Annotated in this window: 41 protein-coding genes (1 of these 41 running past the window's edge); 21 read left to right on the forward strand and 20 right to left on the reverse strand. The window is 72.5% G+C overall.

From position 1 onward, the window contains the following. Together H1A17_RS12100 and H1A17_RS12105 are read left to right on the forward strand one after the other, a co-directional pair. Window positions 1-1,324: hypothetical protein (locus tag H1A17_RS12100; protein WP_194821899.1), on the forward strand; the 1,324-nt coding region annotated here is incomplete at its 5' end. 127 nt (window positions 1,325-1,451) lie between these two features. Further along, entirely contained in the window at window positions 1,452-3,215 is a 1,764-nt protein-coding gene (locus tag H1A17_RS12105) for a DUF1996 domain-containing protein (RefSeq protein ID WP_194821900.1), read from the forward strand. A gap of 102 nt (window positions 3,216-3,317) precedes the next feature. Here the strand turns inward: H1A17_RS12105 and H1A17_RS12110 are convergent, their stop codons facing one another. The 3 genes from H1A17_RS12110 to H1A17_RS12120 form a co-directional block, all read right to left on the reverse strand. Next, window positions 3,318-4,865 (reverse strand): cellulase family glycosylhydrolase, encoded by a 1,548-nt coding sequence (locus tag H1A17_RS12110; protein WP_145919297.1) that lies wholly within the window; start codon window positions 4,863-4,865, stop codon window positions 3,318-3,320. A gap of 127 nt (window positions 4,866-4,992) precedes the next feature. Then, the gene (locus H1A17_RS12115; RefSeq protein ID WP_145919298.1) at window positions 4,993-5,835 is read right to left on the reverse strand and encodes a LacI family DNA-binding transcriptional regulator; all 843 of its coding nucleotides are present in this window, start codon (window positions 5,833-5,835) and stop codon (window positions 4,993-4,995) included. Window positions 5,836-5,853: 18 nt separating this feature from the next. Next, a complete protein-coding gene (locus tag H1A17_RS12120; RefSeq protein WP_309236761.1) occupies window positions 5,854-7,110 on the reverse strand; it encodes an ROK family protein in 1,257 nt (418 codons plus the stop codon). Window positions 7,111-7,328: 218 nt separating this feature from the next. Between H1A17_RS12120 and H1A17_RS12125 the strand changes: the two genes are divergently transcribed. From H1A17_RS12125 to H1A17_RS12155, 7 genes are all read left to right on the forward strand, one after another. Beyond that, window positions 7,329-8,330: a LacI family DNA-binding transcriptional regulator gene (locus H1A17_RS12125; protein WP_088646826.1), complete on the forward strand. Its 1,002-nt coding sequence runs from the start codon at window positions 7,329-7,331 to the stop codon at window positions 8,328-8,330. Between the two features lie 306 nt (window positions 8,331-8,636). Further along, the gene (locus H1A17_RS12130; protein WP_145919300.1) at window positions 8,637-10,013 is read left to right on the forward strand and encodes an ABC transporter substrate-binding protein; all 1,377 of its coding nucleotides are present in this window, start codon (window positions 8,637-8,639) and stop codon (window positions 10,011-10,013) included. A 67-nt stretch (window positions 10,014-10,080) separates the two neighbouring features. Further along, window positions 10,081-11,040: a carbohydrate ABC transporter permease gene (locus H1A17_RS12135; protein ID WP_194821902.1), complete on the forward strand. Its 960-nt coding sequence runs from the start codon at window positions 10,081-10,083 to the stop codon at window positions 11,038-11,040. A 3-nt stretch (window positions 11,041-11,043) separates the two neighbouring features. Then, the gene (locus tag H1A17_RS12140) at window positions 11,044-11,931 is read left to right on the forward strand and encodes a carbohydrate ABC transporter permease (RefSeq protein ID WP_145919302.1); all 888 of its coding nucleotides are present in this window, start codon (window positions 11,044-11,046) and stop codon (window positions 11,929-11,931) included. Window positions 11,932-12,024: 93 nt separating this feature from the next. Then, window positions 12,025-13,650: a glycoside hydrolase family 13 protein gene (locus tag H1A17_RS12145; RefSeq protein ID WP_145919303.1), complete on the forward strand. Its 1,626-nt coding sequence runs from the start codon at window positions 12,025-12,027 to the stop codon at window positions 13,648-13,650. A gap of 115 nt (window positions 13,651-13,765) precedes the next feature. Continuing rightward, window positions 13,766-16,639: a discoidin domain-containing protein gene (locus H1A17_RS12150; RefSeq protein ID WP_194821903.1), complete on the forward strand. Its 2,874-nt coding sequence runs from the start codon at window positions 13,766-13,768 to the stop codon at window positions 16,637-16,639. A gap of 99 nt (window positions 16,640-16,738) precedes the next feature. After that, complete coding sequence (locus tag H1A17_RS12155) at window positions 16,739-21,025, forward strand: discoidin domain-containing protein (RefSeq protein ID WP_194821904.1); 4,287 nt, start codon at window positions 16,739-16,741, stop codon at window positions 21,023-21,025. Window positions 21,026-21,120: 95 nt separating this feature from the next. Here H1A17_RS12155 and H1A17_RS12160 read toward each other — a convergent pair whose 3' ends face one another. The 4 genes from H1A17_RS12160 to H1A17_RS12175 form a co-directional block, all read right to left on the reverse strand. Continuing rightward, a complete protein-coding gene (locus H1A17_RS12160) occupies window positions 21,121-21,921 on the reverse strand; it encodes a hypothetical protein (RefSeq protein ID WP_309236762.1) in 801 nt (266 codons plus the stop codon). Window positions 21,922-21,931: 10 nt separating this feature from the next. After that, window positions 21,932-22,936 carry a hypothetical protein gene (locus H1A17_RS12165; protein ID WP_228543395.1) on the reverse strand — a complete coding sequence of 335 codons (1,005 nt, stop codon included), beginning with the start codon at window positions 22,934-22,936 and terminating at the stop codon, window positions 21,932-21,934. Window positions 22,937-23,098: 162 nt separating this feature from the next. After that, window positions 23,099-24,124 carry a zinc-binding dehydrogenase gene (locus tag H1A17_RS12170; protein ID WP_145919307.1) on the reverse strand — a complete coding sequence of 342 codons (1,026 nt, stop codon included), beginning with the start codon at window positions 24,122-24,124 and terminating at the stop codon, window positions 23,099-23,101. After that, the gene (locus H1A17_RS12175) at window positions 24,121-24,537 is read right to left on the reverse strand and encodes an L-rhamnose mutarotase (protein ID WP_194821906.1); all 417 of its coding nucleotides are present in this window, start codon (window positions 24,535-24,537) and stop codon (window positions 24,121-24,123) included. The genes H1A17_RS12170 and H1A17_RS12175 overlap by 4 nt, the downstream gene beginning before the upstream one ends. A gap of 91 nt (window positions 24,538-24,628) precedes the next feature. On the opposite strand from H1A17_RS12175, the gene H1A17_RS12180 reads away from it, so the two are divergent. After that, window positions 24,629-25,324, forward strand: a complete 696-nt coding sequence (locus H1A17_RS12180; RefSeq protein ID WP_145919309.1) for a FadR/GntR family transcriptional regulator — start codon at window positions 24,629-24,631, stop codon at window positions 25,322-25,324. A gap of 11 nt (window positions 25,325-25,335) precedes the next feature. On the opposite strand, the gene H1A17_RS12185 is transcribed toward H1A17_RS12180, so the two are convergent. The 6 genes from H1A17_RS12185 to H1A17_RS12210 form a co-directional block, all read right to left on the reverse strand. Continuing rightward, complete coding sequence (locus H1A17_RS12185) at window positions 25,336-26,217, reverse strand: amidohydrolase (protein ID WP_145919310.1); 882 nt, start codon at window positions 26,215-26,217, stop codon at window positions 25,336-25,338. Then, window positions 26,214-27,539 (reverse strand): enolase C-terminal domain-like protein, encoded by a 1,326-nt coding sequence (locus H1A17_RS12190; protein ID WP_145919311.1) that lies wholly within the window; start codon window positions 27,537-27,539, stop codon window positions 26,214-26,216. Before H1A17_RS12190 ends, H1A17_RS12185 begins: the two co-directional genes overlap by 4 nt. Window positions 27,540-27,621: 82 nt before the next feature. Further along, on the reverse strand, window positions 27,622-28,659 hold the full coding sequence (locus tag H1A17_RS12195) for an ABC transporter permease (protein WP_145919312.1): 1,038 nt from the start codon (window positions 28,657-28,659) through the stop codon (window positions 27,622-27,624). Next, window positions 28,652-30,193 carry a sugar ABC transporter ATP-binding protein gene (locus H1A17_RS12200; RefSeq protein WP_145919313.1) on the reverse strand — a complete coding sequence of 514 codons (1,542 nt, stop codon included), beginning with the start codon at window positions 30,191-30,193 and terminating at the stop codon, window positions 28,652-28,654. Before H1A17_RS12200 ends, H1A17_RS12195 begins: the two co-directional genes overlap by 8 nt. After that, entirely contained in the window at window positions 30,190-31,257 is a 1,068-nt protein-coding gene (locus tag H1A17_RS12205; RefSeq protein WP_145919314.1) for a sugar ABC transporter substrate-binding protein, read from the reverse strand. The genes H1A17_RS12200 and H1A17_RS12205 overlap by 4 nt, the downstream gene beginning before the upstream one ends. A gap of 90 nt (window positions 31,258-31,347) precedes the next feature. Beyond that, window positions 31,348-33,603, reverse strand: a complete 2,256-nt coding sequence (locus H1A17_RS12210) for an alpha-L-fucosidase (protein ID WP_205789440.1) — start codon at window positions 33,601-33,603, stop codon at window positions 31,348-31,350. A 514-nt stretch (window positions 33,604-34,117) separates the two neighbouring features. Between H1A17_RS12210 and H1A17_RS12215 the strand changes: the two genes are divergently transcribed. The 3 genes from H1A17_RS12215 to H1A17_RS12225 are packed head-to-tail and all read left to right on the forward strand — an operon-like array spanning window position 34,118 to window position 37,876. After that, window positions 34,118-35,764: an amino acid adenylation domain-containing protein gene (locus H1A17_RS12215; protein WP_228543396.1), complete on the forward strand. Its 1,647-nt coding sequence runs from the start codon at window positions 34,118-34,120 to the stop codon at window positions 35,762-35,764. Continuing rightward, window positions 35,761-37,095, forward strand: a complete 1,335-nt coding sequence (locus H1A17_RS12220; protein ID WP_145919316.1) for a hypothetical protein — start codon at window positions 35,761-35,763, stop codon at window positions 37,093-37,095. The genes H1A17_RS12215 and H1A17_RS12220 overlap by 4 nt, the downstream gene beginning before the upstream one ends. Window positions 37,096-37,111: 16 nt before the next feature. Beyond that, the gene (locus tag H1A17_RS12225) at window positions 37,112-37,876 is read left to right on the forward strand and encodes an enoyl-CoA hydratase-related protein (protein ID WP_145919317.1); all 765 of its coding nucleotides are present in this window, start codon (window positions 37,112-37,114) and stop codon (window positions 37,874-37,876) included. A gap of 45 nt (window positions 37,877-37,921) precedes the next feature. On the opposite strand, the gene H1A17_RS12230 is transcribed toward H1A17_RS12225, so the two are convergent. Both H1A17_RS12230 and H1A17_RS12235 read right to left on the reverse strand, forming a co-directional pair. Next, window positions 37,922-38,602, reverse strand: a complete 681-nt coding sequence (locus tag H1A17_RS12230) for a response regulator transcription factor (RefSeq protein WP_145919318.1) — start codon at window positions 38,600-38,602, stop codon at window positions 37,922-37,924. A gap of 55 nt (window positions 38,603-38,657) precedes the next feature. Next, window positions 38,658-39,983 carry a cell wall metabolism sensor histidine kinase WalK gene (locus tag H1A17_RS12235; protein ID WP_240762821.1) on the reverse strand — a complete coding sequence of 442 codons (1,326 nt, stop codon included), beginning with the start codon at window positions 39,981-39,983 and terminating at the stop codon, window positions 38,658-38,660. Window positions 39,984-40,496: 513 nt separating this feature from the next. Between H1A17_RS12235 and H1A17_RS12240 the strand changes: the two genes are divergently transcribed. Continuing rightward, window positions 40,497-42,026, forward strand: a complete 1,530-nt coding sequence (locus H1A17_RS12240) for a non-reducing end alpha-L-arabinofuranosidase family hydrolase (protein ID WP_194821907.1) — start codon at window positions 40,497-40,499, stop codon at window positions 42,024-42,026. A gap of 410 nt (window positions 42,027-42,436) precedes the next feature. On the opposite strand, the gene H1A17_RS12245 is transcribed toward H1A17_RS12240, so the two are convergent. After that, the gene (locus H1A17_RS12245) at window positions 42,437-45,991 is read right to left on the reverse strand and encodes a ThuA domain-containing protein (RefSeq protein ID WP_194821908.1); all 3,555 of its coding nucleotides are present in this window, start codon (window positions 45,989-45,991) and stop codon (window positions 42,437-42,439) included. 524 nt (window positions 45,992-46,515) lie between these two features. Here H1A17_RS12245 and H1A17_RS12250 point away from each other — a divergent pair. From H1A17_RS12250 to H1A17_RS12280, 7 genes are all read left to right on the forward strand, one after another. Further along, window positions 46,516-48,027 carry a sugar ABC transporter ATP-binding protein gene (locus H1A17_RS12250; protein WP_145919322.1) on the forward strand — a complete coding sequence of 504 codons (1,512 nt, stop codon included), beginning with the start codon at window positions 46,516-46,518 and terminating at the stop codon, window positions 48,025-48,027. A 115-nt stretch (window positions 48,028-48,142) separates the two neighbouring features. Next, complete coding sequence (locus H1A17_RS12255; RefSeq protein WP_309236763.1) at window positions 48,143-49,135, forward strand: ABC transporter permease; 993 nt, start codon at window positions 48,143-48,145, stop codon at window positions 49,133-49,135. Between the two features lie 2 nt (window positions 49,136-49,137). Further along, window positions 49,138-50,121 carry an ABC transporter permease gene (locus H1A17_RS12260; protein WP_145919324.1) on the forward strand — a complete coding sequence of 328 codons (984 nt, stop codon included), beginning with the start codon at window positions 49,138-49,140 and terminating at the stop codon, window positions 50,119-50,121. Window positions 50,122-50,133: 12 nt separating this feature from the next. Then, complete coding sequence (locus H1A17_RS12265; protein WP_240762823.1) at window positions 50,134-51,318, forward strand: substrate-binding domain-containing protein; 1,185 nt, start codon at window positions 50,134-50,136, stop codon at window positions 51,316-51,318. 5 nt (window positions 51,319-51,323) lie between these two features. Next, window positions 51,324-52,193 (forward strand): sugar phosphate isomerase/epimerase, encoded by an 870-nt coding sequence (locus H1A17_RS12270; RefSeq protein WP_194821909.1) that lies wholly within the window; start codon window positions 51,324-51,326, stop codon window positions 52,191-52,193. 171 nt (window positions 52,194-52,364) lie between these two features. Beyond that, window positions 52,365-53,441: a cellulose-binding domain-containing protein gene (locus tag H1A17_RS12275; RefSeq protein ID WP_145919326.1), complete on the forward strand. Its 1,077-nt coding sequence runs from the start codon at window positions 52,365-52,367 to the stop codon at window positions 53,439-53,441. Between the two features lie 223 nt (window positions 53,442-53,664). After that, window positions 53,665-54,102, forward strand: coding sequence for a cold-shock protein (locus H1A17_RS12280; protein WP_145919327.1), 438 nt, complete (start codon window positions 53,665-53,667; stop codon window positions 54,100-54,102). A gap of 44 nt (window positions 54,103-54,146) precedes the next feature. On the opposite strand, the gene H1A17_RS12285 is transcribed toward H1A17_RS12280, so the two are convergent. The 4 genes in view from H1A17_RS12285 to H1A17_RS12300 are tightly spaced (at most 43 nt apart) and all read right to left on the reverse strand, a layout consistent with a single transcriptional unit that may run on beyond the window. Next, on the reverse strand, window positions 54,147-55,727 hold the full coding sequence (locus H1A17_RS12285; RefSeq protein WP_194821910.1) for a hypothetical protein: 1,581 nt from the start codon (window positions 55,725-55,727) through the stop codon (window positions 54,147-54,149). Further along, window positions 55,727-56,050 carry a YciI family protein gene (locus H1A17_RS12290; protein WP_145919329.1) on the reverse strand — a complete coding sequence of 108 codons (324 nt, stop codon included), beginning with the start codon at window positions 56,048-56,050 and terminating at the stop codon, window positions 55,727-55,729. The genes H1A17_RS12285 and H1A17_RS12290 overlap by 1 nt, the downstream gene beginning before the upstream one ends. Continuing rightward, a complete protein-coding gene (locus H1A17_RS12295; RefSeq protein WP_194821911.1) occupies window positions 56,047-57,369 on the reverse strand; it encodes a hypothetical protein in 1,323 nt (440 codons plus the stop codon). Before H1A17_RS12295 ends, H1A17_RS12290 begins: the two co-directional genes overlap by 4 nt. A 43-nt stretch (window positions 57,370-57,412) precedes the next feature. Continuing rightward, on the reverse strand, window positions 57,413-57,671 hold the final stretch of the coding sequence (locus tag H1A17_RS12300; protein ID WP_194821912.1) for an SDR family oxidoreductase. 2,009 nt of this gene lie beyond the right edge of the window; only the last 259 of its 2,268 coding nucleotides appear in the window; the start codon falls outside the window, past its right edge; the stop codon is at window positions 57,413-57,415.

A 57,671-nucleotide genomic window follows, 5' to 3' on the forward strand; every position in this document is an offset into this window, starting at 1 on the left:
CCCGCCGCGCGCCGACGTGATCGCCGCCGCCGCCGCGGTCGGCCTGTTCGCGGTGGCCGCCGTCACCGGCGGGGTGCTCTACCTGCTCGGCCACCCGGTGCACGCCAGCGCGGCGCCGCTGTTCGCGCACTGGCTGCCGCACGTCGGCATCGGCACCCCGCCGGCCCTGCTGCTGGCCGCGCTGGTCTGCTGGCACGGGCCGGCGGTGGCCGCCCGGCTGCCCTGGCGACCGCTGCTCGCCCTCGGCTACGCCACCGCCGTGGCCTGGACGCTGTCGCTGGCCCTGGTCGACGGCTGGCACCGTGGCGTCGCCGGCCGGCTGACCACCCGCCACGAGTACCTGCACGAGGTCCCCGGCGTTACCGACGTCCCCGCCATGCTTGCCGGTTTCGCCGGTCGCATCCTCGACGGGCAACCGGACTCCTGGACCACCCACGTCTCCGGCCACCCGCCGGGGGCGCTGCTCGTCTTCGTCGGGCTCGACCGGGTCGGGCTGTCCGGCGGGGGCTGGGCGGGGACGCTGTGCATCCTGGTGGCGGGCCTCGTCGCCGTCGCCGTGCCGCACACCGTACGGCTGCTCGGCACCGAGGCGGCGGCCCGCGCGGTGCTGCCGTTCGTGGTGCTGTTCCCCGGGGCGGTGTGGGCCGGGGTGTCGGCCGACGGGCTGTTCGCCGGGGTGACCGCCACCGGGATCGCCCTGCTGGCCCACGGCGCGACCCGGGGCCGCGCGGTGGGGGCGCTCGCCGGTGGGGCCCTGTTGGCGTTCGGCTGCTACCTGTCGTACGGGCTGGTGCTGATGGCCCCGCTCGCGCTGGCGGTCGTCGTGCTGGCCGGCCGGCACCGGCGCACCGTGGGGTGGGCGGTCGTCGGGGCGCTGCCGGTCGCCGCCGCGTTCACCGCCGCCGGATTCTGGTGGCCCACCGGCTACCACCTGGTCATCGAACGCTACTACCAGGGGGTCGCCGCCGACCGGGCGTACGGCTACTGGGTCTGGGCCGACCTGGCCCTGGTGGTGGTGGCCGCCGGCCCGGTGGCGGCGGTGATCCTGCGGCGGGCGGTGCCGGCCGGCCGGCGGGCCCTCGCGTCGCGGCGGCCGGACGCGGAGCACACCGTCTGGCTGCTGCCGCTCGCCGCCACGGCGGTGATCGTCGCGGCGGACCTGTCCGGCTACAGCAAGGCCGAGGTGGAGCGCATCTGGTTGCCCTTCACCGTCTGGCTGACGGCCGGCGCGGCCCTGATCCCCGTGGCCGACCGGCGCGGCTGGCTCGTGGTGCAGGCGGCGGTGGCGCTCACGGTCAACCATCTGCTCCTGACCGGTTGGTAGCACCGGCGCGACTTCTTACCGAACCATGACGTACCCGGCCGACGGTGACCGTTGCCCACCCGCCGGGCCGTACCCCCGGGGGACAGCACATCACCGGAGCCGGTTTCCGGCTTGGAGGAGATTTCCGATGAACCGCAGACCCGACGGGACCCCGCTGGTCCACACCCGGCCGGCCCGGATCGCCATGGCCGCGCTGGTGCTGGCGGCCACCGGTGCGCTCACCGTCACCTTCGTCTCGGGCGGCGGCAGGGGCACCGCGGACGCCGCTACCAGCCTGGACCAGTTCGTGCCGATCGAGAAGGTGCCGCCGAACGTGCGCAACCCGCAGCCGGCCCCCGGCGGGTCGACCGGCCGGTTCACCGTGGACTGCGGCACGAACGGCAACGGCAAGTTCAGCCCGGACAACCCGGTGGCCCAGCCCGGCATCCGCAACGGCGCCGAACACGTCCACGACTTCGTCGGCAACCTGGCGATCACCGCCAACTCCTCCGACGCCGACCTGGACGCCTCCGGCACCACCTGCCGCAACGGCGACAAGTCGTCCTACTTCTGGCCGGTGGTGCGCATCGACAGGAGCGTCCGCAGCGACAACCAGGTGCGGCAGGCCCTCGCCCAGACCCAGCCGACGGTTGTCTGCCCCTCGGTCGGCAAGCGGCTGCGGGCCGTCCCCACCGGGGCCCGCAGCACCGTCGACCGGCTGCTTGCTGAGCTGGACCGCCAGCAGGCCGCCGCGAACCAGCGGATGACCGCCAGCCGGGGCCGCATCGACGCGGCCGTCAACCGGGAGGTCATCGACGCGTTGCGGGCCCGCCGCGCCGCGACGATCAGGCAGATCAGCATCTCGGTCACCGCCGCCGGCGGCAACCAGCCCGGCCTGGTCTCGCTGGTCGAGTGTGACGTCAGCTACGACGACATGCACGCCCGGATGCCCGGCGGTGCCCATCGCGCCAGCGTCAGGGCGGCCCAGGCGGCCAACCCGCGCATCCAGTGCCCCACGGTGCGGGACAAGCTGCCCGGTGTGCCCGCCGGGGCGCTCGCCGAGGTGAACCGCAACCTCGACGAACTCGACCGGCAGCTCTCCGAGGCCAACGAACGCCTCGTCACCAGCCGGGGTCAGGGCGGCCCGGCCTTCGTCGACAACGCCATCCTCGGCCCGCTGCGCGCCAAGCGGATCGCCGTGCTCGACCGGATCGCCATCGCGATCGGCCGGCAGGCCGCCCGCCCGCAGGGCCTCGACGCGTTCGCCACCTGCACCCTGGACCAGGCCCCGGCCCAGGCCGGCACCCCCACCGCCGCCGCACCCACCACCGCCGCCGCGCTGCCCGACCCGCAGGGGCCCGACCTGGAACTGCCCGGCAACACCGGTGGCATCGTCCGCCCGGCGCAGGTGCTGATCGAGTACCGCGGCAACCCCGTCAGCCGGGTGGTGCCGATGCCGAAGTTCCTCCGGGCGCTCACCGGTGACGCCAAGCCCACCAGCCGTGGCCCGGCCAACGCCCGCGCCACCTGGACCTGCTCGGGCTTCGCCGACCGGCTGGCCGACAAGTACCCGATCTGCCCCGCCGGCAGCCAGGTGCAGCGGGTGCACGACTTCCCCGGCTGCTGGGACGGCCGCAACGTCGACAGCGACAACCACCGCAACCACGTCGCGTTCGCCGACCGGGCCACCGGCGCCTGCCCGCAGGGCTTCCGGGCGATCCCGCAGCTGCGCATCACCGTCGGCTACGACATCCCCCGGGACGTGCAGCTCAAGGGCCAGTACGCGCTCGACTCGTTCCCGGAGGAGAACCACAACCCGTTCTCCGACCACAACGACTTCGTCAACGTCAACTCCGCCCAGACCATGCAGCGCATCGCCACCTGCATCAACAAGGGCAGGAACTGCTCCTGACCCCGGGGGCACCGGACGCGCGACACCACCGCCACGCCGAGGGCGGTGGTGTCGCGCCGACCCGTGGCCGACCCGGCCGGCCGGAACCGGTCGGGTGGTCGGTTACGGGGTGACGGTGAGCAGGTGGGCCCGGTAGCCCTCGCCGTAGCTCTTGGTCGGGGTGCCGCTGTAGTCCTCGATGAGCACGTTGCCGCCGCTGCAACCCCACGGGTTCCAGGTCCACGCGGTGTAGCCGAGCCGGTTACGGTCCAGCCAGGTCATCAACCGGTCGATGTAGTCGTGGGCGCAGGTGTCCTGGCCGATCTCCCCGGCGTGCACCGGCACCTGAGCGGCCACCGGCGCGATCTGGGTGTCCCAGCAGGCCTCGGTGACGCAGGCGTTGAAGTTGTACGAGTGCCAGGAGGCGACGATGTTGTTGCGCGGGTCGGTCGGCTTGTAGGCCAGCCACTGGGTCAGGTCGTTGGTCCAGGTCAGGCCGGGGACCAGCAGCACGTTGGTGGCGCCGGTGGCGCGGACGGCGTCGACCAGGCTCTGCATGCCCGCCACCGGGTACTCGATGCCGGTGCAGGTGCCGCCGTCACGTAGGCAGCGCCACGCGGCCGTCATGTCCGACCAGTTGTTGGCGGCGTCCGGGTACGGCTCGTTGAACAGGTCGAACAGCACCGCGTCGTTGCCCTTGAACGCGGTGGCGACCCCGGTCCAGAACTGGGGCGTGTACTGCCTGCTCGGCATCGGCTTCTGGCAGGTGGCGTTCACGTCGGAGCAGGCCGAGATGTTGCCGGTGTACTGGCCGTGGGTCCAGTGCAGGTCGAGGATCGGGTTGATCCCGTTGGCGACGAGCAGGTTCACGTACGCCTTGACCGCCTGCTGGTAGGTGGCCCCGCTGGGCGACCCGGACAGGCCCAGCCAGCAGTCCTCATTGAGCGGGATGCGCACCGCGCGGATGTTCCAGGCCTTCATCGCGTCGACGGAGGCCTGGTCGACCGGCCCGCTGTCCCACATGCCCTTGCCCTGGACACAGGCGAACTCGCCGCTGGCCCGGTTGACGCCGAGCAGGCGGTAGGTCGCCCCGGCCGCCGTGACCAGCCGGTTGCCCGAGACCCGCAGGCTCGGCGCGGCCCCGCTCGGCGGCGGGGTGGTCGTCGGCGGTGGGGTGGTCGGCGGGGGCGTGGTGGGCGGTGGGGTGGTCGGCGGCGGCGTCGTCGTGGGCGGGGGAGTGGGTGTCGTCGGGCTGACCACGCCGGTGCAGGTCGTCCCGTTGAGCGCGAACGACGTGGGTACGGGGTTGACGCCGCTCCACGCGCCGTTGAAGCCGATCGTGGTGGACGCGCCGGTGTTCAGCGCGCTGTTCCAGCTCAGGCTGGCCGCCGACACCCGGCTGCCGGACTGCGACCAGGTGGCGCTCCAGCCCTGGGTGACCCGCTGGCCGGCGTTCGGGAAGTCGAACGTCAGCGTCCAGTTGGCCAGCGCCGAGCCGAGGTTGGTGATGGCGACGTTGCCGCTGAACCCGCCGGTCCACTGGCTCTGCACGGTGTAGGTGACCGCACAGCCCGAGGCGGCGGCCGAGGCGGGCAGGGTGGCCGCGGTCAGGCTGGCGGCCACCAGCGTGCCGGCGGCTGTCGCCGCCAGCAGGGCATGACGACGTGTCATGAAGCTCTCCTAGGCATAGAGGGGAGCGTCGATGGGAGCGCGCCTGCGAGCTTTCTTTATTCGCCTTACTAAGTCAAGCGTATCGATGCCGTTTCGACGGGTCGCCAGGTGGGACCGCATTACCGCGCTACCGGGGTGGGCCGGTCGTGCCCCGGGCGACCACCGTCTCGGTCGCGCACCAGCGCTGCGGCACCGACTCGCCGGTGACCAGCCGCAGCACCGACTCGCCGACCGACTCGCCGAACGAGTGCACGTCGAGGCTCATCGTGGTCAGCGCGGGCGAGGCCAGCCGGCAGAGGCTGGAGTCGTCCCAGGCGATCAGGCTGACATCGCGGGGGACCCGGTGACCCAGCTCGGTGACCGCGTGCAGGCCCGCCACCGCCATCAGGTCGTTGTCGTAGATGATCGCGGTGGGTGGTTCGGGCCCGTCCAGCAGCCCGGTGGTCAACCGCGCCCCCGACTCCGCCGAGTAGTCACCCTCCACCACCACGGCGTCGACGGCCGACTCCGCCGCCGCCGTCAGCATCGCGGCCGTCCGGATCCGGGTGTGCAGCAGCGCGTCGGGCCCGCTGACCCGGGCCACCCGGCGGTGCCCCAGGGCGACCAGGTGCGCCAGGGCGGCCCGCATCGATCCGGCGTCGTCCCGGCGTACCGCCGGGTTGTCGTCGGTGGGCTCACCCGCGACCACCACGGGCAGCCGCAGTTCCCGCAGCACCGCCGGCCGGGCGTCGTCCACCGACGGGTTCACCAGCACGATCGCGTCGACCAGCCGCTGCCGCGCCCACCGCCGGTACGCGGCGATCTCGGCGTCGTGGTGCGCGACGACGTGCAGCAGCACCGACCGGCCGTGCGCGGCGAGCCGCTCCTCGATGCCCGCGATGAACTCCATGAAGAACGGCTCGGTGCCGAGCAGGCGGGGTGGCCGGGCGAGCACCAGCCCCACCGCGCTCGTGCGCCACGTGTCGTCCATCGCGTACCCCCGGGTCACTCAGCCTGCCGATTCGGTGAGCCGGGCCCGCTGCCCGGCCACCTGCTCGGCCGGGCGTGGACCGTGAGCCAGCGGGACCAGTTCGGATTCCAGGACCAGGGCGGCGGCGCCGATGGCCGAGGCCGTCGCGGCGGAACGGGAGAGCCGGACATCGACGGTGTGCGTGCCCCGGGCGAAGGAGGCGCGCAGTTCGTGCCGGACGATCGGCAGGTACACCGACCCGGCGGTGGCCAGGCTCGGCCCGGTCAGCACGAGCACCTCCAGGTCCATCAGGTTGGCCAGCGTCCGGGCGGCCACCCCGAGGTGCCGGGCCGACCGCTCCAGCAGCGCCAGCGCGTACGGCTCACCCCGGCGGGCGGCCCGGCTGATCGCGGCGAAGTCGGCGACCACCGAGGGCCGTCGGACGCCGGGCGTGAAACCCACCGCCCGTGCCGTCGCCGGCTCCGAACGCGCGGCGGCGACCACCGCCGCCGGCCCGGCCAGCGCCTCCACGCAGCCCCGGGCCCCGCACCAGCACCGGGGTCCGTCGGCCGATACGCACACGTGTCCCAACTCGCCGACGTTGCCGCTCGGCCCCCGGTAGGTGACGCCGTTGATGACCAGCCCGGCGCCGATGCCGGTGCCCATGTAGAGGGCGGCGGCCGAGGTCGCCGTGCCGAACCCGCCGGTCCAGTGTTCGCCCAGCGCCGCCGCGGTCGCGTCGTTGTCCAGCGCCACCGGCAGGGTGGTCACCTGTTCCAGCGCCGCGCCCAGCGGGAACCCGTTCCACTGCCGCATGGCGGGGGCGAGCCCCACTTCCGGCGGGCCGCCCATGCCCCGGGTGGCGTTGATCGGGCCGGGGAACACCAGTCCGACGCCGAGGATGCGGTCCCGCTCCACCCCGACCCCGTCGATCAGCGCGGCGATCTCGGTGGCGATCCGGGCGACCACGACCGCCGGTTCCTGCGCGCCGGCACCCGGGCGGGAGATCCGGGCCACCACGGTGCCGCCCAGGTTGGTCAGGGCGTAGGTGATGACGCCGTGGTCCAGGTGCACGCCGACGGCGTACCGGGAGGCGTGGTTGAGCTGGAGCAGGACCCGGCGTTTGCCGCCTGTCGACTTCGCGTGCCCGGTCTCGACGACCAGATCCTCGTTGATCAGCTTACGGACCAGGGTGGAGATGGTCGGCGCGGTGAAACCGGTGGCCCGGATCAGCCCGACCCGGCTGATCGTCCCGGCTGCCCGGATCGCGTCGAGGACGACCGACTTGCTGCTCACCTGGGGTTTGCTCGCTGCTGGTCCGCTCACTGCTTCTCTGCCAGGGGCTGTTAGGTCGGCGGACCAGAGTATACAAGTATCCCGATGGCGCAGGGTCGTGGCCGAGGGGCGGACCGCCGGCCCGCTGACGCGCCCCGGCACCGTGGCGGTCCGGGTCGGACTGATTCTCGCCGGCTGTCTGTTCAGTTTTTGCAAGAATCCGACGTAGTATTGCCGCCGTGACGAAGCGTCTGACGGAGGTGGCCCGCAAGGCGGGGGTCAGCGAGGCGACCGTGAGCCGGGTGCTCAACGGTCGCGGGGGAGTGTCCGAGGCGACCCGGGCGGCGGTGCTGACCGCCCTCGACGTGCTCGGCTACGAACGCCCGACGAAGCTGCGCGGCGAACGGGCCCGGCTGGTCGGCCTGGTGCTGCCGGAGTTGCAGAACCCGATCTTCCCGGCGCTGGCCGAGGTGGTCACCGGCTCCCTCGCCCAGCGGGGGTTCACCCCGGCGCTGTGCGCCCGCACCATCGGCGGCGTGCCGGAGTCCGGCTACGTGGAGATGCTGCTCGACCACCAGGTCAGCGGGGTCATCTTCGCGGGCGGCTCGTACGCGCTGGCCGACGCCTCGCACGAGCACTACCGGCGGTTGACCGACCGGGGCCTGCCGGTGGTGCTGGTCAACGCGGGCGTCGAGGAACTCGGCTTCCCCCGGGTGTCCACCGACGACGCGGTCGCCGTCGAGCAGGCGTACGGGCACCTGCGCTCGCTCGGTCACCAGACGATCGGCATGGTGCTCGGTCCGGCCGACCACATCCCGTCGCGGCGCAAGCTGGACGCGATGGTCCGTACCGCCGGCTGGGACGCCGACCGGCACCTGGTGGAGCGGTCCAGCTTCTCGATGGAGGGTGCCCGGGTCGCGGCGACCAGGCTGATCGAGCGCGGCGTGACCGGCGTCATCTGTGCCAGCGACGTGCTGGCGCTGGGCACCGTCCGGGCCGCCCGCCGGCTCGGTCGCGCGGTGCCGGCCGACGTGTCGGTGGTCGGCTTCGACGACTCGGCGTTCATGACCTGCACCGATCCGCCGCTGACCACGGTGCGCCAACCGATCGAGACGATGGGGCAGGCCGCGGTCGATCTGCTGGTCACCCAGATCGAGGGGGCCGGCGTGCTGCACGACGAGCTGCTCTTCGAACCCGAGCTGGTGGTACGCGGCTCCACCGCACCCGTTCCCCGCGACTGACCCGCCACGACCGAACCGCGACGCCTCCCGGCCGTCGACCGCACCTGCGGTCGGCGGCCGTTCTGCTGCCCGGGGTCGGCTTCGTTGCGATCAACCACTCCCAAGTCGATTTCTTTCGTGATGCGGTCGAAACCTTGCTGTAAAGAGTCCACGTCGCTACATTGACTCCACTCAACCCGACCCCGGGCACCGAGTCCCGGGGCAGGGCGTGGGCGGCTGCCACCCCACCACCCCCGTCACCGGCAGCCACCCGGTCACCGCAGATCAGTGCAGGTCATGGATAACCGTTCCCGAAGGGATGGACAGATGTCCGTACCGCAGTACCGGAAGGTCGCGGCCCTGACGCTCGCGGCCGGCCTCGGGCTCAGCCTGGCGGCGTGCTCCACCAAGAGCGACGACTCCGGCGCGGCCGGCGGCAAGGTCACCATCACGGTCGACTGCCAGCCGGTCGGCGCACAGAAGGAACTGCTGAAGAACTGGAACGACGACGTCGCCGCGTTCCAGCAGCAGAACCCGGACATCGTCGTCAAGAGCGTCAGCGTCGGCGAGCAGTGCAACAACCCGCCGGACTTCACCGCCCGCCTCGCCGGCGGCACCGTCACCGACGTCTTCTACGGCTACATGACCGACCTGGCGCAGGTACTGGACTCCGGTCAGGCCATGGACATCACCGGGTACGCCACCAAGGACACCATCCCCACCTGGGACAGCGTCGACCCGGCGCTCAAGGAGGTCTTCACCGACGGCGGCAAGCTCTACGGCGTACCGGTGAAGAACTACTCGATGGGCCTGATCTACAACAAGGCGCTCTTCCAACGCGCCGGCCTCGACCCGGCCACCCCGCCGAAGACGTGGCCCGAGGTGCGTGCCGCGGCGAAGAAGATCTCCGCGCTCGGTGGCGGCGTCGCCGGCTACTCCGAGTACAGCGCCGGCAACACCGGTGGCTGGCACTTCACCTCGCTGCTCTACTCGCAGGGCGGCCAGGTGCTCAGCGCCGACGGCAAGAAGGCCGACGTCAACACCCCGGCGGGCAGGCAGGTCCTGCAGAACCTCAAGGACATGCGCCACGGCGACGACAGCATGGGCAGCCGCCAGCTCCTGCAGTGGGGCGACCTGCTGACCAACGCCGGCGCCGGCAAGGTCGGCATGTTCATCGGTGCGCCCGACGCCACCCAGGCGATCGTCACGCAGTTCCAGGGCAGGTACCAGGACTGGGCGATGGGCCCGCTGCCCGGCCAGGACGGGAAGGCGTTGGCGACGCTCGGCGGCGGCGAGGGCTACTTCTTCAAGAAGGGCCTGTCGCCCGAGCAGGTCAAGGCCGGTCTGAAGTGGATCGCCTTCCAGAAGCTCACCCCGGGCAAGGGCCAGTTCGACTACGTCCGGGCCAAGCCGCAGAACTACCCGGTCGGCCTGCCCCAGCCGCTGCTGTTCGCCGCCGGCAGCGACGCGCAGAAGCAGGAACTGGACCTGCGCAAGGCCAACGCCAACGTGGACACCGCCAACTTCGCGGTCTTCGAGGCCAACCCGGTGCCGATCAAGGGCGAGCCGCGCAACGCCCAGGCCATCTACGCGGTGCTCGACGCCGCGATGTCCGGGGTGCTGACGAACCCGAACGCCAACATCGACGCCCTGCTCACCACGGCCGAGAGCAAGATCAACCAACTGTTGGCCGCCGACAGCTGACCCGCCCGCGTGGGGGCCGGCCACCCGGCCCCCACGCCACCGCGACCCACTACCGCAGGGAGTTGCCTTGGCGCTCACCACCGCCCCGGGAGCCACCCGCCGCCCCGGCCGCCCCACGCCGTCGCCGCAGCCCACCGCCGCGCGCCGGGCCGGACGCGGCCGGCGGGTACGGGACAACCTGACCGGGCACACGTTCCTCGTCGGCGCGCTCGTCTGCTTCGCCGTCTTCTCCTGGTACCCGATGGTGCGCGGCGTGGTGATGAGCTTCCAGCGCACCCGGCGCGGCGAGACCACCTGGGTCGGCTGGGACAACTACGCCCGGATCATCGCCGATCCGAGCTTCTGGACGGCCTGGAAGAACACCTTCGTCTTCACCGGCCTGGCCCTGGTGCTCGGCTACGCCGTCCCGTTCCTCGTGGCGATCCTGCTCAACGAGCTGCGCCACGCCACCGGCTACCTGCGGGTGCTGGTCTACCTGCCGGTGATGCTGCCCCCGGCGTCCGCGCTGTTCCTGTTCAAGTTCTACGCCTACGACCCGAGCGGGGCGGGGCTGTTCAACGCGGTCCTCACCGCGCTCGGCCTGCCCACCTCCGAGTGGATGCAGTCGCCCACGATGACCATGCCGGCCATGGTGCTCGCGTCGACCTGGATGAACATGGGCGGCGCGGTGCTGATCTACCTGGCCGCGTTGCAGAACGTCCCCGGCGAGCTGTACGAGGCCGCCGAACTCGACGGCGCCGGACTGTGGCGGCGCATCGTCCACGTGACCGTCCCGCAGACCCGGCTGATCCTCGCCCTGCTGGCCATGCTCCAGATCGTCGCCACCATGCAGCTGTTCATCGAGCCGCTGATCCTCGCCAACGGCGCCGGCACCCAGGACTCGGCGACCTCGGTGGCGTACCTCATCTACCAGCACGGCTTCTTCCAGAACGACCTCAACGGCGCCGCCGCGCTCGGCGTGATCATGCTGGTGGTGCTGGCCGGGTTCTCCGCCGTCTACCTGCGACTGACCGCGAGACAGGACTAGGACATGGCCGCCGACCCCACCACCCGGACCCTCATCGCCCCGGCACAACTGCGACGCGGACGCGGCCGGGTCCTCTACTGGACCGTGCTGACCGTCGTCGTGGTCGTGTTCACGCTGGTCTTCCTCGGCCCGCTCTACTGGATGGTCACCGGCGCGCTCAAGAGCGGCCAGGAGATCGCCCAGACCCCGCCGTCGCTGTTCCCCCGCGACCCGCAACCGGGCAACTACGTCGACGCCTGGACCAACCTGGACCTGGCCAAGCTGCTGTTCAACACCTTCTACTACGCCACCGGCGCGGTGCTGTTCCAGCTCGTGTTCGACACCGCCGCCGCGTACGCGCTGTCGAAGCTGCGCCCGGTGCTGGGTGGGCTGATCCTCGCCATGATGCTGGCGACGCTGATGATCCCGGCGATGGTGCTCATCGTCCCGCAGTACGTGACCGTGATCGACCTGCCGGTCGTGCACCTCAACCTGCTCGACTCCCCGTTCGCGATCTGGCTGCCGCTGGTCGCCAACGCGTTCAACATCTTCCTGCTCAAACGGTTCTTCGACTCCATCCCGGACGACCTGATGGCCGCCGCCGTGGTCGACGGCGCGTCACCGCTGCGTACCCTCTGGTCGATCGTCCTGCCGATGTCCCGCCCGATCCTCGGCGTGGTGGCGATCTTCGCGGTGACGGCGGTCTGGAAGGACTTCCTCTGGCCCAAGCTGGTCATGCCGTCACCGGAGACCCGCACGGTCAGCGTCGGCATCTACGCCTTCGCCGGCGGCACCCCGATGAACGTGGTGATCGCCGCCTCGGTCATCGCCGCCATCCCCACCGTCGTGCTGTTCCTGATCTTCCAACGGAACATCATGTCCGGCCTGACCACCGGCGGCCTCAAGGGCTGACCGGGCGATCCCGCCCGCCGTCCGCAGCCCGCCGCTCGCAACCCACAGCCCGCAGCAGCAGAACCGACCCGCAGAAAGCAGGTGACCGTGCCCATGGCCGACAGCAGCCCGTGGTGGCGCTCCGCGGTGATCTACCAGGTCTATCCGCGCAGCTTCGCCGACGGCGACGGCGACGGGATCGGCGACGTCGCCGGCATCCGCTCCCGCCTGGACCACCTCGCCGCCCTCGGGGTCGACGCGATCTGGTTCAGCCCCTGGTATCCGTCGCCGATGGCCGACGCCGGCTACGACGTCGCCGACCACCGCGACATCGACCCGGTCTTCGGCACCCTCGCCGAGGTCGAGGCGCTGATCACCGAGGCGCACGCACTCGGCGTCCGGACCATCGTCGACGTGGTGCCCAACCACTGCTCGGAGGCGCACCCCTGGTTCCGGGCCGCGCTCACCGGCGGCCCGGACGCCCCCGAACGGGAACTGTTCTGGTTCCGTCCCGGCCGGGGACCCGACGGCGACCTGCCCCCCACCGACTGGACGGGCGAGTTCGGCGGCCCCACCTGGACCCGCACCACCGACCCGGACGGCACCCCCGGCGACTGGTACCTGCACCTGTTCGCCCCGCAGCAACCCGACTTCAACTGGGACCACCCCCGGGTCCGCGCCGAGTTCGAGGGCATCCTGCGCTTCTGGTTCGACCGGGGCGTGGACGGCATCCGGATCGACTCCGCCGGCCTGCTGGTCAAGGACGGCACGCTGCCGGAGGTCCACCCGGACCGGCCGCACCCGTTCCACGACCGGGACGGCGTGCACGACATCTACCGCGCCTGGCGGCGCATCGCCGACTCCTACCCGGGCGGGCGGGCGCTGGTCGGCGAGGTGTGGCTGCCCGACCGGCAGCGGTTCGCCAACTACCTGCGCCCGGACGAACTGCACACCGCGTTCAACTTCGACTTCCTCGGCTGCGCCTGGGACGCCGCCGCGCTGCGCGAGAGCATCGACGGCACCCTCGGCGCGCACGCCCCGGTCGACGCCCCGGCCACCTGGGTGCTGTCCAACCACGACGTCACCCGGCACGTCACCCGCTACGGCCGGGCCGACACCACGTTCAGCTTCGCCGCCAAGCGCGAGGGCATCCCCACCGACCTGGAACTCGGCACCCGCCGGGCCCGGGCCGCCGCGCTGCTCAGCCTCGCCCTGCCCGGTGCCGCCTACGTCTACCAGGGCGAGGAGCTGGGACTGTGGGAGGTCGAGGACATCCCGTACGCGCTGCGGCAGGACCCGATGTGGGAACGCTCCGGGCGGGTCGACCCGGGCCGCGACGGCTGTCGGGTGCCGCTGCCCTGGCAGGGCGACACCCCGCCGTTCGGGTTCAGCCCCGACGGGGCCGCCGCCGCGCCCTGGCTGCCGCAGCCGGCCGACTGGAAGGACCGCACCGTCCGTGCCCAGACCGGCGACCCGCACTCGATGCTGGAGCTGTACCGGGCGGCGCTGGCGCTGCGCCGGGCCGAACCCGCCCTCGGCGACGGCACGCTGACCTGGCTGCCCGCGCCGGCGCGGGTGCTCGCGTTCGCCCGGGAACCCGGGTTCGCCTGCCTGGTCAACCTCGGTGCCGAGGCGGTGGCGCTGCCCGGGTACGACCGGATGCTGCTGGCCAGCGGGCCGCTCGACGACGACCGGCTGCCCCCGGACACCGCGGTCTGGCTGCGGACCCGGCCGGCCTGAACCGCACCACCCGGCGGCCCGTCCCGGCCGCCGGAACACCTGGGGAGGAAGGGGAGGAGACAGCAGCACCGCCGCACGGGGGACCTGGCCACCGACGAAAGGGAGCACACCCCGCATGGCCGAGCACCCGCACCACCGACGCCCGACCGGGCTCGCGGCCCTGGCCGCCGCCGTACTCGCCGCCTCGACACTGACCGTCGTGGCGTTGACCTCCACCGCCACCCCGGCGCACGCCGCCGGCCTGTCCCCGTTCGACATCGCCGGCCGGGGCGCGACCGTGCCGTTCCGGGAGCAGGAGGCGGAACAGGCCGTCCACACCGGCACCAGGATCGGCCCCGACCGGCGCTACGGCACGCTGCCGTCCGAGGCGTCCGGCCGGGAGGCGGTCACCCTCGACGCGGTCGGCGAGTACGTCGAGTTCACCCTCACCGCCCCGGCGAACGCGGTCACCTTCCGCTACAGCCTGCCCGACAACGCCGCCGGCACCGGTCGGGACGCCAGCATCGACCTGCGCGCCAACGGCACCCTGGTCAAGGCCGTCCCGGTCACCTCCCGGTACGGCTGGTACTACGGCGGCTACCCGTTCAACAACAACCCGGGCGACACCAACCCGCACCACTTCTACGACGAGACCCGGACGATGTTCGGCACCACGTACCCGGCCGGCACGAAGATCCGCCTCCAGGTCTCCTCGACCGCCCAGTCGCCCACGTTCACCCTCGACCTGGCCGACTTCGAGCTGGTCGGGTCGCCGATCGCCAAGCCCTCAGGCGTGCTGGACGTGGTGACCGACTTCGGCGCGGACCCGACCGGCGGCACCGACTCGACGGCTAAGTTCCAGGCCGCGGCGGACGCCGGCAGGGCGCAGGGGAAAGCGGTGTGGATTCCGGCCGGCACGTTCACGCTCTGGGACCACGTGGTGGTCGACGGCGTCACGCTGCGCGGGGCCGGGCCGTGGTACTCGGTGCTCGGCGGCCGGCACCCCACCGACCGTAAGCGCGCCGCCGGCATCTACGGAAAGTACGTGCCCGGCGGCGGCTACTCCGGGGAGATCCGCGCGCACGAGGCCGGCGGACCCAGCCGCAACGTCACGCTGCGGGACTTCGCCATCATCGGTGACATCCGGGAGCGGGTCGACGAGGACCAGGTCAACGCCATCGGCGGCGCGATGACGAACTCGGTGGTGGACAACCTGTGGTTGCAGCACACCAAGGTCGGCGCGTGGATGGACGGCCCGATGGACAACTTCACCATCCGCAACAGCCGCATCCTCGATCAGACCGCCGACGGGGTGAACTTCCACTGGGGCGTCACCAACTCCACGGTGACCAACACGTTCGTCCGCAACACCGGTGACGACGCGCTGGCCATGTGGGCGCAGAGCGTGCCGAACGTCGGCAACTCCTTCACCCGCAACACCATCGGCGTGACGATCCTGGCCAACCATCTGGTCACCTACGGCGGACGCGACATCACCATCGCCGACAACGTGACCGCCGACTCGGTCACCAACGGTGGCGGCATCCACGTCGCGAACCGCTATCCCGGAGTCACCGGGTCCACTGCGGTGGCCGGCACCATCACGGTCGCCCGTAACACGCTGATCCGCAACGGCAACTCCGACTACAACTGGAACTTCGGGGTGGGCGCGATCTGGTTCTCCGCGCTCAACGAGCCGATCCAGGGCGCGGCCATCAACGTCACCGACACCGACATCCTGGACAGCTCCTACGCGGCGCTGCACTGGATCGAGGGGCAGACCAGCGGCATCGCGTTCAGCAACGTCCGGATCGACGGCGCGGGCACGTACGCGCTCCAGGTGCAGGCCCCCAGCCAGGTCAGCTTCACAGGCGTCCGGGCCACCAACATCGCCCAGACCAACCCGATGCACAACTGCGTCGGCAGCGGCTTCCAGATCACCCAGGGCACCGGCAACTCCGGCTGGTACACGCCCACCCCGTACTGCGGGCCGTGGCCGCAGCCGCAGTGGGGCAACGGCCCGTCCAGCCCGCCGCCGACCAGCGTCCCGCCGACCACCGCACCCCCGACCACGGCCCCGCCGACCACCCCGCCCCCGACCACCCCGCCGGCCGGCGGGAACCTGGCCCTGGGCCGGCCGGCGACCGCCACCAGCGTCAACCAGGTGTACGCGGCCGGCAACGCGGTCGACGGCAACCCGGGCAGCTACTGGGAGAGCGCCAACAACGCCTTCCCGCAGTCGCTGACCGTCGACCTCGGCGCGTCGCGCACCGTCGACCGGGTGGTGCTCAAGCTCCCCGCCGGCTGGGAACGCCGCACGCAGACGCTGTCCGTGCTCGGCTCCACCGACGGCTCCTCCTACGGCACGCTCGCCGCGTCGGCGGGTCGCGTGTTCGACCCGGCGGCCGGCAACAGCGTGTCGATCGCGCTGCCGTCGGGCACCCGCCGGTACGTCCGGGTCACCGTCACCGGCAACACCGGCTGGCCGGCCGCCCAGCTCGCCGAGCTGGAGGTGTACGGCGGTGGCACCACCACCCCGCCGCCCACCACCACCCCGCCGTCGACCCCGCCCCCGACCACCGCGCCACCGACCGGCAACCTGGCCGCCGGCCGCCCGGTCGCCGAGACCAGCCACGCCGACGTCTACGGCGTCGGCAACACCGTCGACGGCAACCCGGCCACCTACTGGGAGAGCACCAACAACGCCTTCCCCCAGTCGGTGACCGTCGACCTGGGCAGCGCCCGCACGGTCGGCCGGGTGGTGCTCAGGCTGCCGGCGTCGGCGGCGTGGCAGACCCGTACCCAGACGGTGGCCGTGCTCGGCTCCACCGACGGCTCGTCGTTCACCACCCTCAAGGCGGCGGCCGGCTACCCGTTCGACCCGGCGTCCGGCAACAGCGTGTCGATCGCGCTGCCCTCCGGTGACCGCCGCTTCGTTCGGCTGACGTTCACCGGCAACACCGGCTGGCCCGCCGGTCAGCTCTCCGAGTTCGAGGTCTACGCCTCCTGACCCGGCGCGGCGGGGACCCGCCCGGGTCCCCGCCGCGCACCACACCCCCACCCCGTCAACGCCTCTCCACCTCCCCCGGGAAGAAGGTGTCCGTCCACCATGTCCAGATTCCGTACCAGAATCGTCGCGGTGCTCGCCGCGGTCGGCCTGGCCGTCACCGCGGCCCCCGCCCCACCGGCCCTGGCCGCCGGCGGCCCGAACCTCGCCGCCGGCCGCACCGCCACCGCCAGCAGCGTCAACGGCCCCTACGTCACCGCCAACCTCACCGACGGCAACCCGGGCAGCTACTGGGAGAGCAGCGGCGCGCTGCCCCAGTGGGCCCAGGTCGACCTCGGCACCAGCCGCGCCGTCGACCAGGTGGTGCTCAGGCTCCCCGCCGCCTGGGAGGCCCGCACCCAGACGCTGTCCGTGCAGGCCAGCGCCGACGGCAGCGGCTTCACCACGGTCGTCGCGTCCGCCGCCCGCTCGTTCAGCCCGGCCGCCGGTAACGCGGTGACCCTCGGCTTCAGCGCCACCAACGCCCGCTACCTGCGCGTCGTCGTCACCGCCAACACCGGCTGGACCGCCGCCCAGCTCGCCGAGCTGGAGGTCTACGGCACCGCCAGCTCCTCGACCAACCTGGCGCTCGGCGCGACGATGACCGAGAGCGGCCACTCCGACGTGTACGGGGCCGGCAACGCCAACGACGGCAACGCGGGCACCTACTGGGAGAGCCCGAACACCGCGTTCCCGCAGTGGATCCAGGCCGACCTGGGCGCCGCCACCAGCGTCAACCGGCTGGTGCTGCGGCTGCCCACCGGCTGGGGCGCGCGCAACCAGACGCTGACCGTGCAGGGCAGCACCAACGGGTCCACGTTCGGCACGCTCGTCGCGTCCGCGTCGTACGCGTTCGACCCGGCCGGCGGCAACACGGTCACCGTCACCGTGCCCACCGCGTCCACCCGCTACCTGCGGCTGCTGTTCACCGCGAACAGCGCCTGGCCCGCCGGGCAGCTCGCCGAACTGGAGGTCTACGGCGCGGCGACCGGCGACACCCAGGCGCCCAGCGCCCCCGGCAGCCTGGCGTTCACCGAGCCGGCCACCGACCAGGTCCGGCTGACCTGGACCGCGTCCACCGACAACGTCGGCGTCACCGGCTACGACATCTACGCGGGCGGCGTGCTGCGCACCAGCGTCGGCGGCACCACGCTGACCTACACCGACACCCAGCCGGCCGGGTCCACCGTGTCGTACTACGTCCGGGCCCGCGACGCCGCCGGCAACGTGTCCGCGAACAGCAACACGGTGACCCGCACCGGCAGCACGGGTGACACCACCGCGCCGACCGCGCCCGGCAACCTCGCCTGGACCCAGCCGGCGAGCGGGCAGATCCGGTTGACCTGGACCGCGTCCACCGACAACGTCGGCGTCACCGGCTACGAGGTGTGGGCCAACGGGTCGCTGCGCACCACCGTCGGCGGCTCCACACTGACCTACACCGACAGCCAGCCGGACAGCGCCACCGTCTCCTACCGGGTGCGGGCCCGCGACGCCGCCGGCAACGTGTCCGCCAACAGCAACACGGTGACCCGGACCGGCAGCACCGGCGGCGGCACCAACCTGGCGGTCGGCAAGCCGGCCACCGCGTCGTCGGTGGTGCACGTGTTCAACGCGGCCAACGCGGTCGACAACGACGTCACCACCTACTGGGAGGGCGCGCCGGGCGCGTACCCGGGCACGCTCACCGTGGCGCTGGGCGCGAACGCCGGCATCAGCGCGGTCGTGGTGAAGCTCAACCCGGACCCGGCGTGGGGCGCGCGTACCCAGACGTTCCAGGTGCTCGGGCGGGAGCAGTCCGCGTCCGGGTTCACCAGCCTGGTCGGCTCCGCGACGTACCCGTTCAACCCGAACACCGGCAACACCGTGACCGTCCCCGTCTCGGCGACCGCCGCGGACGTCCGGTTGCAGTTCACCGCGAACTCCGGCTCGTCCAACGGCCAGGTCGCGGAGTTCCAGGTCATCGGCGTGCCGGCGGCCAACCCGGACCTCACCGTCACCGCCCTGACCGCCGGGCCCACCGCGCCCGTCGAAACCGACGCGATCACGCTGTCCGCCACCGTGCGTAACGCCGGCAGCGCGGCGTCCGCCGCCACCGACGTCAACCTCTACCTGGGTACGACGAAGGTCGGCACCGCCGCCGTCGGCGCGCTCGCGGCCGGCGCGTCGAGCACCGTCTCGGCGAGCATCGGCGCGCGTAACGCCGGCAGCTACCAGCTCACCGCGAAGGTCGACGAGTCGAACACCGTGATCGAGCAGAACGAGGCGAACAACTCCTACACCAACCCGACCGCGTTGACGGTCAGCCCGGTGGCCAGCTCCGACCTGGTGGCCTCGGCGGTGACCTGGTCACCCGGCACGCCGGCCGCCGGCGCCACGGTCACCTTCGCGGTGACGCTGCGCAACCAGGGCACGATCGCCTCGGCGAGCGGCGCGCACGGCATCACGCTCACCGTGCTCAACGACTCCGGTTCCGTGGTCCGCACGCTGACCGGCGCGTACTCCGGCACGATCGCCGCCGGGGCCACCGCCGGCCCGGTGTCGCTCGGCACCTGGACCGCCGCCAACGGCCGCTACACGGTGCGGGTGGTACTCGCCGACGATGCCAACGAGCTGCCGGTGAAGCGGCAGAACAATTCGAGCGACCGGCCGCTGTTCGTCGGTCGCGGCGCGAACCTGGGCTACGACGCGTACGAGGCCGAGGACGGCTCGGTCGGCGGCGGCGCGCAGGTGATCGGCCCGAACCGGACCATCGGCGACCTGGCCGGCGAGGCGTCCGGCCGGCGGGCGGTCACCCTCAACACCACCGGCGCGTACGTCGAGTGGACCACCAAGTCGGCCGCGAACGCGCTGGTCACCCGCTTCTCCATCCCGGACGCGCCGGGCGGCGGCGGAATCGACGCGACGCTCAACGTCTACGTCAACGGGGTGCTGCACAAGCCGATCAGCCTCACCTCGAAGCACATCTGGCTCTACGGTGCCGAGGCCGCCCCCAGCGACTCGCCGAGCGCGGGCGCACCCCGGCACCTCTACGACGAGGCGAACGTGCTGCTCAACTCCACCGTCGCGGCGGGCAGCCGGATCCGGCTGCAGAAGGACCCGGCGAACGCCACCACCTACGCGATCGACTTCGTCGACACCGAGCTGGTGTCACCCCGCGCCAACCCGGACCCGACCCGCTACAAGGCGCCGACCGGGTTCAGCCACGCCGACGTGCAGAACGCGCTGGACGCGGTCCGGATGGACACCACCGGCACCCTGGTCGGCGTCTACCTGCCCGCCGGCAGCTACGAGACCGCCCAGAAGTTCCAGGTGTACGGCAAACCGGTGAAGGTGGTCGGCGCGGGCATGTGGTACACCCGCTTCCAGACGCCGACGAACCAGCAGAACACCGACGCCGGTTTCCGGGTCGAGTCCTCGGCCAGCGGGTCGACCTTCGCCCACCTGGCGTTCTTCGGCAACTACACCAACCGGATCGACGGTCCGGGCAAGGTGTGGGGCGAGCTGAAGGACGTGGACAACCTGACGCTGGACAGCGTCTGGGTCGAGCACACCGTCTGCGCGTACTGGGGGGTCAGCGTGGACGGGCTGACCATCCGGGACAGCCGCTTCCGTAACACCTTCGCCGACGGGGTGAACATGACCAACGGCAGCACCAACGCGCTGGTCACCAACACGGAGGGCCGGTCCAACGGCGACGACGCGTTCGCGCTGTTCTCCGCCACCGACTCCGGCGGCTCCGGCGGCAACCACGGCAACGTGTTCGAGAACCTGACCGCCACGTTGACCTGGCGGGCCGCCGGCATCGCCGTGTACGGCGGCTACGACAACACCTTCCGCAACCTCTACCTCGCCGACCAGCTGACCTACTCGGGCATCACCATCAGCTCGCTGGACTTCGGCTACCCGTTCGTCGGGTTCGGCGCCAGTCCACCCACCCGGTTCGAGAACATCTCGCTGATCCGCTCCGGCGGGCACTTCTGGGGCGCACAGACGTTCCCCGCGATGTGGTTGTTCTCCGCGTCCAAGGAGTTCCGGGGCATCCGGGTCAGCGCCGTCGACATCGTCGACCCGACGTACTCGGGGATCATGTTCCAGACCAAGTACACCGGCGGCCAGCCGGAGAACCCGATCACCGACACGGTGCTCACCGACGTGTCGATCTCCGGGGCGCGGCGCAGTGGTGACGCGTTCGACGCGAAGTCCGGCTTCGGCATCTGGGTCAACGAGATGCCCGAGGCGGGGCAGGGCCCGGCGGTCGGCTCGGCGACGTTCACCAACCTGCGGCTGAGCGACAACCACCAGGACGTCCGCAACACGACAAGCACCTTCACCATCGTCCGCAACTGAACCACCGATCAGCCGACGCCGCGGCGGCGGACTGACCGGGCCGGGCGGCCTCCCCGGAGGTCCGCCCGGCCCGGGTGGGTCTTCCGCGCCGCGGGTCAGCCGTCGGCGGACGGTCCCGTCGCGCGCCACCCGGCCACCGTCGCGTCGTCGGTGGCGACCCCGTGCCGGGCCTCGGCCTCCCGGACCCGCCGGATGATCCCGGCGGGTCCGGCGGTGTCCAGCAGGCGCAGCAGGCCCGCCCAGTCGGTGAGGCCGAAGGTGTCCACGAGCCGGCTCGCCCCGTTGCTCAGCAGCGCCGCCGCCGTCACCTCACCCGCCGGGCAGTCGCCGGTGACCGCCTCGTCGACCACCCGTGGGTCGTCCTTGGCCACCCAGAACCCGCCCGGGGCGTTCCGGTGCCCCCGCAGTTCGGCCAGCAACCGCCGGTGCTCCCCGCTGCCCTCGGCGACGCCCACCAGCCGCCGCTCGAAGGACCGGGCGATCACCACCTCGCGCGGGTCGTGGGCGACGAGCGGCCCGCCGGCCACCCGGCCGACGACCGCCACCGCGTCCCCGAGGACCAGGTGCTCGACCAGCCCGCCGGAGCACCGCAGCACCGCCACGGCCGCGTGCGGGCTGCTCGGGTGGGTGACGTCGCAGCTGCCCCGGTGCGCGTCGGTGACCTGCGTGATCGCTCCGGCCAGCACCTCCCGCAGGCTCCCGCCCGTCGACAGCCCGCCCAGCAGCGCGCCGCCGAGCCGGCGGGCGTACCAGGCCACGCCGTGCCGGCAGAACTCCCCGGCCCCCGGGATGCCGCCCGCGCCGTCGACCAGCACCAGGCCGGCCGGCACCGCCCCGACGAAATCCTCGTTGGCCCGCCCGGGGTGTCCCGCGTCGGTCGCCAGCACCACCCGCACCCGCTGATCATCACACGGTCGGTCCGGCCGGCACGGTCCCGTACGACGCCCGCCGGGTGTACAGCCGGCGGGCGAGCCAGCCGGCGACGAGCGCTGCGAGGACCATGTCGTAGCGGCCGACCAGGGCGACCAGTAGGTCGAGGAGCATGAGGAACACGAGCAGGCCGACCACCACCCGGACCCCGTCGGCACCGTACGGGCCGGTCACCGCGAGCCGCCGGACCAGGAACAGTCCGGCGGCGACGGGCAGCAGCGCCAGCGCCACCCCGACGGGCCAGGGCACGGCGGTCTGCGCGACCGTGTAGGTCAGGAACCAGTGCGCGCACGCGCAGCCGGCCACGAGCAGCACCAGCCCCCGCCGCGGTCGGGTCGGGTCCCCGGCGGGTCGGGCGGCGTCCGGCGGTCGGCGGCGGCCCACCAGGAAGGCGGTCGCCACGACTGCGGCGAGCAGCGCCCCGGAGGCCACGAGGACGCCGGCCGGCGGACGCCGGTCGAACTCGCCGTAGACCACCGGGGTCACCGCGAGCACCAGACCCGCGACGACGAGCCCCGGCCGGCCGACCCACCGACGGTGCCGCGCCCGGGGAACGAACCACTCGACGACGAGGACGGACGCGCCGACGCTGACCGCCGTGTGGAACACCGTGAGGTGGGCCGCGAGCAGCAGGTTGGTGTGCCACACGACGCTGTAGCCGCCGACGCCGGAGTCCGCCCAGAACCGGGGGTCGAACCAGTACCGGTCGACGAGCGCCTCCTCCCACACGGCGTAGCCGACGCCGAGCAGGACCAGGCCGGTGAACCCCAGGCCGGACCGGTGGGCGAGTTCGCGGCAGACCAGCGCCCCGCAGCCGTACAGGGCGACCATGTAGGCGAGGTGCCAGGGCAGCAGCAGGTCCCCCGGTGGGCTGGACCCCGACAGGCCCTCACCGAAGAACGGGGCGACGAGCAGGACGAGCAGCGCCGGGCTGGTGCTGGCCCGCCGGAGTCGTCCGGGTTCGGCCCTGGTGGTCGGCATGGCGTCAATCTCCCAGGGCGGCCCCCGGCGGCGCATCGCCTACGGGTCGGTCCCCGCCCCGGCCAAGGTCGATCCCGCCCCGGCCAAAGTCGACCCCGGTCCGGACCAAAGTCGACCCCGGTCCGGTCGACGGCGGACCGGCCGGGGCCGGCCGCCCGGGGCTCACCCGGTGGCGCCGCAGTCGACGAGGATCTTCACCTCGCCGCCGGCGGCGAGCGCCCGGAACGCCTCGGCCACCTCGGGCAACGGCACGACCCGGGTGATCAGCCGCCCGGCGGGCACCTGTCCGCCGTGCACCAGCCGGACGGCCTCGGTGTAGTCCTCCCGTTCGTACACCCGCACCCCGATCAGCTCCAGTTCCCGCCAGAAGACGCGGTGCAGGTCCACCTCCCGGGGGGTGGGGTGGATCGCCACGACGACCAGCCGGCCGCGTGCGGCGAGCAGGTCGGTCGCGGTGCGGACCCCGGCGGCGGACCCGGACACCTCGAACGCCACGGCCGCCCCGGCCCCGCCGGTCGTCTCGTGCACGTGCCGGGCGACGTCCACCGTCGCCGGGTCGACGGTGCGTAGCCCGAGTTCGGTGGCGAGGGCCCGGCGGCGCGGGTCGAGTTCGAGCACCGTCACCTCGGCCCCGGTGGCCCGGGCGACCGTCCCGATGAGCAGGCCGACCGGCCCGGCGCCGACGACCACCGCGTGTTCCCCGGCGGTCAGCCGGGACCGGCGTACGTCGTGCACGGCGACGGCGGTCGGCTCGATCAGCGCGGCGTGGGTCAGCGGCAGGTCCGCGGGCAGCGGCACCACGATCCGCGCGGGCACCGTCCACGAGCGCTGCATCGCGCCGGGGGAGTCGATGCCGATGAAGGTGAGCCGGTGGCAGATGTGGCTGTTGCCGGCCCGGCAGGCGGGGCAGTCGCCGCACCAGTCCAGCGGCATCACGGTCACCGGGTCGCCCACCCGGTGCCCCTGCACCCCGGGGCCGACCTCGGCGATGCGTCCGGACATCTCGTGGCCGATCACCGCCGGCACCCGGACCCGCTGGTCCATCGCGCCGTGCGCCACGTGCAGGTCGGTGCCGCAGATCCCGGTGTACGCGACGTCGATGCGCACCTGGCCGGGGCCGGGCGGTACGACGGCGGTCCGCTCGACGACGAAGGTGTGGTCGCCGACGTAGTGCGCGCTGTGGTTCACGACTCCTCCTCGGACAGGTGCCAGACCTCCCGCATCGGCGCCCACCAGTGCCCCGAGCCGGCTTCGGCGACCGACTCCTGGCACGGGTCGGTCACCGTCCACCACTCCTGCGTCCGGGGGTCGGCGGCGATGCGCCGCTGGTCGGCGTCGTGGTCCTCGCCGACGTACTCGTAGTAGCCGAAGAGCAGGTCGCCGTGCAGGAAGATGCTGTAGTTGCGGATGTTCGCCGCGCGCAGCGTCCGTTCGACGTCCGGCCAGACGGCGGCGTGCAGGCGGAGATAGGTTTCGCGGTGCTCCGGTCGGAGCCGGATCAGCCAGCCGTAGCGGTGCACGTCACGCCTTTCCGGTGCGGGTGGTGGCCGCCGGCCAACGGCGGTGGGCGGCGGCGCGACGACCGCCGTCAGCGAAAACATCGGATGTCTCTATATTGGTGGGGGTCGCCGTCGGCCGCCCCAGCCGCAGCGGTCGGGACGACGCGCGACGGGCCGGCCGGAGGGGGACGTGATGGCACTGACCGACGACGCGATCGCCAAGATCCGGAGCATGGTCCAGAGCGGCGAGCTGCCGCCGGGTGCCCGGCTGCCCCCCGAGCCGCAGCTCGCCGAGCAGATGGGCCTGTCGCGCAGCGGGGTCCGGGAGGCGGTGAAGGTCCTCGAATCGGCCCGGGTGCTCGACGTACGCCGCGGCGACGGCACGTACGTCACCAGCCTCGCCCCCCGGCTGCTGCTGGAGGGGCTGGGGGTCGCGGTGGAACTGCTGCGCGACGACACCCTGCTGGAGGTCATGGAGGTGCGCCGGCTGCTGGAACCGATGGCCACCGGGCTGGCGGCGCTGCGGATGACCGAGGCCCAGCTCGACGACCTCGGCGGCATCCTGGAGGAGATGCGGGCGGCGGCCGACGACGCCGAGAAGCTGATCCGGTTCGACACGGCGTTCCACCACACCGTCGTCGCCACCACCGGCAACGAGACCCTCACCTCGCTGCTGGACGGGTTGTCCAGCCGTACCCTGCGGGCCCGGGTGTGGCGCGGGCTGATCGAGGGCAACTCGGCGCACACCACCATCGACGAGCACCACGCGATCTACCGCGCGCTGCGCTCGCGGGACCAACTGCTCGCCCAGGCGAGCGCGTTGATGCACGTCAACACCTCCGAGGCGTGGCTGCGCACGGTGCTGGCCGCCAAGGCGGGGGCCGCCTGACCCGGCCGGCGTCACGCCGGCCCCGCCGGGTGGGCCGCGCCGGCCCGCTCCGCCAGGCCGTAGGTGCGGACGGCGGTGCCGGCGAGGATCTCCCGGTGTTCCCGGTCCGACAGCGGCGGCAGCGCGGCCGTCAACGCCCGCAGCACCCCGGCGTAGTCCGACCGGAGCAGGCAGACCGGCCAGTCCGAGCCGAACATCAGCCGCTGTGCGCCGAACTCGGCGACGGCCACCGCGACGAACGGCCGCAGGTCGTCCGGCGTCCATGTCGGGGCGGCCTCGGTGACCAGGCCGGACAGCTTCGCGGTGACGTTGGGGTTGGCGGCGAGGGCGGCCAGCGGGCCGCGCCAGCTGCGCAGGCCCGCGTCGCCCGCGTCGATGCGGGGTTTGCCCAGGTGGTCCAGGACGAACCGCAACTGCGGCACCGCGCGGGCCGCCCGCGCGGCAGCCGGTAGCTGGTCGGCGCGGATGACCAGGTCGAACGCGAGCCCGGCGTCGGCGAGCGCGGCGAGCCCGCGACGCACGTCCGGCCGGTCCAGGTAGTCCGGGTCCGCCTCGCCCTGCACCTGGGAGCGCACCCCGGCCAGGTACCCGCCGCCGCGCAGCCGGCGGTAGCGGGCCACGGTGGCGGCCACGTCGGCGGCGGCGACGTCGAGCCAGGCCACCACCGCCAGGATCGGCGCGGTGTCGGCGGCGTAGCCGAGGAACTCGGCCGCCTCGTCGGGACGGCAGCGCCCGCCCTCGACGAGCACGGTGCCGGTGACCCCGGCGGCGGCGAGTTCGGCGGTCAGGTCCGCCGGGGTGAACGGCCGCCGGATGGCCGCCAGCTCGGGCGCGTCCAGCCAGGTGTACCCGCGTTCGGGCCGCCACAGGTGGTGGTGCGCGTCGATGATCACGCCGTCACCGGGCCCGGGGTCGCTGCGGCGTCGGCCCACTGCGGGCCGTCCGGGAACCGGTACGCGGCCAGGGACTCGGGCCGGATCTGCCCGCTCATGCCCGGGGTGGTGGGGGCCAGGTACCGCCCGCCGGTGACCCGGACCGGGTCGACGAAGTGGTCGTGCAGGTGGTCGACGTACTCGATGGCCCGGTCCTCGGTGCTGCCGCTGACCGCGACGAAGTCGAACATCGCCAGGTGCTGCACCAGTTCGCACAGCCCCACCCCGCCGGCGTGCGGGCAGACCGGCACCCCGAACCGCGCGGCGAGCAGCAGGATCGCCAGGTTCTCGTTGACCCCGGCGACCCGGCAGGCGTCGATCTGCACCACGTCGACGGCGTCGGCCTGGAGCAGCTGCTTGAACACCACCGCGTTGTGCACGTGCTCGCCGGTGGCGACCCGGATCGGGCTGAGCGCCTTGCGGACGGCGGCGTGCCCGAGGACGTCGTCGGGCGACGTCGGCTCCTCGATCCAGTACGGGTCGAACGCGGCCAGCTCCCGCATCCACCCGATCGCCTCGGGCACACCCCAGATCTGGTTCGCGTCGACCGCGAGGCGCACCTGCGGCCCGACGGCCTGCCGGGCGATGCCCATCCGGCGTACGTCGTCGGCCAGGTCGCCGCCGACCTTGAGTTTGATCAGCCGGTAGCCGTCGCGGACCGCCTCCGCGCAGAGCCGGGCCAGCTTCTCGTCGTCGTAGCCCAACCATCCCGGCGTGGTGGTGTAAGCCGGGTAGCCCTCGGCACGCAGCCGCTGTTCCCGCTCGGCCCGGCCGTCGGCGGCCCGCCGCAACAGGGCCAGCGCCTCGTCCTCGGTGAGGGCGTCGCGCAGGTAGCGGAAGTCGACCTGGGCGACGAGCTGTTCCGGGGTGAGGTCGGCCAGCAGCTTCCACAGTGGCTTGCCGGCCCGCCGGGCGGCGAGGTCCCACACCGCGTTGACCAGGCCACCGGCGGCCATGTGCACGACCCCCTTGGCCGGGCCGAGCCAGCGGATCTGGCTGTCGCCGACGAGTCGCCGGGCCAGCGCCCCGGGGTCGGCGGTCAGCTCGTCGACGGGCTGGCCGACGACCATCGCGGCCAGCGACCGCACGGCGGCGACCTGGATCTCGGTGCCGCGTCCCACGGTGAAGACCAGCCCGTGTCCCTCGGCGTCCGCCGAGGTCCGCAGGACGACGTACGCGGCCGAGTAGTCGGGGAACGGGTTCATCGCGTCCGACCCGTCGCGGTGCACGGAGGTGGGGAAGCGGACGTCGATCGTGTCCACCGAGGTGATGCGCTCAGTCAACGGAACTCCTGGTTGAGGGGATCGGGGGCGTCGGCGGCCCGCCTCGTGGGCGGGTCGCGCGGGGTCCGGCCGGGGGGCCGGTTCAGGTCTGCGCCTTGCCGCCGGTGATGCGGGAGACCACCAGGGCGACGAGGATGACCGCGCCGTTGAGGAAGTTCGTCCACTGCGCGGGCACCCCGGCCAGGGTCAACACGTTGATGATCATGAAGAGCAGCAGGACGCCGGTGAACGCGCCGAAGACGCTGCCCCGGCCGCCGTTGAGGCTGACCCCGCCGATCACCGCCGCCGCGAACACCTGGAAGATCGCGCCGTCGCCCTGGGCCGCCGGCACCGCCGCCAGCCGGCCGCTGATCAGCAGCCCGGCCAGGGCGGCGAGCACACTGGCCACGACCAGCGCGACCCACAGCACCCGGTCGGTGCGGATGCCGGCGGCGCGGGCCGCGTCGGCGTTGCCGCCGATGGCGTACAGGGCGCGGCCGGCGCGGGTGTGGCCGAGCACCACGATCCCGGCGGCGAACAGCAGCAGCGACACCCAGATCGAGGCCGGCACCCCGAACCAGCTCGTCGAGCCGAGGTACGTCATCGACCCGGGCAGCGCGAAGAACGTCTGCCCGCCGGAGATGCCGGTGAGCAGGCCGCGCAGGATGATCAGCATGCCCAGCGTCACGATGAAGCCGTTGAGGCCGAACCGGACGATGAGCAGCCCGTTGAACGCCCCGACCAGCGCCCCGACGAGCAGCACCACCGGCACCGCCCAGGCGTCCGGGAGCAGGCCGAGCCCCAGCCCCCGGGTCAGCTCCGGGTCGACGACCAGCCAGGCGGCGATGCCCGGGGCGAGCCCGAAGGTGGACTCCAGCGACAGGTCCATCTTGCCGGTGATCAGCACGATGGTCTGGGCCAGCACCAGGATGGCGATCTCCGACATGCTCTGCAGCACGTTGAGGATGTTGTCGGTGCTGAGGAAGACCGGGCTGATGATCCACCCGACGATCGCCACCGCGACGATGGCCGGCACCAGCGCCAGGTCCCGCAGCCGGGCGACGGCCAGGTGCCGCGACGACGGGCGGGTCGGCGGGGGTGCCGACGCCGGCACCGTGCCGGTGGACAGCGTGTCAGACATGGTGGAGGTCCACCCCTTCCATGGCGGCTACCAGATCGTTGTCGCTCCAGCCGTGGGCCATCTCGGCGACCACCCGGCCCTGGAACATCACCAGCACCCGGTCGCAGATGCGCAGGTCGTCCAGTTCGTCGGAGACCACCAGCACGGCGGCGCCCCGGCGGCGTACGTCCTCGACGACGCCGAGCAGGGTCTGCTTGGACCGTACGTCGACCCCGGCGGTGGGCGTGATCAGTACCAGCAGCCGGGGATCGTTGGCCAACGCCCGACCCATCACGACCTTCTGCTGGTTGCCCCCGGACAGGTCGGCCACCGGCGTCTGCGGCCCGGACGCCTTGATCGCCAGCGCGGCGATCGTCTTCCGGGCCAGGGCGTCCCGGCGGGCCGGGGAGATCAGACCGTGACGCCCGACCCGCTCCGGCACGGTCATCGTGACGTTCTCCGCGATCGACAGCGCCGGCACCAGGCCCTCCCGGTGCCGGTCCTGCGGCACCAGCCCCACCCCGGCGGCGAGGGCGTCGGGCACGCTGCCCGGCCGCAGCACCCGACCGGCGAGGGTGACCGACCCGGCCACCGGCCGGGCGAGACCGACGACCGCCTCGGCGGCCTCTACCTTGCCGCTGCCGCCACCACCGGCGATGCCGACCACCTCGCCCGCCCGGGCCCGCACCGACAGCCGGGCCCCGGACGCGGTGACCAGGTCCCGCACCGACAGCAGCACCGGCGCGTCGGACGCCGGTGGCCGGTGGTCGGCCTCCGGCATGCTCACGTCCTCGCCGGTCATCGCGGCGACCAGTGCCTGCCGGCTCAACCCGGCGACCGGGGCGGTGAGGATGTGCCGGGCGTCGCGGAAGACCGTCACCCGGTCGCACAGGTCGTAGATCTCCTGGAGGTGGTGGCTGATGAACAGGAACGTCACCCCCTGCGCCCGCAGGTCCCGGACCCGGGTGAACAGCCGGTCGATGCCGGCGGCGTCGAGCTGGGCGGTCGGTTCGTCGAGGACGATGAACCGGGCGCCGAAGGACAACGCCCGGGCGATCTCCACGAACTGCCGCTGCTCGACCGAGAGCGTCGCGGCCGGTTGCCGGACGTCGACGTCGACCGACCACTGCGCCAGCAGGTGCTCCGCCTCCCGCCGCAGGCTCGACCAGCGGATCAGGCCGGCGCGGGAGCGGGCGTGCCGGTTGAGGAACAGGTTCTCCGCCACGGTGAGGGCAGGGATGATCGTCGACTTCTGGTAGACGCAGGCCACCCGCTGCCGCCAGGCGTCCCGGTCGGCCAGCGGCGGCGCCGGACGGCCGTCGAAGGCGACCGCCCCGTCGTCGGCGGCCTGCAACCCGGTCAGGATGCCGACCAGCGTCGACTTGCCGGCGCCGTTGCGGCCCACCAGGGCGTGCGCCTCGCCGCGCCGGACCATGATCCCCGCTCCGGACAGGGCGAGCGTGGAGCCGAAGCGTTTGGTGACGTCGACCGCCTCGACGACCGGCCGGTCCGGGTCGTCCGGCGGGCCACCGGGGTGGTGCGGGGCGGTGCTCATGCCTGCCGGCCCCACAGCGAGGGGTCGTCGTACTTCACCGTGGGCTGCCCGGCGATCGGCGCGCCGTCCAGGGTCACCAGGGGTGCTGGGAGCTGGTCCTCCAGCAGGCCGTCGCGTACCTGGATGATGGTGCTGCCGTGGTCGGTGGGGCCGGGCTGGAACGTCCTGCCCTCGATCGCCGCCTTGGCGTACTCCAGCCCGTAGCGGGCGTACAGGTCGGCGGGCTGGCTGACGGTGGCGTCGATCAGGCCGTCGCCGATGTTCTTCAGCTCCTCGGGGATGCCGTCGTTGGACACGACGAAGACGTGCTTCGGGTCGGTCGGCGGCACCTGGAGGCCACGCTGCTTGAGGATCTGCAGGGTGCCCGACAGCGCGAACGACGACTGCATGTAGACGCCCCGGATGTCCGGGTCGGACGCGAATCGGGTCTGCAACTTCGACGCCGCGACGTCGGCCTTCCAGTCGGTCGCCTCCCCGAACACCGTGATGCCGGGGAACTCCTTGCCCATGCACTCGCTGAACGCCTCGGTGCGGTCCCGGCCGTTGATCGAGTCCAGGCCGCCCTGGAGCATGACGACCTTGCCCCGGCCGCCGAGCTTGGTGCCCAGGAACTGGCAGGCCTTGGTGCCGTACGCCCGGTTGTCGGCGCGGACCACCATGAACACCTTGCCGGTGTCGGGCCGGGTGTCGATGGTCACCACCGGGATCTTGCGGCTCTCCAGCTGGGCCAGGGTCGGCGCGATCGCGGCGGTGTCCTGCGGGGCCATCACCACCCCCTTGACGCCCTGGCTCATGAAGGTCTGCGCGTTCGAGATGAGGTTCGCGATGTCGTTCTGCGAGTTGGTGGTCTTGAGGTCGACCCCCAACTCCCCGGCGGACTGCGGCACGTACTTGATGTAGGAGTTCCAGAAGTCGGTGTCCGAGCGGGGGTAGTCGACCCCGATGAGCGGCTTGCCGCCGCCCGCGCCGGTCCCGTCGCCCCGGTCACCGCAGCCGGCGGTGAGGGCGACCGTCGCGCCGAGCAGCACCGTCAGCCCCGCGCTCACCAGACGTCCGTGGTTCATCGTGTTCGCTCCGTTTCTGCGGGAGTGGTCCGGCGGGTACGGCCGTGCCGTGGGGTGACGGCCGTACCCGCCGGGTGGCGCACTGCGGGGTCAGGCGGTGGTGACGGTCCAGAGCAGGTTGGTGCTGCCGTCCCAGCTCCACTGCTTGACGGTCGCGCCGGAGGCGACCTGGCCGCCGCCGTCGAGCACCAGGCCGGTCGCCCGGTTGGCGATCCGGTACCGCCGGTTGCCCTGGTCGGTGAGCTGCCACTGCTGGCTGGTGCCGCCGTTCCAGGCCGCCTGCTGGGCGGCGGCCCCGGTGTTGGTGAGGCCGGCGCCGTCGACGACCATGCCGGTGGTGCGGTTGACGATCCGGTGGTAGCCGGTGCCCAGGTCGACGAGCTGCCACTGGAGGTTGGTGCTGCCGTCCCAGCTCCACTGCTTCAGCGGCGAGCCGGCCGCGACGTTGCCGCCGCCGTCCAGCGCCAGGCCGTTGGTCACGTTGGTGATCCGCAGGTACGCCGCCGGGTTGAAGGTGACCCGCAGCGAGGCGATGGCGTCGTTGTTGCCGGTGTTGCGCAGGTCGGCGTTGTCGGCGGTGAACGTCCAACTGGTGCCCGAGAAGCCGTCGTTGGCGTACCCGACGAGCTGGTGACCGGCGGTGACCCGGACCGACGAGATGGTGCGCAGCCCGATGCCGGCGGACTGCAACTGCGCGGCGGTGTGGCTGCCGACCGGCAGGGTGACGCCGGTGTCGTAGCCGGTGTTGGCGTAGACGCTGACCGGCCCGGCGGTGGCGGGGCCGCCGCCGGGGGTCGGGACCGTCCCGCTGAAGGTCAGTTTCAGCACGTACGCGGGCGCGCTGAACGGCGCGCCCGCCGACGGCAGGGTGACCCGCAGCCCGGTGCTGTCCTGGGTGCGGGTGGGCAGGTTGACGTAGCTGCCGGCGGTGCTGTCGAGCAACTGCACGCCGGTCAGCGAGGCGAGGTTGATCCGGCCGGACGCGAGCGTGGTGATGGTCACGGAGCTGCCCGGCCAGCCGAGGACCGTCGCGTACAGCACCCGGTTGTCCTTGCTGCGGGTGAACCGGATGTCCTGGGCGGTGCCGGCCCGGGGCTGGGTGAAGGAGCCGCCGCCCATCTGGGTCGGGCCCTCGCCGTACGTGGTCCAGGCCCGGGTGGCGTAGATCGACTCGCCGAAGCGGCGCAGGTAGTCGCCGATGCTCCGCAGGATCGTCTGCTGCCCGGACGGGATGGTGCCGTCGGCCGTCGGCGCGATGTTGAGCACCATGTTGCCGTTCTTGCTGACCCGGTCGATCAGCGAGTGCAGCAGCTGGGGGAGCGTGTAGTAGCCGATGCCCGTGGTGTAGCACCAGCTCGAACTGCTGATGCTGTCGTCGGTCAGCCAGTAGGGGGTGCGCAGGTCGGCCGGTCCGCCGCGCTCGTAGTCGTAGACCGCGCCGCCGGATTCCAGGCCGTCCTTGTAGGTGGCGACGACCTCCCTGTCCCAGGCGACGGCCCGGTTGTAGTAGTACGCCAGGAACTTCGTCCGCTGGGCGTCGCTGATCCGCCGCAGGTCGAAGTCCTGCCAGATGATGTCCGGCCGGGCCTGGTCGATGACCTCGCGGAGCTTGTCGTACCAGAGTTGCTCCTCGGCGGCGGTGCCCAGTTGGCCGTAGAGCTTGCGCAGGCTCGGGTCGGACTGCTGCGGCGCCCACTGGTAGAAGCCGGTGAAGTTGAACGCGTGGTGCATGGCGACCAGCACCTTGAGGCCCCGGGCCCGGATCGCGTCGGTGTGCAGTTTCAGCAGGTCGAGGCGGGGTCCCTTGGCGACGGAGTTCCACTCGTTGACCTGGCTGTTCCACATGGAGAAGCCGTCGTGGTGTTCGGCCACCGGCCCGGCGAACCGCGCCCCGGCGTCGACGAACAGCTGCGCCCACTCGTCGGGGTCGAAGCTGCCGCCCGCCGACCGCAGCCGGGGGGCGAACTGGACGAAGCGGCCGGACCGGTCGTTGGCCCCGGTGATGAACTGGTGGTACGGCCACACCGACGGGTCGCCGTACACGCTCCGGTGGTGGTTGTTCTCGCCGGAGCCGTTGTTGTACATGTTGCGCGGGTACCACTCGTTGGCGAACGCGGGAACGCTGAAGACGCCCCAGTGGTAGTAGATGCCGAACTTGGCGTCCTGGAACCACTCGGCCGCCGCCGGGTGCTGGCCGACCGAGGCCCACGACTCGGTGTAGCTGGTGGGGCCGGGGATGGCGGCCGAGGCGGGGGAGGGGCGGATCAGGCCGGCGGTGGCGGCGGTGGCCCCGGTGAGGCCCAGGGCGGCCAGGAGCGAGCGTCGGGAGATCGGGGGACGGGACACGGAGACCCCTCCTTGGGTGGGGAGGTGGGGTGGTGCCGGTATGCGTGGTCGAGACATCAGACGTTAGAGTTTCCATTGTGTAACGTCAATGCCCTACGGAGACTCCAGAGCGCATCTGGGGCGGCTTTTCCGTCGGGACGCCGCTGATCCCGCGACGGCAGACATCATACCAATGCCCTGTCGGGCCGGACGGCCCCGGCTGGCGACGTGCCGCAGGCGGCGGTGGGCAGGCCGCGTTCCGATGAACGTTAACATCGAAATCCGTAGTTTCCCGGCGTCGTGTCGCCCGCGCCGGTCGACCCCGGGCCCGCGCCGCGTCGACCCCGCGCGCCGGCCGGGAGCCGACCCGCCCCGCCCGCCGTGGCCCCCTCCGATCCGACCGAACGTGCACCGGTGGGCACCGGGGCACGTTCGGTCGGCCACCGCGCGACGGATCTAAGAGATTTCCCATTTGAATTGACCAGCATCGATTCCGATCGCCGCGCAGGGCGGCCGGTCAGAACAGGAGCGGCCCATGTCCGTACGACAGTCCACCGACGACACCGCGACCCACCCGGTCGGCGTCCTCCCCGCCGGGCGGGACGGCTGGCGGGGAGCCCTGCTGGACCACCTCCCACCGCGCGAGCGGCGGCTGTTCCACCGGTTCGGCCAGGGCCCCCGGGTGCCCGCCCCCGACCTGCGCATCCACCAGGCGTTCGCCCGGTGGGCCGCCACCACCCCGGACGCCGTCGCCGCCGAGCACCTCGGGGTACGGATCGGCTACCGCGAACTGGACCGCCAGGCCAACCGGCTCGCCGCCCACCTCGTCGCCCTCGGCGTGCGCACCGGTGACACCGTGGGCGTGTTCACCAGCCGGTCCCTGCCGATGCTGGTCGGCATCCTGGCCACCCTCAAGGCCGGGGCGGCCTACGTCCCGCAGGACGTCCGGATCGCCCCCGCCGCGCAGTTGCGCCAGGTCGCCTCGACCGCCTGCTGCCGGGTGCTGCTGACCACGGCGGCGACCCTGGACGCGGTGCCGGCGTCACCCGGTGTGCCCCGGCTCGCGGTCGACGCGATGATGGCCGAGCCGCTGCCGCCCGGCGGGCACCTCACCGCCCCCGTCCCGGACCGTCCGGTACGCGCCGACGACGGCTGCTACGTGCTGTTCACCTCCGGCACCACGGGCACCCCCAACGGCGTCACCGTCACCCACGGCAACGTGGCCAACATCCTGCTCACCGCCCCGGGCCACCTGGGGATACGGCCCGGACGGACGGTCGCCCAACTGCTCAACGTCGCCTTCGACATGGCCGCCTGGGAGATCCTCGGCTGCCTCGCCAACGGCGGCACCCTGCTCGTGCGCGACCGGGACCTCACCGCCACCGCCGCCCGAGCCGACGTGCTGATCGCCACCCCCTCGGTGCTCGGCCGGATCGACCTGGACCGGTGCGCCGGGGTGCGGGTCGTCGCGGTGGCGGGGGAGCCCTGCCCGCGTCCGCTGGCCGACCGGTGGGCCGCCGGCCGGGTCTTCTACAACTGCTGCGGGCCGACCGAGACCACCATCGTCAACACCATGCACCGGCACCGGCCGGGCGCGCCGCTGACCATCGGCCGGCCGACGCCGAACAACACCGTCTACGTCCTCGACGCCGACGGACGGCCCTGCCGCATCGGCGAGGTCGGCGAGATGTGGGCCGGGGGCGACTGCGTCTCCGCCGGCTACCTGGACAACGACGCGCTCAACACCGAGCGGTACGCCCCGGACCCGTTCCTCGGCGGCGGCCGGCTGATGTTCCGTACCCGGGACCGGGGCCGCTGGCGCGCCGACGGGGAGCTGGAGCATCTCGGCCGCACCGACGACCAGGTGAAGGTCCGGGGTTTCCGGGTGGAGCTGGACGCGGTCTCCACCGTGCTGGAGACGGTGCCGGGCTGCCGGCGCGCGGTCACCCTCCGGGTCACCGACCGGGACCTGGTCTCCTTCGTGGCCCCCGCGGAGCTGGACCCGCAGCGGTGCCGGGAGACCGTGGCCGCCGCGCTGCCCTACTACTGCGTGCCGGCGGCCGTGCACCCGCTGCCGGAACTGCCGATGACCGGCCGGGGCAAGGTCGACCGGGACGCGCTGCTGAGGCTCGCCCTCGACCTGCGGTGGCAGTGGGCCCACGTCGAGGAGGCGGCGGCGTGACCACCACCGACCTGCCACCCGCGCCGACGTCGCGCACCGGCCCGGCGGGTGTCCCCGACGACACACTTCCCCCGCCGGTGTCGACGCTGCGCCGGGTCCTGGCCCAGCCCCGGTTCATGCACCACCACCGGCTCGTCGCGGCGGTGCTCGCCACCAACGCCGCGCTGCTGGCGTACGGGCTGTCCGCCGGCTGGTGGCACGGCCCCGGAGCCGCCGACGCGTTGGGTGTCGTCGCGCTGGCGAACGTCGCGCTGGCCGTGCTGATCCGCCAGCAGTACGTGATCAACCTGCTGTTCCGGCTGGCCACCCGGGCACCCACCCGGTGGCCGCTGCGGGTGCGGGCCACCCTGGGCAAGGTCTACCACTTCGGTGGGCTGCACGTCGGCGCGGCGCTGGCCGGCACCGGCTGGTTCCTCGCCCAGCTCGGCGCGCTGACCGTCGGCGACGGGCCGACGGGCGCGCTGGTCACCGGGTACGCGGTGGCCGTCCTGCTGCTGGCCGTCGTCGGCACCGCGCTGCCGCCGGTGCGGTCCCGCCGGCACGACCTGTTCGAACGCACCCACCGTCTCGGCGGCTGGGCGGCCCTGCTGCTGCTCTGGGCGCAGGCCGGTTTCCTGGCCGGCGGGCCGGTCGCGCTGGCCACCTCCGCGCCGGGCGTGGTGCTCGCGGTGCTGACCGTCAGCATCGCCCTGCCCTGGCTGCGGTTGCGCCGGGTGCCGGTGGTGGTGCACCGTCCCTCGTCGCACGTGGCGCTGGTCCACTTCGACCACGGCGTGACGCCGTTCCCCGGCTCGTCCACCGCGGTCAGCCGCAGCCCGCTGTGGGAGTGGCACTCCTTCGCCAACGTGCCGACGCCGGGTCGCAGCGGGTTCCGGCTGACCGTGAGCCGGGCCGGCGACTGGACCGGCCGGTTCGTCGACGACCCGCCGCGGCGGCTCTGGGTGAAGGGGATCAGCACCGCCGGGGTGGCCAACATCGAGACCCTGTTCCGGCGGGTGCTGTACGTGGCGACCGGCAGCGGGATCGGCCCGGTGCTGCCGCACCTGCTGGCCGGGCAGGTGCCGGCGCACCTGGTCTGGGTGGCCCGCCGGCACCGGGAGACCTTCGGCGACGACCTGGTCGACGAGATCCTCGCCCACCAGCCCGACGCGCTGCTGTGGGACACCGCCCGCGACGGCAAGCCCGACATGCTGCGGCTGGCGTGGCAGGCGTGCCGCCGGTACGACGCCGAGGCGGTCATCTGCATCTCGAACCGGCCGCTGACCTGGCAGGTGGTGCGGGGCATGGAGGAACGCGGGGTGCCCGCGTACGGCGCGATCTGGGATTCCTGACGAGAGGGAGGCGACGATGAGGATCACCGTGGAAAAGGACGACCGGGTGGTCACGGTGCGGTTGTGCCGGCCCGAGGTGCGCAACGCGCTGGACACGGCGCTGCTGACCGAGCTGGTCGAGACGCTGCGCCCGCTGGACCGCGACCCGGGGGTGGGCTGCTTCGTGCTCACCGGCTCCGACGAGGTCTTCGCGGCCGGGGCGGACATCCGGGAGATGGCCGGCAAGTCCTTCCTGGACGTGGCGTTGGACGATCACTTCGCCGGTTGGGACGCGTTCGCCGCGCTGCGTACCCCGAAGATCGCGGCGGTGGCCGGCTACGCCCTCGGCGGCGGCTGCGAGCTGGCGATGATGTGCGACCTGATCTTCGCGGCGGACAACGCCCGGTTCGGGCAGCCGGAGCTGCGGCTGGGGGTGATGCCCGGCATCGGCGGCACCCAGCGGCTGACCCGGCTGATCGGCCCGGCGCGGGCGATGGACCTGGTGCTCACCGGGCGGCAGCTCGACGCCGCGGAGGCGCACCGGTACGGCCTGGTGTCCCGGGTGGTGCCGACGGATCGCCTGCTGGCCGAGGCGCAGGCCGCGGCGGCGGTGGTGGCCGGGTATCCGAAGCTCGCGACGATGCTGGCCCGGGAGGCGGTCCGGCAGGCCGAGGAGGTCGGGGTGCACGCCGGGGTGCTGTTCGAACGGCGGGCCTTCCACGCCCTGTTCGCCACCGAGGACCAGCGCGAGGGGATGGCCGCCTTCCTGGAGAAACGTCCGGCCCGGTTCGTGGGCCGCTGAGCCACCCCGCCGCCCGGGGCCCCGTCGGGGTCCCGGGCGGCCGGCTCACAGCGCGCCGATCTGGTAGCCGAGGCCGTGCACGGTACGCACCACCCGGTCGCCGAGCTTGCGGCGCAGGTAGTGCACGTACGTGTCGACCACCGCCTCGGTGCGGTCCGCGCCGAACACCCGTCCGCGCAGCTGGCTGCGGCTGTGCACCATCCGGGGTTGGCTGGCGAGCAGCCGGATCAGCTCGAACTCCCGGCCGCTGAGCGTCACCTCCCGCCCGTCGGGCAGCCGCACCCCGCGCTGGGCCAGGTCGAGTTGCCCGGCCCCGATGGGGATCAGTTCGGCCCCGTCGAAGCGGCGACGGGTCAACGCCCGCACCCGGGCCATCAGCTCGGTCACCTCGAACGGTTTGGGCAGGTAGTCGTCGGCGCCCGCGTCGAGGCCCCGGATGCGTTCGTCGAGGTCGCCGAGCGCGCTGAGCATCAGCACCCGGGCGGCGACGGAGCACCGCCGCAGCCGGATGAGCAGGTCGACCCCGTCGATCGCCGGCAGCCGCCGGTCCAACATGATCACCTGGTAGGGGCCGCGCAGCGCCAGGTGCAGGCCCCGCTGGCCGTCGCGGGCCAGGTCGATCCGGTACCCCGCCCGGCGGAACAGCTCGACCAGCATGTCGGCCAGTTCCGCGTCGTCCTCGACGAGGAGCAACGGGCCGTGCGCCGGGGGTGACGGGTCGGTCATCCGTTCATGGTCGCACCGAAACCGCAGAAGGTTGACCGGTGGAATTTTTCGCCGGTCAGAATCTGCTGGTCGCGCGTTCCCCGCCCGTCCGCTCCCGGCCCGCCCACCAGCAGAAGGGCCACCGGCCCCCACCCGGGTCGCCGTCCGTCGGCGGACCCCCGGCCCGCCCCCCACCGGCCACCGGCAGCCGTACGGTGAAGGTGGCGCCCGCCCCGGGCCGGCCGGTGGCGCTGATCGTGCCGCCGTGCGCGGTGACCACCTCACGGACCAGCGCCAGCCCGAGCCCGGCCCGGCGGTCCCCGGCGTCGGGGCCCCGGTGGAACCGGTCGAAGATCCGGCCGGCGTGCCGGGGGTCGAATCCCCGGCCGGAGTCGCTGACCACCAGCTCGATCCGGTCCGCGCCCGCCGGGCGTAACCGCACCTGCACCCGCCCGCCGGCCGGGGTGTGGTGCAGGGCGTTCGCCAGCAGTTCCGCCACCACCCGGCGCAGCGCGGGCCCGACACCGGCCACCGGCACCGGATGGTCCGCGCCGGTCACCCCGAGCGTCACCCCGAGGGCGGCGGCGCGCGGCGCGTCGGCCCCGATCGCCTCGACGACCAGCGCGGCGAGGTCGACCGTGGCCGGCGGTCGGGTCATCGCCGCCGGATCGGCCAGCCGGGCCGACAGGAGCAACTCGTCGACGATCTCCCCGAGCCGCCGGGTGGTGTGCAGCAGCCGGTCCAGATCCTGCCGGTCCGCGTCGTGCGCCGCGCCGGTCGTCCGCTGGGCCAGCAACTGGGCCGCCGTGTGCACCCGGGTGATCGGGGCCCGCAGCTCGTGGCTGGCGTCGGCGACGAAGCGGCGTTGCCGGTCGAGCGCCTCGGTCAACGGCAGCACCGACCGGCGACGCAGCCGCAGGTCGGTCGCGGTCGCCGCGACCAGGACGGCCAACGCGGCGGTCGACACCGCCCACAGCAGGTAGCGCCGTTCGGCGAGTTGGAAGCGGGCGTCGAAGACCACCTGGACGACCTCGCCGTCGCGCAGCTGGGTGCGCACGTGGTAGACGGTGCCGTTGCGGGCGACCTGCCCGACCTGGGGTCGGCCGGTGCGGGCCACGGCGTGGATCGCCCCGTGCTCCGGGAACCCGGCCGGCATCGCGCCACCGTGCCCGGTGTCGCTCGCGCCGCCGAAGATCCAGGTGCAGCCGGACGGGTCGGCCGGGCGGCCGTGCACCATCGCCCAGTCCAGCTCGTGGCGGATCCTGGCCTGTTGGACGTGTACCAGGGCGGCGTAGCCGACGCCGCCGGCCAGCGCCAGCAGGGCGACGACCAGCAGGCCGACGGCCAGCCCGGTACGCGGCCGGGCGTGGCTGGCCGGTCGCGTCCGGCTGGTCAGCGGCACCGTGCCGCCCCGTGCCCGCGTGCGTGACCCTGTCCGCCTGCCCGGCCACCGACCCGCATCCATCGAAGATTACACATCACCCACCGGATCGGAAGGGATCATCGTCGGCTCCCGGACGGCGGGCCCGTCCGGCAGGTCCCGGGCCGGGCGATGCGGAGAGTGAGCGTTAACATGACCGCCGCATCGGCCACCCCGGCGGTAGGGGCCTTCCGTGTGGCGGCCACCTGGGCGGGCGGATGGCACGACCTTGAGCTGTCCGAAACACTCTGGTAACATCGCCGGATCTGAATGGGACCCCTGCCGGTTCGTTCGCCCCCACCAGCCCGACCGAAGAAACACCCGACCTGCATCCATCTATGTGAGCGTTCACATAGGTTGGTCGTATCCCGCCTCGGCGGGAGCGTCCGACGACGCGGGCCGGCCCGACCACCCCGGCCCTCGGCGACCACGTCACCGGGGGCCGCCGCGCAGGGACCTCCGGGCTCCACCCGTCCTCATGAAGGAGCGCCCTCCATGCATCTCCCGGCTGCCCACCCCGGCCCGGCCCCCGGCCGTCGCGGCCACCGGCGATGGCTGCTGTCAGCGGCCACCGCCCTCGTGACCGCCCTCAGCGGCGGTGCCGTCGTCGCGGTCACCGCGACGGAGGCCGCCGCCGCCACCATCGACACCGGCGCGTCGTACGTGCTGGTCAACCGCAACAGCGGCAAGGCCCTCGACGTCTACAACCTGGCCACCAGCGACGGGGCCCGGATCACCCAGTGGACCCGCAACGACGGCAGCCAGCAGCAGTGGCAGTTCGTCGACTCCGGCGGCGGCTACTACCGGCTGAAGTCGAAGCTGTCCGGCAAGGTGCTCGACGTCTACAACAAGTCCACCGCCGACGGCGGGTCTATCGTGCAGTGGACCGACAACAACGGCGCCAACCAGCAGTTCAGCATCCAGGACATCGACGGCTACATCCAGCTGATCAACCGCAACAGCGGCAAGGCCGTCGAGGTGCAGGGCGCGTCCACCGCCGACGGCGGCAACATCGTGCAGTACGCCGACTGGAACGGCACCAACCAGCAGTGGCAGCTCGTCAAGGTCGGTGGCACCACCACCCCGCCGCCCACGACCCCGCCGCCGAGCGGCAACTGCACGCTGCCGTCGTCGTACCGGTGGTCGTCGACGGGTTCGCTGGCCAACCCGAAGTCCGGGTGGGTGTCGCTGAAGGACTTCACGGTCGCCCCGTACAACGGCAGGCAGCTCGTCTACGCCACCACGCACGACTTCGGCAGCTCGTGGGGGTCGATGAACTTCGGCCTGTTCACGAACTGGTCGGAGATGGCCTCGGCGTCGCAGAACGGGATGAACTCGGCGACGGTCGCGCCGTCGTTGTTCTACTTCGCACCGAAGAACGTCTGGGTGCTGACCTACCAGTGGGGTGGCACCGCGTTCTCCTACCGGACGTCGAGCGACCCGACCAACCCCAACGGCTGGTCCGCGGCGCAACCGCTGTTCACCGGCAGCATCACCGGCTCCGGCACCGGCCCGATCGACCAGACGGTCATCGGTGACAGCCAGAACATGTACCTGTTCTTCGCCGGTGACAACGGCAAGATCTACCGGGCCAGCATGCCGATCGGGAACTTCCCGGGCAACTTCGGTTCCAGCTACACGACCATCATGAGCGACACCACGAACAACCTGTTCGAAGCCCCGCAGGTCTACAAGGTCGCCGGCCAGAACCAGTACCTGATGATCGTCGAGGCGATCGGCTCCCAGGGCCGCTACTTCCGCTCCTTCACCGCCACCAGCCTGGGCGGCACCTGGACCCCGAACGCGGCCACCGAGAGCAACCCGTTCGCCGGCAAGGCCAACAGCGGCGCCACCTGGACCAACGACATCAGCCACGGCGAGCTGCTGCGCACCAGCGCCGACCAGACCATGACCGTCGACCCGTGCAACCTACAACTGCTCTACCAGGGCCGTTCGCCGAGCTCCAACGGCGTCGACTACGGCCTGCTGCCCTACCGGCCGGGCCTGCTCACCCGGCAGCGCTGAGGATGCGCATCCCGGACCTCGGGGGTTCCTGAGGTCCGGGGTGGCCCGGGATAGGGCGGGCCGCCGGAACACCTGAACGGCATGCGCACCACCGATCGGCAGGGCCCGCACCTCGGGCCCTGCCGATCACCGTCTCCCCGCGCCGACGCCCGGGGCGGTACCGACCTGCCGGCGGGAACCGTCCGGTGACGTCCACGACCGGCGGTTCCGTCCGTCGGCCGCCGGAGGCGAACGGGTTCCCCCGCGCGGCGGCGATCCGGCGTACCGCTGATCAGCCCGCTGGCCCAGACCGGGACGGCCCGCCGGCCACCCGGCCGGGCGGGGTGGCGACGCGACCCGAGCGGGCCGGCTCCGACATCCGGAGCCGGCCCGCTCGGCCTACCGCCGCCGCGACGGCGACGGGTGGGGCGTCACACCTGGGTGAACCGCCACTGCTGGTTGGTGGCGCCGTGGCAGGTCCACTGCAACAGCCGGGCGCCGTCGGTGGTGGCCCCACCGTTGACGTCCAGGCAGAGCCCGCTCTGCACGTTGCGTACCGTGTAGACCCCGGTGGTCGCCGTCGCCGTCGCGGTGAACTTCTGCTGGTTGCCGTTGTTGCAGGTGGCCTGCTGGAGGAACGCGCCGGTCGCGGTGGAACCGCCGGTCACCTCGGCGCACTTGCCGCTGTGCACCGCCTTCAGGTAGACCGCCCCGTTACCGGCGTCCACGGCCTGCCACTTCTGGTTGTTGCCGCCGGTGGCCGCCCACTGGGTGAGCTGCGCGCCGTCGGCGGTGGAGACACCGCTGACGTCCATCAGCTTGCCGCTGTGCAGCGCGGTGAGCGTCCAGGTCTTCCCCGCCACGCCGGTGCCGGTGCCGGTGCCGGGTGTGCCGACACCGTTCCCGCCGAAGGTGTGCGAGTCGAGGTCGAACCAGTTGTTCGCGCTGCCCTTGAACACCAGGTAGAGCGGGTGTGTCCCGGACAGCGCGGACACGCTCACCGGTGCGGTGGACTGGTAGTTGTCCCAACCACCCGTGCTCGGCACCGGGGTGGTGGCCAGCAGCGTGCCGGTCGGCGAGTCGGCCCGCAGCTCGATCGTGCCGCCACCGGACGGCGACGACAGCCGGTAGCTGACCGTCGAGATGCCCGACAGGCTCATCGGGGTGAACGCGATCCAGTCGTTGTTGGAGATGTCACCGACCCGCTTGGTGCTCTCCGCGGCGGCCTGGTCGACGACCCGGATGCCGGACTGGCTGCTGAAGTACTCGGCCTGCTTGTGCTTGGGTTGCAGGATCGCCTGCGCGGTGCCGGTGAGCGGGGACGCCCCGCCCGGGCCACCGCTGTCGGTGTAGCGGGCGTTGAGCACGTAGAACAGGTTGGCGCCGTCGGGATGCCCGCCGAGCAGGTCGGTGGAGATGGTCCCCGAGCAGCCCGGGTACTCGGTGGTCTCGTGGGCGTGGTCGTCGTGACCCAGCGCCGGGTTGAGCAGCACCTTGCTGCAGTCGACCGTGCCGCCGTCCGGATCGGTGACGCTGATCTGGTACGACACCTTGTCACCGAAGGTGAGCATGCCGCCGTTGGCCGGTGTGGTGATGGTGACCACCGGCGCGCTGTTGCCGACGGTGATCTGGACGTTGGCGAAGCCCGTCTTGCCGGTGTTGTCGGTGACCTTCAGCTGCGCCGTGTAGTTGCCGTTGGTGGTGTAGACGTGCGACGGGTTGGCCGCCGTCGAGGTGGTGCCGTCCCCGAACGTCCACTGGTAGCTCAGCGTGTTGCCCGGGTCCGGGTCGGCCGTGCCGGCGCTGCTGAACTGGACGTTGAGCGGGGCGGGGCCGCTGGTGGGGGTGCCGACGGCCTTGGCGATCGGGGACCGGCCGCCCTGGATGTAGTCGATCCGGTAGAGCCCGGAGTCGCTGTTGCCGCCACCGAAGTTGGTGCCCCACTCCAGCACGTAGAGCGAGCCGTCCCTGCCGAACTCCAGGTCCATCGGCTTGTTGAACCGCCCGCCGGGCAGGAACGCGTTGGTGCGGGTCACCGCCGTCGCGGAGTCGAAGTGCACCTCCTTGATGTAGCTGCGCGACCACTCGTAGAAGAAGTGCACGCCGTCGTAGTAGGGCGGGAACTTGGTGGCCGACGGGTTCGCCGGGTCGTAGCGGTAGACCGGGCCGCCCATCGGGCCGGAGCCGCCGGAGCCCAGCTCCGGGAAGTTGGACGAGGTGCCGTAGCCGTACCACATGTTGGGGGCGACGACCGGGCGCAGGCTGGTCAGGCCGGTGTTGTTGGGGGAGTTGTTGACCGGGGCGTTGCAGTTGAACTTGGCGCCGACCACGCCGGTGTCCGGGTTGTACGGCGCGTAGGGCTGGTTGTCGCCGTGGCAGAACGGCCACCCGTAGTTGCCGGGAGACTTGATCACGTTGAGTTCGACCAGGCCCTCGGGGCCCCGGTTGGTGGTGGGCGGGTTGCGGTCCGGCCCGTAGTCGGCCAGGTAGACCCAGCCGTTGGCCGGATCGATCGAGAACCGGAACGGGTTGCGGAAGCCCATCGCGTAGATCTCCGGCCTGGTCTGCGCCGTACCCTGCGGGTACAGGTTGCCGGTCGGGATGGTGTAGCCGCCGCTGTCCGAGGGGCGGATGCGCAGCAGCTTGCCCCGCAGGTCGTTGGTGTTGCCGGCGCTGCGGGCGGCGTCGAGGTTGGACTTGCCGGAGCGCCAGTCCAGCGGCGCGTAGCCCTGCCAGTTGGGGTCGAGGTTCGGCGGGGTGTCGTCACCGGTGCCGATGTAGAGGTTGCCGTCCGGGCCGAAGTCGATGTAGCCGCCGGTGTGGCCGGGCTCGGGGAAGGTGCGGTCCCGGTACGCCGGGATGTCGATGATCCGGGCCTCGGTGGACAGGCTGAGGGTGTCACCGGACAGCGTGTAGCGGGAGACGCGGTTGACGTCGGTGCTGCTGCTCGCCGGTGAGTGGTAGAGGTACACGTAGCCGTTGGTGGCGAAGTTCGGGTCCAGCGCCATGCCGGTGAGACCGTCCTCGCCGCCGGTGTAGACGCTCAGCGTGGCGGCGGTCACGGTGCTGTTGGTGGCCGGCTTGAAGATCTTGACCTGGCCGCCGCGCTGGACGTACATGACCCGGCCGTCGGGCAGCACGGCCAGGGCCATCGGGTCGACCGTGTTGTCGTCCAGGGTGCGCTTCTCGAAGTTGCCCCAGACGGTGCCGCCGCAGTCGCCGGGCAGGTTGCCGGCGGCCCACTTGACGCCGCCGAGGACGTGGTTGCGGAAGTTCGTCTCGCTGTAGGAGTCGATCGCGTGGCCCATCGCGGTGGCCCAGACCCGACCGCCGGCGGCGTTGCGGCACCAGGAGATCGGGTGGTCCGGGCCCATCGCCCGGGACCCCGGGTTGTACGTGCGCTCGTCGGCGGTCACCAGCACGTGCACGTTGCCGCGCGGGTTGGTGTCGAAGTTGTACCACTCCTCGCTGCGGCTCCACCGGTCCGGCAGGCCCGTCGTCGACGGGTGTTGCTTGTCGGCGACGATGGCGGTGCCGGGCAGCACGCCGGGGGAGTGCTCGGGCATGTGGGCGCCGCCGTTGAGGGTCTGGTCCCACCAGGGGTACTCGCCCTCGATACCCATGTCCAGGGCGTTGTGGATGCCGACGATGCCCTTGCCGCTGGCGAGGTAACCCTCCACGGCCTGCCGCTGGGCCGCCGAGGTCCAGACCATGCCGGAGGTCTGGAACATGATGATCACGTCGAAGGTGGCGAGGTTGGCCGCGGTGAAGACGCTGGAGTCCTCGGTCTGCACCAGCTCGAAGTTGTTCGCCGCCGCCTGCTGCTGGAACATGCTGATCCCGGCGGGGATCGAGTCGTGCCGGTAGCCCACCGTCTTGGTGAACAACAGGGCGCGGAAGGCCGGGGCCGCCGACGCGGGTGGTGCGAGGCCGAGTGACAGTAACAGCCCGGCGATCATGCCGATGAGCAACGTGGTGCGACGCATGCCGTCTCCTAGGTGTCGGCGGGAACTTCCGATGGCGACCACGGCCCGTCCGCGCGTCCGGTGGACGCCGGGACGCGCGGCGGGCACGGGTGTGCTGTCCGAGGTCGGCGTGCCGTCCGCCGCAACGGCCGTCCGCCCCGCAATGCGTCACTGAGAGTGACGTCGGTGATGTGCTCGCCCGCTGGGCCGCGTGGCCAGGATGGGTCAGTCATCGATGACTGTCAATGGATGGGGTAAGGTTCGATGTTTCGACGGTCCGGCTGTGGGGCGCGCACCGGCCCCCGATCCGGCATCGACGCCGATCGGGTGCTCGGACCGGCGGCCCGCAAAGATCGAGGATTGTGGACACGCATCGAAACATCTATCTTCATACGTGTGATGTTTCGTCGATGTCAAGGAAAGTTTGCTCCTTGGCGACGTAAGCGCTCACGAGCGACAGCGAAAGTTCACCGTCCGGCAGCTCGACCGTGCCGGACACGGAACATCAACCACGCCGATGACTACTGTCTGTGAGGGTTTCCGGGATGCCCGATCCGCCGCCGGCACCGCTGCTGACCCTCCGGGGCATCGGCAAGTCCTTCCTCGGGGTACGCGTGCTCGACGGGGTCGACCTCGACGTCGCACCGGGCGAGGTGCACGCCGTCGTCGGTGAGAACGGCGCCGGCAAGTCCACCCTCATGAAGATCGTCTCCGGCGGGTACGCCCCGGACGCGGGCAGCGTCGAGGTCGCCGGCGCGCGCCGGGTCTTCCGGGGCCCCCGCGACGCGCAGCGCGCCGGGATCGGCATCATCCACCAGGAGTTCAACCTGCTGCCGGAGCGCACCGTCGCCGAGAACGTCCACCTCGGACACGAGCCGGTCCGGCGCGGGCTGGTCGACCGGCGGGCGATGAGCGAGCACACCCGACGGCTGCTCGCCTCGATCGGCGAGACCGACCTGGCCCCCGACACCCGGGTGGGGCGGCTCGGCGTCGCGCAGCAGCAGGTCGTCGAGATCGCCAAGGCGCTCGCCCTGGACGCCCGCCTGCTCATCATGGACGAACCCACCGCCGCGCTGGCCGACCACGAGGTCGAGCTGCTCTACGGGCTGGTCCGCCGGCTCCAGCAGCGGGGCATCGGCGTGCTGTACGTCTCGCACCGGCTCACCGAGGTCTTCGACCTGTCCGACCGGATCACCGTCCTCAAGGACGGCCGCCGGGTCACCACCGTGCACACCGCCGACACCTCCGCCGACGACCTCGTCCGGCACATGGTCGGCCGGGAACTGTCCAGCTACTACCCCGACCGGGCCACCCCCGACGACCTCGGCCCGGTACGCCTCACCGTCCGGGGCGCGGGCAACCGGAAACTGCGCGCCGTCGACCTGGACCTGCGGGCCGGCGAGGTGCTCGGCATCGGCGGGTTGCAGGGCTCCGGACGCTCGGCGTTGGCCCGTGCGCTGTTCGGCGTCTCCCCGTTCACCAGCGGCGACGTGACGCTGGACGGCCGGCCGGTACGGCTGCGCTCACCCCGTACCGCGATGCGGGCCGGCATCGCCTATGTCACCGAGGACCGCAAGGGCGAGGGGATCGTGCCCCGGCAGTCGGTGCTCGACAACGCGCTGCTCGCCGGCCGGGCCGTCTTCCCGGCCCGGTCCGGGCGCGCGGCCCGCACCCGCCGGGTCCGCGACCTGCTCGCCGCCGTCGAGGTCCGCGCCGCCGGCGACGACCAGGAGATCCGCTTCCTGTCCGGCGGCAACCAGCAGAAGGTCGTGCTGGCCCGCTGGCTGGCGCTCGACCCCCGGGTGCTGCTGTTCGACGAGCCGACCCGGGGCATCGACGTGGGGGCGAAGTCGGCCATCCACGACCTCGTCCGTCGGCTTGCCCGCGACGGCGCGGCGGTGCTGATGATCTCGTCGGACCTGCCCGAGCTGCTGGGGATGAGCGACCGGATCGTCGTCATGCGCGACGGCCGGATAGCCGGTGAACTCCCCGCCGCCGCCACCGAGGAGGACGTCGTCACCCTCGCCGTCGGCCACACCCCGGAGGGCAGCCGGTGAGCGCGAGGAGTGAGCCGGGTTTGCGAGCCCCGCAGTCGCGAACGGAGGGCAGCCGGTGAGCGCGAGGAGTGAGCCGGGTTTGCGAGCCCCGCAGTCGCGAGCGGAAGGCGGACCGGTGAGCGCGAGGAGTGAGCCGGGCCTGCTGTCGTTGCTGCCGGCCCGTCGTCGGGTGCCGGGGGTGTTCGTGGCGCTGGCCCTGACCCTGGCGATCGGCTGGCTGGTCGTCCTGGTCGACGGCGGGCACCTGTTCAACCAGGCCACGACGGTGAGCCTGCTGCACGTCGCGGCCGGGCTGGGGCTCGTCGCCGTCGGCCAGACGCTGGTCATCCTCGGCGGTTCGCTGGACCTCTCGGTGGCGTACGTGATCAGTCTGAGCACCCTGGTCGCGGCCGAGACGATGAACGGCGGCGACGGCGCGCTGCTGCCGGCGGTCGGCCTGGCGCTCGCGGTCAGCGCCGGGATCGGACTGCTCAACGGGCTGCTCGTGACCCGGTTCCGGGTCAACGCGTTCATCGCCACGCTCGGGGTGGGGCTGCTGCTCAAGGGGTACCTCGACAGCAACTACGACGGCCCGGCCGGGACCACCTCTCCCGCGCTGGTGCAGTCGCTGGGCTACCAGCGGGTCGGTCCGGTGCCGCTGTCGTTCCTGCTGCTGCTCGCGTTGACCGGGGCGGCGTGGTTCGCGCTGTCGCGGACCCGCTTCGGGCACCACCTGGTCGCCGTCGGCGGCGATCCGGAGGTGGCCCGGCTCTCCGGGGTCCGCAACGACCGGGTCCTCGTCACCGCGCACGTGTTGTGTTCGCTGTGTGCCGGGCTCGCCGGGATCTACCTGGCCAGCCGGCTCGGTTCGGGTGCGCCCCGGGTGGGCACCGAGGGCCTCTACGACCTGGAGTCGATCGCCGCGGTGGTGATCGGCGGGACCGCGCTCGCCGGTGGGCGGGGCGGGGTCGTCGGCACGGTCGGCGGGGTGCTGCTGCTCGCCAGCATCGACGCGATCTTCAACCAGCTCGAGGTGGACGCCTTCTTCAAGCAGGTGATCCGGGGTGTGGTCATCATCGCCGCGGTCGCCGTCTACGCCCGTCGGGCCCTGCGGAAGGCGGCGTCCTGACCATGTCGACCGTCGCGCGTCGTGCGCTGTCCCCGATCCGTCTGCGGGTACGCCCCGGCGGGGTGCTGCCGATCCTGGCCATCCTCGCGGTGCTGCTGGTGCTCGTCGGCATCCGGCAGCCCGGCTTCCTCGACCCGCCGTCGCTGATGTCCTTCCTCGGCCGGTCGGCACCGGTCATCCTGCTCGCCGCCGGCCAGTACTTCGTGATCGTCTCCGGTGAGTTCGACCTGTCGGTGGGTTCGCTGGTCACCGCGCAGGTGGTGGTGGCGGCCCGGCTGATCGACGGCGATCCGGCCCGGACCTGGCCGGTGGTGCTGCTCCTGCTCGTCTTCGGCGCGCTGGTCGGGCTGGTCAACGGGCTGGTCACGACGCGCCTGCGGGTGCCGTCGTTCATCACCACCCTGGGCATGTTCCTGATCCTGGTCGGCGCGGTCTACCTGTGGTCGGACGGCGCGCCCAAGGGCGGGCTCTCCGAGGAGTTCCGCCGGTTCGGCCGCCGGGCGGTGGAGGACGTGCCGCTGCTCGGCCGGGTGCCGTACGCGCTGCTGGTCCTGGTGGTCGTCGCGGCGCTCGCCGTGCTGCTGATGCGGTCGGACTTCGGCCGGACCCTGGTGGCTGTCGGCGACAACCCGCGCACCGCGCAGCTGAGCGGGGTACGCGTCTGGCGTACCCGGACGGTCGCCTTCGTCCTCAGCGGGCTCGCGGCGGCCGTGGCGGCGATCCTGCTCGGCGGCTACAGCGGGGTGTCCTTCCAGGCCGGGGCGGGCCTGGAGTTCGGGGCGATCACCGCGGTGGTGCTCGGTGGCGTGGCGCTCGGCGGGGGCCGTGGCTCGGTCGTCGGCGCGATGCTCGGCGCGCTCACCCTCGAACTGCTCTTCGCGCTGATGAACTTCTACGGCGTCTCCGGCGCCCTCAGGTCCACCGTCCAGGGCGCGATCATCCTGCTCGCCGTGGCGGTCTCGGCTACCCGTTCTTCGTCTCGATAAGGGGAAACCATAGTGCGACGTTGCCTGGCGGCGCTGGCCGCCGTCACCCTGCTGTCCCTGACCGCCTGCGCCACCGACGAACCGGGCGCGGGCCCTGCGGGCGGTTCCACCTCGGCCGCCGGTTCGGGCACCGGGGAGCAGTCGAAGTTCTTCGTGCAGGCCGACTACGACGCCGAGTTGGCGCTGCTCGGCGCGACGCCGACCGGCCCGGCGGACAAGCCGTGGGAGCAGATGCTCAACCCGACCATGGTGGACACCACGAAGTTCAAGAAGGCCGGTCCGCACAAGCTGTGCTTCTCCAACGCGGCGTTGAACAACCCGTGGCGGCAGGTCGGGTTCAAGACCATGCAGGCGGAGGTGGCCGCTCAGGGCAGCCGGATCAGCGAGTTCGTGCACGTCGACGCCGAGGGCAAGGACCAGAAGCAGATCGCCGACATCAACGACCTGCTCGGCAAGGGCTGCGACGCGCTGATCGTCTCGCCGAACACCACCGCCACGCTCACCCCGGCGGTCGAGGCGGCCTGCAAGGCGGGGCTGCCGGTGGTCGTCTTCGACCGTGGGGTCAGCACGAAGTGCCCGGTGACGTTCGTCAACCCGATCGGCGGCTACGGTTTCGGCCACGTCGGGGCCGAGTTCGTCAGCCAGAGGATGAAGCCGGGCGGCAAGGTCCTCGCCCTGCGCATCCTGCCCGGTGTCGACGTGCTGGAGACCCGCTGGTCGGCGGCGAAGGTGGCGTTCGACAAGGCGAAGGTCGACGTGGTGGGGGTGGAGTTCACCGACGGCGACCCGGCCAAGACCAAGAAGATCGTCGACGACTACCTCCAGCGGTACGGCACCATCGACGGCGTGTGGATGGACGCCGGTGCGGTCGCGGTCGCGGCCGTCGAGGCGTTCCAGGACGCGGGCAAGCCGGTGCCGCCGATCAACGGGGAGGACCAGCTCGACTTCCTGAAGGTGTGGAAGGACAAGGGCCTGACCGCGATCGCGCCGACGTACCCGACGTACCAGTGGCGTACGCCGGTCATCGCCGCGCTGCGCATCCTCGACGGGCAGCAGGTGGCGAACCCGTGGAAGCTGCCCCAGCCGACCATCACCCAGGACAACCTGGACCGGTATCTCGACCCGGGCATGCCGCCGTTGCACTACGCGATGTGCGGCTGCACCGACCTGCCCGGTTACCCGCAGCGCTGGAAGTAGGCCCGGTGTACGTCTTCGGGGTGAACCCCTGGGTGTGGGCGTCGCCCGTCGACGACGGGGCCCTCGCCACGCTGGTGCCGCGGATCGCGTCGTTCGGCTTCGACGCGGTGGAGCTGCCGATCGAGCAGCCGGGCGACTGGGACCCGGCCCGTACCCGGCACCTGCTGGCCGCGCACGGTCTGGTCGCGGCGGCGGTCTGCGCGGTCACCCCGCCGGGGCGGGAACTTGTCGACGCCGCCCCGGCGGTGGTGGAGTCGACGGTGGCGTACCTGAAGGGGTGCGTGGCGGCTGCGGCGGCGGTCGGTGCGCCCTGCGTGGGCGGCCCGGTGTACGCCTCGGTCGGGCGTACCTGGCGGATGTCACCGGCGGCGCGGGCGGCCTGCCACGCGGACTTCCGGCGGGCCCTGCGGCCGGTGGCCGAGCAGGCCGCCGGGTGCGGGGTCGGCATCGGGGTCGAGGCGCTGAACCGTTACGAGACGAGCGTGGTCAACACCGTCGCGCAGACGATCGAGCTGATCGACGGGTTGCCGCCGAGCGTCGGCATCATGATCGACACGTATCACATGAACATCGAGGAGTCCGATCCGTACGCGGCTCTCGCCGCCGCCGGCCCGCACATCAAGCACGTCCAGGTCAGCGGCACCCACCGGGGCGCCCCGGGGTCGGACCACTTCGACTGGCCGCGGTTCTTCACGGTGCTGGGGGAGACCGGGTACCGGGGTGCGGTCTGCATCGAGTCGTTCACGGCGGAGAACGACACCATCGCCACCGCGGCGGCGATCTGGCGTCCGCTGGCCCCCTCGCAGGACCGGCTCGCCACCGACGGCCTGCGGCACCTGCGGGCGGTCACGGCGGCCGTGCCGGCCGGGGGATAGGGCGTTCGGGGCGGCCCGTCGGGACGTCTCGTCGGGGTGGCCGGACCATCGGCCGGCCACCCCGACGTCCTGCCGGCGGCAGGACTCTCGTCCTTGTCTTGACAAGGCAAGCGGAGCCGCAGGACAGTCGTCGTACTTATTGATACCCAACGATTTATGGCGGGGTGTGCCATGCGGAAATCGCTGACGGCGGTGGTCGCCGTCGTTGTTGCCCTGGTCGCGACGATGGCGGCGGTCTCGCACGCCAGTACGGCGAACGCCGCCGCCGGGTGCCGGGTCGACTACGCCGTCACCAGTCAGTGGACCGGTGGCTTCCAGGCCGACATCGCGGTCACCAACCTGGGCGCGCCGGTCAACGGCTGGACGCTGCGGTTCGCGTTCCCCGCCGTCGACCAGCAGATCGCCCAGAGCTGGAGCGCCACCTGGGCCCAGACCGGCCAGCAGGTCAGCGCGACCAACCTCAGCTGGAACGCGACCCTGGGCACCAACGGCTCGGCGAACATCGGTTTCGTCGGTTCCTGGTTCCTCAGCAACCCCAAGCCGGCGGCGTTCACCCTCAACGGGGTCGCCTGCACCGGCGGCGTCGTGCCCAGCGTGACGCCGACCCGCACGACGCCGCCGCCGGTCGCCGACTACCCGGCGATCGTCACCTGGCTCAGCCCGGCCGCCGGGGCGGTCTACACCGCGCCGGGTCCCGTCCCGCTGGCGGCGACCGCGACCGTGGGCGGCGGCCACTACATCACCGGGGTGTCGTTCCGGGTGGACGGCGTCACGGTGGCCCAGGGGACGAGGTCCGCCGGCGACCGGTTCGACGCGTCGTGGACCCCGCCGGTCGGGGCCCCCGGCACCAGCACCACCTACGTGCTGAACGTCTCCGCCGGCACCGACCAGTCGCTGTCCGGTGGCGCCCCGCCCCGGCTGGTCACCGTGGTCACGCCCCCGACCAGCGGGGCCAACCAGCCCCCGGCGGTGGCACTGAGCACCCCCGGCGGGCAGACCTACTTCCTCGAACCGACCACCGTCACGCTGGTCGCCGACGTCACCGACGCCGATGCCGGGGACGCGGTCGACCGGGTGGAGCTGTACCTCGGCGGGACCCGGGTGGCCGCGACGCCGACCCGCAGTGGACAGCGTTTCCAGTTCCAGCTCGACCTGGCGGCGGCCACGTCGTCCACCTTCACCGTCCGGGCGTACGACACCCACGGTGGTGTCGGCATCTCCAACCCGCTGACCTTCACCGTCCGGTAGTCCGGCGGCGGCGTCCGCGCCCGACCTGCCCGGACACCGATTTCCTAGGATGCTTTAGAGGGTGTGCCCCGCGTCACCGGCGCGGGGCACACCCGTGACCACACGACTGCGCCCGAGTAGGGGTTCCGGAGCGCGCCCCGCCCACTAGCATGGGTGCTGCGCCGGGGACGGCACGGCGAAGTCTCTGTTCTGGTGGCTCTTGTTTCGTGGGGTGGTGGTCGCGGTGGCGGTCGGTACGATTCTCAGCTTCGACGACGTGAAGGGGTACGGCTTCATCAGCCCGGAGGGCGGCGGTGAGGACGTCTTCGTGCACGCGAACGACTTCGGCGACCAGCGCCCGTCGGTCGCGCCCGGGATGCGGGTGGAGTTCGAGTCGGTGGAGGGCAACCGCGGGATCAAGGCGCTCTACGCGCGCCTGCTCAACCCCGGTGCCCCGGTCGCGTCCCGCCCCTCGGCGTCCGCCGCGTCGACCGTGACCCGGCTGCCGGTGACCGACCGGGGCGACGACGACGAGTGCGACGTCCTGACCGCCTTCACCTTCCGCTCCAACATCACGGACCTGCTGGTGGAGCAGGTGCCGACGCTCACCGGCGCCCAGATCAGCCAGATCCGGCAGCACCTCACCCAGTTCGCCCGTTCCCACGGGTGGATCGAGGACTGACCCCCGCCCGGTGCGGGCCCACCACCGGCGGGCCCGCACCGGCGTCAGCCGGCGGCGTAGGCGTACCGCGAGGTGCGCTCGGCGAGCCAGAGCCACCGACGCCGCACCTCGCCGCTGGTGGCCGCGACCATGCCCAACGCGTCGGCGGACACGGCGGCCAACGCCGCACCGCTCGCCGCCGGATCGTCGAGCAGCGCCGCGCCGTCGCGGAACGCCTCCGCCTCGGCCGCGCCGCCGAACCGGGGAGCGACCTCGTCGCGCCAGAAGTCCGCCCAGGCCAGCTCCGGGTCCCAGGAGAACCGGGCGTACGCCAGGTAGCTGATCTCGTTGGTCGGGTGGTACGCGGACGGCTCGGCGAAGATGGTCAACCCGCGCATCCCGGCCGCCCCGGACCGGCCGGCCATGTCGGCGTACATGTCGGGGACCCAGGAGTGGCGCTGCCGGTTCCACTGTGAACCGGCGTGGGTACGCAGCACGTTCGTGGTGTGCGGGAGCCGCTCGACGTGCGCGGCGGTCAACCGGTCCCGCTGGTCGTACCAGAAGGCCCGGTTCACGCAGTACTGGTAGGCGACGTCGTCGGGCAGGTCGGCCAGGGGCTTCTGGGCGTCGAGGTCGAAGATGTTGTCCCAGTACACCTCGACGAGGTGGCGCAGCGGCACGCCGGCCGGGCCGGGCCGCCGGGCCGTCTCCAGCAGCGTCGGGTACACCGACCGCATCGCCTCGTACGACCAGGAGGTGCGTTCGCCCCCGGTGCGGGTGGCACACCGGGCGCAGGCGCAACTGCCGTAGTCGCCGGTCTCGAAGTTGATCCCGCCGACCGGCAGGGTGTCGAGCAGCCAGTCGATGGCGTCACGGTGCCAGGCCAGGTTGTCCGGCTGGGACGGGCAGGCCGCCATCATGTACTCGCTGGCCGGGAAGTGCAGGTCACCGAACTCGTCGATGTCGAAGCCGACCTTCTTCGGCAACTCGGCGGCGAGGTCGGGGCGCTGCCGCAGCCAGGTGGCCAGGTTGTAGCGGTGCCGGCCGTCGAAGTAGATGCCGCCGTAGGCGTTGATGCCCACCCCGGCGATGATCCGCACCCCGCGCGCGTTGGCGTACTCGCACAGGTCACGGGCCGCGGCGACGCCGCCGTGGGCGTCGCGCAGCAGCCCGTACACGACGATGCCGCCGATGCGTTCCCGGGAGCAGAGGTCGACCAGGCGGCGGTAGTCGGCGCCGAACGCGTCGGCGGACTTCGCGTACGGGTTGAGCGCGCCGATCTCCTGCTGCCCGAGCTGACGGAGGTCCCAGTTGGTGGAGTGGTCCCAGGTCCACAGGGTGCGCAACGGCAGCCCGGGGGCGCTCACCGTGCTGCCCATCGGCAGCCCGGCGGGGGTGGCGGCGGCGACCAGGGCGCGGGCGGCGTACACCAGGCCGGCGAACGGGTCGCCGACCAGCCGGATCTCACCCTGTTCCGGCACGTCGACGCGGTGTCCGCCCTCGGGCAGCGCCGGGTCGGCGACGAACCGGACCGGCACCGCGTCGGCACCGCCCTCGCCCCACGCCGCGCGGAGCAGGTCGGCGGCGAACGGGGCGTGCTCGGCCCCGAGCACCCGTACCCCGGAGAGCTGGCGGAACGACGTCATCATGACCTCCCGATGGTCGGTGCGGTGGCGGCCAGGTAGTCGACCACGTCGATCGCGGTCCACACCCCGTGCCGCCAGTAGGGGTCCTGTTCGAGACGGGTGCGGGCGGCGGGCGCGTCGGCGGCCCGCAGCACCAGCACCGAGGCGCGCAGGTCGGCGCGGGCCCCGACGACGAGGGCGGTGCCGTCGGCGAGCAGGTCGCGCATGTGCGCCAGGTGCGCGGCCCGGTGCGGTTCCCGCCGGACTGCGGCGTCGGCGGCGAACGTGGCGGTGACCAGGTAGGTCGGTACGAAGCGCAGCTCCCCGGTGGCGGTGTGGCTCACGTGTCGGCTCCGATCGCGCCGAGCAGCCGCTGCATGGCGACCCGGTAGACGGTCTGCGGGCGGCCCGCGCCGGTGCTGACGTGCACCCCGACCTCCTCGGCGAAGCCGGCCGCGCGCAGCGCGTTGAGCAGCCGGCGGGCCGAGCGGGCCTCCACGCCGTACGCGTCGGCGAGGCTCCGGGCGGTGATCTGGTCGGGGTCCATCTGGTGCAGCGCCTCCAGCAGCCGTCGGGTGGACAGCGGGCCGATCCGGAGCTGCTCGGAGACGCGCAGCATGCCCGGACCCGTCTCGCGCAGCCGGGGACGCACGGCGGTCTGCCGGCTGGAGTGGACCTCCCCGTCGGGGAAGACCACGTGGGTGTCGCCGCTGTGCCGGCCCAGCGCCAGGGCCTTGCGGGCGTTGTCCTCGGCGGCGGCGATGGTGGTGCCGGCGCCGAAACCGACGGCGTGCTCGACGTCGACGCCGCGCAGGGTGAGCAGGGAGGCGTGCCCGTCGCGGTGCCGGGCCAGAGCGCTCTCCACGGTGCCCCGGGTGGTGGTGATCAGCATCGTCCGGTCGTCGACGGTGGCGAGCCGGCCGCGCATCCGTTCGGCGTGCTCCAGCAGCGCCTCGCGGACCCGCAGCCGCTGCCGTTCGGCCTGGTACGGGTCCTGCGCCCGCTGGGTGGGTGCGCCCAGGTCGACCATCATCACCGCGATCTGGGTGGCCCGGGACTGGCGTACCTCGGCGGCGAGCCAGGCCCGGCGCAGCGCGTCGCGGACGGAGGCGCGGGTGTGCTCGACGCGCCACACCGGCACCCCGCTGTCGGCGAGGTCCCGGTGCACCGCGCCGAGGCAGGTCAGGCACGCCTCGACCGCGCCCGAGGCGTACCGTTCCCGGTGGTAGGCGGTGATCTCGTCGAGGCCGGAGAAGAGCAGCCCGGAGGAGTCGGCGATGGGCAGGATCTCGGTGGGCGGCTCGACCTCGATGTCGTGGTAGGTCTCCCGGACGGTCTCCGCCTCGATGGTGTCGACGCTGACCCGGGGCAGTCGTCCGCCGGTGGTCAGCAGTATCCGCGACAGGGTGCGGTAGAGGTCGATGCCGGCGTGCCGGACGTAGTCGATCTCGGCCCGCAGTTCCCCGGTGGCCGTGGCGAAGGCGTACGGGATGCGTCCGGTGAACAGCAGCACCTGGCACATCTCGTCGAGTTCACGGGCCAGCTCGGGCGCCTGCTCCGGCCGGGTGTACGCGCGGGTGGTGATCGCCTCCGCCCGGCCCTCCCCGGCCGCGACCTCCCGGACGAGCCGGATCGAGTCCTCCGGGCCGATGATCCCGATCACAATGCCTCCACGTGGTGTGCCGCTGCCCTGGTGGGTGGGGTGCTCAGCCGGTACAGACCGTGCCGGTGAGGCCGGCGCTCGCCGACGACGCCAGCAGGACCAGCGCCGAGGCGACGTCCTCCGGGCGACCCAGTGTGGCCTCGACGGCGGCGATCCGTCCGCCGTCGGCGCCGTTGGCCAGTGCCTCGGACAGCGACCGCCGCATCAGTGGCGTGTCGATGTCGCCGGGGCAGAGCGTGTGCACCCGGATCCCCTGTGGACCGAGCTGGCGGGCCAGTGTGAGCGCCAGACCGTGCAACCCT

It is taken from the genome of Micromonospora sp. S-DT3-3-22, from assembly GCF_015354745.1.
Lineage (GTDB): Bacteria > Actinomycetota > Actinomycetes > Mycobacteriales > Micromonosporaceae > Micromonospora > Micromonospora wenchangensis.

Excerpts from the sequence above, each read along its gene's own strand:
- H1A17_RS12105 (WP_194821900.1), top strand. The coding sequence starts at position 1,452 with ATGAACCGCAGACCCGACGGGACCCCGCTGGTCCACACCCGGCCGGCC.
- H1A17_RS12110 (WP_145919297.1), bottom strand. The coding sequence starts at position 4,865 with ATGACACGTCGTCATGCCCTGCTGGCGGCGACAGCCGCCGGCACGCTG.
- H1A17_RS12115 (WP_145919298.1), bottom strand. The coding sequence starts at position 5,835 with ATGGACGACACGTGGCGCACGAGCGCGGTGGGGCTGGTGCTCGCCCGG.
- H1A17_RS12130 (WP_145919300.1), top strand. The coding sequence starts at position 8,637 with ATGTCCGTACCGCAGTACCGGAAGGTCGCGGCCCTGACGCTCGCGGCC.
- H1A17_RS12140 (WP_145919302.1), top strand. The coding sequence starts at position 11,044 with ATGGCCGCCGACCCCACCACCCGGACCCTCATCGCCCCGGCACAACTG.
- H1A17_RS12145 (WP_145919303.1), top strand. The coding sequence starts at position 12,025 with ATGGCCGACAGCAGCCCGTGGTGGCGCTCCGCGGTGATCTACCAGGTC.
- H1A17_RS12150 (WP_194821903.1), top strand. The coding sequence starts at position 13,766 with ATGGCCGAGCACCCGCACCACCGACGCCCGACCGGGCTCGCGGCCCTG.
- H1A17_RS12155 (WP_194821904.1), top strand. The coding sequence starts at position 16,739 with ATGTCCAGATTCCGTACCAGAATCGTCGCGGTGCTCGCCGCGGTCGGC.
- H1A17_RS12165 (WP_228543395.1), bottom strand. The coding sequence starts at position 22,936 with ATGCCGACCACCAGGGCCGAACCCGGACGACTCCGGCGGGCCAGCACC.
- H1A17_RS12175 (WP_194821906.1), bottom strand. The coding sequence starts at position 24,537 with ATGTTTTCGCTGACGGCGGTCGTCGCGCCGCCGCCCACCGCCGTTGGC.
- H1A17_RS12180 (WP_145919309.1), top strand. The coding sequence starts at position 24,629 with ATGGCACTGACCGACGACGCGATCGCCAAGATCCGGAGCATGGTCCAG.
- H1A17_RS12195 (WP_145919312.1), bottom strand. The coding sequence starts at position 28,659 with ATGTCTGACACGCTGTCCACCGGCACGGTGCCGGCGTCGGCACCCCCG.
- H1A17_RS12200 (WP_145919313.1), bottom strand. The coding sequence starts at position 30,193 with ATGAGCACCGCCCCGCACCACCCCGGTGGCCCGCCGGACGACCCGGAC.
- H1A17_RS12205 (WP_145919314.1), bottom strand. The coding sequence starts at position 31,257 with ATGAACCACGGACGTCTGGTGAGCGCGGGGCTGACGGTGCTGCTCGGC.
- H1A17_RS12215 (WP_228543396.1), top strand. The coding sequence starts at position 34,118 with ATGTCCGTACGACAGTCCACCGACGACACCGCGACCCACCCGGTCGGC.
- H1A17_RS12225 (WP_145919317.1), top strand. The coding sequence starts at position 37,112 with ATGAGGATCACCGTGGAAAAGGACGACCGGGTGGTCACGGTGCGGTTG.
- H1A17_RS12230 (WP_145919318.1), bottom strand. The coding sequence starts at position 38,602 with ATGACCGACCCGTCACCCCCGGCGCACGGCCCGTTGCTCCTCGTCGAG.
- H1A17_RS12240 (WP_194821907.1), top strand. The coding sequence starts at position 40,497 with ATGCATCTCCCGGCTGCCCACCCCGGCCCGGCCCCCGGCCGTCGCGGC.
- H1A17_RS12245 (WP_194821908.1), bottom strand. The coding sequence starts at position 45,991 with ATGCGTCGCACCACGTTGCTCATCGGCATGATCGCCGGGCTGTTACTG.
- H1A17_RS12250 (WP_145919322.1), top strand. The coding sequence starts at position 46,516 with ATGCCCGATCCGCCGCCGGCACCGCTGCTGACCCTCCGGGGCATCGGC.
- H1A17_RS12260 (WP_145919324.1), top strand. The coding sequence starts at position 49,138 with ATGTCGACCGTCGCGCGTCGTGCGCTGTCCCCGATCCGTCTGCGGGTA.
- H1A17_RS12275 (WP_145919326.1), top strand. The coding sequence starts at position 52,365 with ATGCGGAAATCGCTGACGGCGGTGGTCGCCGTCGTTGTTGCCCTGGTC.
- H1A17_RS12285 (WP_194821910.1), bottom strand. The coding sequence starts at position 55,727 with ATGACGTCGTTCCGCCAGCTCTCCGGGGTACGGGTGCTCGGGGCCGAG.